The sequence below is a fragment of the Enterobacter sp. ENT02 genome, from assembly GCF_019219165.1.
Taxonomy (GTDB): Bacteria; Pseudomonadota; Gammaproteobacteria; order Enterobacterales; family Enterobacteriaceae; genus Enterobacter; species Enterobacter mori.
The window spans coordinates 1-57,671 of the sequence record NZ_JAHUWD010000001.1; the positions used below are offsets into that span (position 1 = coordinate 1).

Below are 57,671 nucleotides of genomic sequence, written 5' to 3' on the forward strand. Positions count from 1 at the left end.
CAGAAAAAACAAAAGAATAAAGGTGTCCAGGAAACGGGGTTCAGTGCAGATTGAGCCACCCTGGCACGTTCACCGGTCATGTCGTTACAGAGTAGCAAGGAACATAAAGTGAACGGAATGACCACCACAGCCGTATGTTCCCCCTCACCCCAGCCCTCTCCCTCAAGGGAGAGGGGGTCGTCCGTGCAGGCATTATTTTGTGGGGAGCCCTCAGCCTGCACAATTTTCACCCGTTCACAATTGCCAGCGTAAACCCATCCCATCCCTTACCCCCCACCGTTTGCAGCGCGGTGGCGGTCAGGCGCGGGTTATCCCCGATCATCTCGATGAAACGGCGCACACCCAGCACGCGCGCGTCGTCGCTTTGCCCGTTAATCACTTCGCCGTCGCGCACCACGTTATCGCCAATGATTACCGTGCCGGGACGGGAATAGTGCAGCGCCCACTCCAGATAGCCGGGATTGTTGGGCTTATCGGCATCAATAAAGATCAGGTCGAACGGTGGAACGTCACCGAAATTCTCCAGCGAGTTCAGCGCCGGGCCTTCAATTAATTGAATACGATCGGTTAGCCCCGCGAGGTGAATATTCTGGCGGGCAACATCAGCATGCGTCGGGTCAGCCTCGAGCGTAATCAGCTTCCCATCCGGCGGCAGGGCGCGCGCCATCCAGATTGAGCTATAGGCACCCAGCGTACCGATCTCAAGAATGCGTCTTGCCTGTGTCATGCGTACGAACAGCGCCAGCAATTGCCCCTGATTGGCCGCTACGTCGTGTTCGGGTAGCCCGGCGCGCTTGTTGTTTTCCAGTACCTGACTCAGTACATCATCTTCAGGAATAAGCGAAGAAATCATGTAATTATCTACTGCAGACCACTGTTGTTGCATAGATTGACTCCTGAGGGAGAATCGCCGGGTGGCGACTGCGCCTTACCCGGCCTACGGGGCGAAATGTAGGCCCGGTAAGCGCAGCGCCACCGGGCAGGTTTTCAAGCACTGGCCCAGCCGCCGCCCAGCGCTTTATACAAATCGATCTGTGCCAGCAGCAGGTTATTTTTCACCTGCACCACGCTGGTCTGCACCGAGAACAATGTACGCTGCGCGTCCAGCACGTCCAGATAAGATGAATAACCGTTGCGATAGCGATTCTGCGCAATGCGCAGCGTCTCCTGCGCCACATCCTGCTGGGCAAGCAGTTCCGTCAGCTGTTCCTGATAGCGCGTAATGGCATCAAGGCTGTCATTCACCTCAGCAAACGCGTTACGCACGGTTTTTTCGTAGCTGTATAGCGCCTGATTACGCTGGGACTGGGAAATATCCACCTGCGCATTCAGCGCCTGACGGTTCAGCAGCGGCGCAAGAATACTGCCGCCAACGCTCCACAGCTGGAGTGGGTTATCCAGTAAGCCTGACAGGGTGCGATCCTGGACCGATCCGGTTGCGGTCAGGTTGATCGACGGCAGCAGGCTGGCGCGTGACGCGGCAAGCGTCGCGTCTGCCGCCACCAGCTGACGTTCAGCCTGTACGATGTCCGGGCGGCGGTTTAACAGCGTGGATGGCAGCTGTGACGGCAGCTTCAGCGGCGTCAGTAGGTCGAAGTTTTCACTGCGGGCCACATCGCCTGGATTGCTCCCAAGCAGCAGGCTTAGCGCGTTTTCCTGCTGCGTAATTTGATGCCGCAGCAGTGGAACCTGCGCCCGTGTAGAACGCAGTTCTGAGTCGGACTGCATGAGCTCCAGACGCGAGCTGTAGCCCGTCTCAAACTGGCGTTTAGCGAGATTGAACGCCTCTTCGCGCGACTTGAGGGTGGACTCGGTGACGCGCAGCTGTTCATCCAGCGAGAGAAGGGTGACATATCCGGCAGCTACCGACGACGCAACGGTTAAATCCGCGGCGACGGCAGCGGCTTTTTGCGCCTCCAGGGAGGCCTCGGCGGCATTGGCGGTGCTGCGATTGACGCCCCAGATATCAACGTCGTAGCTGGCGGTCAGACTCCCTTTGTACAACGTCCCGTAGACCGGCAGCCCGGTCGCGGCAGACTGTGAGCGGGCGCGCGTGCCCGTTACGCCCGCATCAAGGGACGGGAACAGGCTGCCGTCCGCAGCATAAACTCGCGCCTGATACTCATTAATCCGCTCGCGGGCAATCAGGACGTCGCTGTTGTTTTTCAGCGCCTGGTCCACGTAGCGGTTCAGGTTGCTGTCGTGGAAATTCCGCCACCATAGCTGTTCCGCCGGGCTGGCAGGGCCGGAATCGGCGCGCCACTGGGTGGGGATTTGCAGCGACGATGTTGCAGGTTCAACGTCAACCGACTGGCATCCGGCCAGCATCACCGCCACGACCAGGCTGGCTAGTGGGCGAAGGGTCATTGCTTCGCCTCCCGCGTATCAATCGTCACCTGCACCGACATGCCGGGGCGCAGCAGCTTGTACTCTTCCGGTTTCCCGAGCACTTCAATGCGCACCGGAATACGCTGCGCGATTTTAACAAAGTTACCCGTGGCGTTATCCGGCGTGATGGCGCTGAACTCCACCCCCGTCGCCGGTGAGATACTCTCCACGCGGCCCTGATACGCTTTGTCGTTCAGGGCATCGACGGTGAATTTTACCGGCTGTCCGACGCGTAGCTCCGCCAGCTGCGTCTCTTTGATATTAGCGATCACCCAGTGCTGCGGCGGAACCAGCGTGGTGAGGTGCGTCCCGGCGGTGACATAAGCGCCCAGACGTACGGCAATCTGGCCGAGCTGACCGTCGCGCGGGGCGATAATGCGGGTGTTTTGCAGGTCAATCTGCGCCAGCTCCAGCGCTGCTTTCGCGTTTTCAACATCCGCCTCCAGCGCACCACGGTTGACGATGACCGTCTGCAGATCCTGACGTGACATCTCAAGCGTCGCTTTGGCCTGATCGATATCCGCGCTGCCTTGAGCCGCGCTGGCGAGCGCCGCGTCGCGCTCGCGAATGGAAAGGGAACCGTCTGCCGTCAGATCTTTCACGCGCTTTAAATCTGCCTGTGTTTTCAGGCTCTGGGCGCGGGCATTTTTCAGCGCCGCGTCGTTTTTGGCGATCGTCGCTTCGGCGCTTTTACGCTGCTGCAGGTTGTTGTTCAGGGCGGCAATTTTCATCGCCAGCTGCGCCTCGGCCTGATGGACGCGCTGTCGATAGATACGATCGTCGATCTGAAACAGCACCTCGCCTTTTTTAACCTGCACAAAGTCCTGAACGTTCACCTCGGTGATATAGCCATTCACCTGGGGGCTGATAAACGTTGTCTGGCCGCGCACGTAGGCGTTGTCGGTAAACTGTGCGTGGCGGGTGAACGGCGGCAGCTGCCACGCGTAAAGGATCACCAGCACCCCGACAATACCGATGGCGGCGGCGGTGAATACGGAAACAATGCGCACATTTTTGCGGGTGTTGGCCTGCTCTTTGGCGGCATCCTGCTGACTCATAAACTCTCCAGAAATAGTTCAATTATTTGTTGCCGGTGGCGTTCTTCAGCGCCATACGGGCAGTGATGCGCAGGCGCAACAGGCGCCATAAAATCCAGACCAGCGTGGCGGCGGCAATGCTCGCCGTCAGCAGGTAAGTATCGTTGTAAGCCAGAATGTTTGCTTCCAGGGTGGTGACGGTTTGCAGCTGCGTAATCGCCTGCGTTCCCAAAAGCGCGCTGTCGCCGATCAGGCTCTGGTACATCTGGGTGTAAGCCTGAATGCGTTCATTCACCAGCGGGTTCAGCGTGGTGAGCTGGTCGGCCAGCAGGCTGGAGTGGTACTTCTCGCGCCAGGTCTGAAAGGTGCCGAGAATAGCGGAACCCAGCAGGCCGCCAATGTTCTGGCTCATGCCAAACATCACCGAGAAGCTGACCAGATTGCGCGGGTCGGCGATGACCCCACCGATGGCTGCCAGCATCGCGGGCGCCAGGAAGAAGGCGCTGCCGAAGCCGAGCAGGAACTGGCTTAACATCAGCTGATCCGGCCGGGTCAGGCTGTTGGACTGGCTGTCCAGCAGCGAGGCGATAATCATCAGCGCCAGAGAAGTGATGATTGGCCACGCCAGTTTTGTCGGCTTGATGGTAAGACAGCTGGTGACGATCCCGCAGACGATCCCGGCGAAAATGGACCACGCCAGGTGGGTCATCTGCTCGTTCTGTAATCCTACGTACTGCAGCCAGCCGATGACCCCGGTGTTTTGCTCGGCCAGCACGATGCGGATCAGCAGCATGATCAGCCCTAAACGGACGATGCTGCCGCTCGAAAGCCAGCGGGTGTTCAGCAGCGGGTTGCTGCGGTTATGTTCGAACACAATGGCGGAGACAATCAGCACCAGCGAGAGCGCCAGCGACCAGCCGATCCAGGGGGCTTCGAACCACCAGTCCAGACGGCCCAGGGACAGAACTGCGCACAGCAGCGCCACGCCGGGCGCCAGCAAAAAGAAGGTGATGAAATCTTTTTTCTCGAACACTTTTCGCCTGTCACCCGGCGGCAGTTTCAGCGCCATCACGCAGGCAAGCGAGATCAGGGCCAGACCCAGTTCGAAGAAGTAAAGCCCGCGCCACTCGTCAAGCTGCAACAGTTCCGTAGAAAACAGGCGCGCCAGCGGGATTGCCAGTGACGAGCCGGTGATGCCAATCGTCAGCGCTTTCAGGCGATGCTTCGCGGGCCACGCCTGGATCTGGTAGTAAATACCCAGTGAGCTCAGCGCGGCAGCGACCATGCCGTGGGCGGCGCGCACCATCAGCGCGGAGCTGAGATCGTTCACGAACAGGTGGAAAAAGGTGACCAGCACATACAGCACCAGAAAACCTTCCGTAAAGGCGCGCAGACCGTACTGCTGACGGAATTTCACCAGCAGCAGGTTGATGGAAACGTTGGTCATCACATATACGGCGGGCAGCCAGGCGATTTCGGTTGACCACGCCCCGAACGTACCCTGAAGGTTTTGCAGATTGGCGGTGACGACCGCGTTACCCAGCGCCCCGGTCAGACAGACCAGCAGGCCGACAACGCCGTAAGCGATCCGCTTTGGCGTAGGGTGTTCCGGGGTGGAGGGGGAACCCAGCAGGGCGGGCTTCTCATGTGGCTGCCACTCGCGAGGAGCATAAGGATCGCGTTCGGGCAGGCGCATAACGTTGTTTACCTTAGAAAAAATGTAATGATTAGAGGGCTAATGATTCTACGTCTGACGCAAATCATAATTCAAGTGAATATGATTATCGCATGTTAATCAAATGTTGAGGGGACGCTTGAACAAAAAGAGCGGCCCGGGAGGGCCGCTGAAAGGTCAGATGTGGTCAGGTTGCGCCTGGACGGCGGGTGTTGGTTTGACCCGGCTGGCGCAGAAAATGGCGATCAGCGAGATAACGACCGTCACCGCCAGATACCAGGCTACCGGCACCCAGTCGCCGTCGTATTTCGCCAGCAGACCGGTGGCGATCAGCGGGGCGGTTCCGCCTGCCAGCGCGGCCCCCAGCTGATACCCGAGGGTGATGCCGGTGTAGCGCACGTTGGCACTGAAAATTTCAGAGCAGAGGGTGCCGAGCACCGCCGTTACCGGCGCCCAGAGCACACCAAACGCGATGACGGTGGCGAGGACAATGCCCCAGGTCGTGCCGGTATTGAGCAGCATAAACCACGGGACGATAAACAAGCCCAGCACGAAGACGCTGACCGCATACATGCGCTGACGACCTATTTTATCGGAGAGCAGCCCCATCAACGGGATCATAATGGTGGCAACCAGCGCGCCCAGCGTCACGGCTTCCAGCGCCTGAGATTTTTGGTACGTCAGCGTGGTGGTGGCATAGCTCACCACGAAGGTAGAGAAGATGTAGAACGGCGCGGTTTCTACCACCTTCAGACCGGCGGCAATTAACACTTCACGCCAGTGGTGTTTCAGGGTATCGCGCAGGGGCGCTTTCGCCACCTGGCCCGATTGTTTTACTTTCTGAAAATCAGGCGTCTCGTCGATGTCCTTACGGATCCACAGCCCGATCAAGACCAGAATTGAGCTGAGCAGGAACGGGATGCGCCATCCCCAGGAGAGGAAATCTTCCTCACTGAACAGCGTCATCAGCGAGACAATAAAGGTCGCCATCAGCATGCCGATGGTGACGCCCGCCTGCGGAATGCTGCCGAAAAAGCCTTTGCGTTTTTCAGGTGCATATTCGTAGGCCAGCAGCAGCGCGCCGCCCCATTCACCGCCAATGCCCATGCCCTGAATGATGCGCATCAGGATCAGCAGGGCGGGTGCCCACATGCCAATCATGTCGTAGGTGGGGAGCAGGCCGATCGTGACGGTTGCACCTCCCATTAATGACAGCGTCAGCACCAGCGTTTTTTTGCGCCCGATACGATCCCCGATGTGGGCGAAGAGAACACCGCCAATGGGGCGGATAAAAAAGGTCAGCGAGAACGAAAGATAAGAGAGGATCAGCCCGATTACCGGGTCGACCATCGGAAAGAAAATCTTGTTAAACACCAGCGCGGCGGCGGTGCCATAGAGAAAATAGTCAAACCATTCAATGGAGCTGCCAGTAAGGCTGGCAATTAAAACCTTTTTGTTTTTGCGTAAAACCGTCGTTGTACTTTCATGTTGTGTCATTTTCTGAAGCTCCGCCACAGAGAGGATGAACGCGGTGTCACCTGGCGCGCTTCAGGTGCAACCCGCAGTAATAAAAAGGTTGTGAAATTGTTAAGCAACTTAGGGTTGGATAGGGCGTTTGGCAAGCAAGGTGCGGGCTATACTGGTCAGATCACGGTGAAATTAGCAGCGACTGGTGCTTTGACATGCGGTTTGACTGGCATGATGTTTTGTATGCCGGATAATCAAAAGCATAACATGCAGGTGCAACCCAATTGTTTTTGGATGTTTCTGGTTATTTCAAAAAAATACCAGAAAATGCAGAGTGACAGGCGTTTTGGCTTTAGGAGTGATCCCCTGTTCAGCCGTGACGCGTGCAGTACTCTGAACGTAAACGCTGTAAGGAGGTAACGATGACACTGGCACTTTTTCCTTCTCTACCCGGCTCGACGCTTAATGCCGTCAACACCGTCGGCTCGTGGCTTGCGCAGGACGATCGCCGCAGTCAGCCTGTTGATACCGTGATCCTTGCAGGGAATGCGGTCATCCCTGCAATCGATGCCGCCTGTAAGATAGCGGCCGAACAGGCCATCCCCCTGCTGATCAGCGGGGGGATCGGGCACTCAACCACCTTCCTGTATGCCGCGGTGGCGAAACATCCGCGTTATAATACCCTTCCTACCACCGGACGGGCCGAGGCGGCAATCCTCGCCGATATCGCACGTGAGTTCTGGAATATTCCGGCAGACAAAATCCTGATAGACGATCAGTCAACGAACTGCGGCGAGAACGCCCGGTTTAGCTGGCATATGATGAAGCAAAAGGGTCTGAACGCCGGGCGCGTCCTCGTGGTACAGGACCCGACTATGCAGCGCCGCACGATGGCGACCTTTGCTCGTGTTTGCCGGGACGAGGCCGTTTCGCCGGAGTGGATTAGCCATCCCGGCGTGACGCCGGTGCTGCAAAACAGTGAAGACGGCCTGGCGTTTAGCGGCGCCAGCGAAGGGCTCTGGCCGGTGGAGCGCTATCTGTCGCTGGTGCTGGGGGAACTGCCGCGCCTGCGGGACGACATTAACGGCTACGGCCCGGCGGGGCGTGACTTCATTGCGCACGTGGACATTCCTGACGAGGTGGAGAACGCGTGGACCCTTCTGCGTAATGACGCTATCCTCACCGACGCGCTGGTCAGCCGCTCCTTGCTGTAACGATCTGCCCGTTTGCGCCAGGTTTTACGCAAACGGGCATTTAATGTTGCCGGTTTGTGATTGTAGAGATCGGCTGACCCGTTTCTTTTTTGAGATATCTCACAAAAACAGCCTCATAGGATAGGAAATCGTCCCTGTAATTATAGTTTTTAACAATGCATTTACTTGTCAAAAACAGTGTAATTACAGGAGCAGGTCATGACGGTACCCGTACAACATCCTATGTATATTGATGGACAGTTTGTTGCCTGGCAGGGTGATGCCTGGATTGATGTAATCAACCCGGCCACAGAAGAGGTCATTTCCCGTATTCCCGATGGTCGTGCTGACGATGCGCGCAAAGCCATCGACGCCGCTGAGCGTGCCCAGCCTGACTGGGAAGCTTTACCCGCCATCGAACGCGCCGGCTGGCTGCGCAAAATCTCTGCCGGGATCCGCGAACGCGTCAGTGAAATCAGCGCGCTGATTGTCGCCGAGGGCGGCAAAATCCAGCAGCTGGCAGAAGTTGAAGTGAACTTTACCGCAGACTACATCGACTATATGGCCGAATGGGCACGCCGCTACGAAGGCGAAATCGTTCAGAGCGACCGTCCGGGGGAGAATATCCTGGTCTTTAAACGCGCCCTGGGCGTGACCACCGGGATCTTGCCGTGGAACTTTCCGTTCTTCCTGATTGCACGCAAGCTCGCTCCGGCACTGATTACCGGCAATACCATTGTGATCAAACCCAGCGAGTTCACGCCGAATAACGCCATCGCGTTCGCCAAAATCGTCGATGCGATCGGCCTGCCTAAAGGGGTCTTCAACCTGGTTCTGGGGCGCGGGGAAACCGTGGGCCAGGAGCTGGCGGGCAACCCGAAGGTGGCGATGGTCAGCATGACCGGCAGCGTCGGGGCGGGTGAAAAGATCATGGCCGCCGCGGCGAAAAACATCACCAAAGTGGCGCTGGAGCTGGGGGGTAAAGCGCCCGCTATCGTGATGGACGATGCGGATTTGGAACTGGCGGTGAAAGCGATAGTAGATTCCCGCGTGATCAACACCGGGCAGGTTTGCAACTGCGCGGAACGCGTCTACGTGCAAAAAGGCATTTACGACCGTTTCGTCAACCGTCTGGGCGAGGCGATGAAGGCCGTGCAGTTTGGTAATCCTGCAGAACGCACTGATATTGCGATGGGGCCGTTGATTAACGCCGCCGCGCTTGAGCGCGTGGAGCAGAAGGTGGCGCGAGCGGTACAGGAAGGGGCAAAAGTGGTCCTCGGGGGAAAAGCAGCCCAGGGGAAAGGCTATTTTTATCCTCCAACGCTGTTGCTGGATGTACGCCAGGAGATGACTATTATGCACGATGAGACCTTCGGTCCGGTTCTGCCCGTCGTGGCATTCGACACGCTGGAAGAGGCGCTGAAGATGGCCAACGACAGCGACTACGGTTTGACCTCATCGATCTATACCCAGGATCTTAACGTGGCGATGAAAGCAATCAAGGGACTGAAATTCGGCGAAACCTATATCAACCGCGAAAACTTTGAAGCCATGCAGGGCTTCCATGCTGGCTGGCGCAAGTCAGGGATTGGTGGGGCAGACGGTAAGCATGGTCTGAATGAATATCTTCAGACCCAGGTAGTCTATTTACAGGTATAAAAAATACCGGGCCAGCGTTAACCGCTGGCCCGGTAGGCATAAGGCGTAAACGATTACAGATAAACCAGCGTCATGGTGTTCTGGCCGTCTAGCGCGGTATCGTCGGTAATCGCCAGGGTGGAGGTATCCCAAATCACCAGGTTGGTCACGAAGTTAAAGCTAGCCGCTGTGATGGCCATTGGGGTGGTAGTGCCAGTTTCCGCAAAGGCGATCGTCTGGTAAGCATCGCTGCGTGGAATACCGGTTTTTTTCCAGCTGGTGGCTGACCAGTCGTGGTTCTGCGCAATGCTGTCAACCGACTTGCCGTCGACGGTGGTATCCGTCATCCACATGCCGTAGTTACCAATCTTTTTCCCGTCGTTCGTCATGCCGACACCATAGGTGTAATATTTAGCCGTCTGGTTCAGATTCCCAGCAATATCAACCGGAAGCTGGGCATTGCTGTCGCCGCGGTTATCGGTAATGGTAAAACCGACTTTGGTTGGCGCGGTGCAGTTGATGGTCACTGGGATCTGTTTTTGACCGAGTTTATTATTTGACGTATCGGATAATTCGCCGAGGCGAATATAACCGTAATCAACAACGCCACCATTACCCAGTTCGGCGGTACAGGCTGCGTTAGTTAATGTTCCTTTAACTTTCATAACAGCCGTTTCGACTGCGAAAGCTGATGTGGTGCTGAGGGCGATGGCCGTAGCCAGAATGACTTTTTTCATCCTTGATTTTCCTTTGTTTGAGAGTGGTACATTTAAAAGAAATAAGGGCGCAACGACGACGACCCTATAAAACAGGCGCAAATAATATTTATTATTACGTTTTTCGTATATTTATTAAAATTGAATTTATTTTGTAGAAAAAATAAAGGCAAGAGCGTGCGGAAAATTAGAAAAGTTTTCTATATTTGCGATGTGAATATAACAGGTGTGAAAGTACCGGTTCAGGCGATAGCTGAACCGGTATAAGCAAAGCACGTATTTAGAGGTATACCAGCGTCATGGTGGCCTGACCGTCGAGAGCGGTATCGTCGGTAATAGCCAGCGTAGACGTATCGCGAATCGTCAGGTTGGTGACAAAGTTAAAGTTAGCCGCGGTAATGGCAATCGGATCCACTGTTCCCGTTTGAGCGAAGGAGACGGTGGAGAACGCATCGCTACGTGGAATGCCGGTTTTTTTCCAGGTGGTCGAAGACCAGTCGTGGTTGTTGGCAACAGAATCCACAGCATTGCCATCCGCCATAACGTCCGTCATCCACATACCGTAGTTACCAATTTTTACGCCTTCGGTCGTGGTGCCCACGCCGTAGGTATAATACTTCACAGACTGGTTCAAGTTACCACCAATATCAACCGGCAGCTGCGCATTGCTGTCGCCGCGGTTATCAAGAATGGTAAAACCCACTTTGGTTGGCGCTGAACAGGTAATGGTCACCGGAACCTGCTTCTGGCCCAGTTTGTTATTCGAGGTTGCGGATAATTCACCAAGGCGAATATAACCGTAATCGATAACGCCGCCGTTGCCGATAGAAGGTGTGCAGGCAGAGTTGGTCAACGTTCCGTGTACTTTTAATACAGCGGTAGGTTCTGCGAAAGCGGAAGCGCTGGCCAGCGCAATTAAAGAAGCCAAAATTACTTTTTTCATTGTTGTTCCTTAACAATATAAATATGGGGTTTTATCGTGACGGGCGTGATTGCCTGTCCTGTGATTATATTATTGGGGTGGTTTATAAAGTTAAAGCAACTATATTTAAAAGTTGATTTTAGAAGTTCTAATGATGATTAACAAATAATTCAGAAGCTCGGTGAATAATTTTATTCTCAAAAAACGTTGATTAATAAGAATAGTGCAGGGAATGCATTTTTGACGGATGGCATCACCATCCGTCATGGCGATTACAGTTTTGCGTATTTATCGAGGGTACGCACCAGCTGCGTCACGAAGCCATACTCGTTGTCGTACCAGGCAACGGCTTTCACCAGCTGCAGATCGCCAGCCTCGCTGACCTCCGTTTGCGTGGCGTCAAACACCGAACCATAGTGCGAGCCGATGACATCCGACGACACAATCTCTTCGTCGGTATAGCCGAAGGATTTATTGCCCTGGGTCGCTTTTTTCAACGCGGCATTGATCTCCTCAACGGTCACTTTCTTGCCCAGAATCGCCACCAGCTCGGTCACCGAACCCGTTTTCACCGGCACGCGCTGGGCATGGCCCTTCAGCTTGCCGCTGAGTGCCGGGATCACCAGACCAATGGCTTTTGCGGCACCCGTGGTGTGGGGAATGATGTTCTCTGCCGCCGCGCGCGAGGCTCGAAGATCTTTCCCGCGTGGGCCATCCACCAGCGCTTGCGTACCGGTATAGGCGTGAATGGTGGTCATGGTACCGACTTTTATTTCAAAGGCGTCGTGCAGGGCTTTTGCCAGCGGGGCGAGGCAGTTGGTGGTGCAGGAGGCGACGGAGATGATGGTGTCACTGGCGTCAATGGTGTCGTCGTTCACGTTAAACACAATGGTTTTCATCTCACCCGCAGGCGCGGAAATCAGCACCTTTTTGGCACCCGCGTCCAGATGCGCTCTGGATTTCTCTTCAGAGGTATAAAAACCGGTGCATTCCACGACGATATCCACGCCTGCGGTTTTCCACGGAATATGTTTGGCCTCTTTTTCGGCGTAAACCGCGATCGTTTTTCCATCCACAATCAGCGCGTCTTCGGTGAAATCCACGCTCCCCGGGAAGCCACCGTAGTTTGAGTCATGCCTCAGCAGATAGGCCAGCACTTTGGGCGAGGTGAGATCGTTGATGGCGACGACGGTGTTGCTGTCCTGGGTTTCAAGAAGGCGACGAAGTACAAGGCGTCCGATGCGTCCAAATCCGTTAATGCCAATTTTACTCATGGTGTTCTCCTGTAAACGTGTCGATGCGACAGTTTGAACTCATCCAGGCTTAGACCATGACGGGCAGGGCGGCAATTGAAGATGCTTCATGCGCGAGGAAGTATTTGAAAATCCATACAGAAAACTTAATGAATTTTTAAGGAAAGCGGATTATGTTGGCGCTGTATTTGTCATTCATCAGGAAATCACATGCGCACTAAATATACAGGCCTGCAAATCGGTATTCACTGGCTGGTGTTTCTGTTAGTTATCGTGGCTTACTGCGCCATGGAATTCAGGGGCTTTTTTCCGCGTACCGATCGCCCACTGATTAACATGATTCACGTCTCCTGTGGGATCTCCATTCTCGTGCTGATGGTGGCGCGCCTGCTTATTCGTCTTAAATACCCGGCGCCGCCCATTCAGCCTAAGCCGAAACCGATGATCACCGGCATGTCGCATCTGGGGCATCTGATCGTTTACCTGCTGTTCATTGCGTTGCCGCTGATCGGTATCGTGATGATGTACAACCGCGGGAATGACTGGTTCGCCTTTGGCATGACGATGCCGCATGCGGCGGAAGGGAATTTTGACCTGGTAGACGCGCTGAAGGCGTGGCACGTCACGCTGGCCAACCTGGGGTATTTCGTGATTGGCCTGCACGCGGCGGCGGCGCTGATGCATCACTATTTCTGGAAAGATAATACGCTGCTGCGCATGATGCCTAAAAAACGCCTGTAGCCAGCTTATTGCCCGGCGGCGCTACGCTTGCATGGGCCTACAAACAGCGCTGTATCGTAGGCCGGGTAAGCGCAGCGCCACCCGGCTTGTTTTTTAACGCAGCTGAGACCGCTCTTCAGCTGTCAATTCCAGCGTCTGGGTTGACCCTGTTTCAGATGACCTCACCGCCGCTTCCAGCACCGCCATCACCGCCAGCGCTTCAACCGGATGAACCGGGTTCCCGATTGTGCCCGTCAGCGCATCACGCACGTTAATGTAATACTGACGCTGATCGCCTTTCGGCGTTTTCAGGCGCGTCGCGTCTCCGGCGGCATCAAACAGCACCATATCGTCGCTGTCTTCGCCCCAGCTTTCGCTGCCCGGAATAACACCCGCCAGCAGCTGTGCTTCCTGCTGATCGATACGTACCTTCACCACGCTGGCTTTATCGCCGTGAACGGTAAAGCGTGACGTACCGCCAGCCACCAGCATGCTGGCGTGCAGAATCACCTTATGTTCAGGGTAATTCAGGACCACGTGCGCCCAGTCGTTAATTTCAGCGCCGTCGCGCAGGGTGGCGATATTGCCCTGAACCGACTGTGGCAGCCCGAAAAGCTGCAGCGTCTGGTCGATCAGATGCGGTCCAAGGTCAAACCACAGGCCGCTGCCCGGAACGTTTTGCTCTCTCCAGCGCACGCGCACTTCCGGGCGGAAGCGGTCAATGTGTGACTCAAACAGTTTCACTTTGCCGAGGCGGCCTTCCTCAATCACCTGCTTAATGCCGAGGAAATCGCTGTCCCAGCGGCGGTTGTGGAAGACGGAGAGCAGACGCTGTTTCTCATCCGCCAGGGCAATGAGCTCGCGGGCTTCCTGCATGTCGAGAGTGAATGGCTTATCCACCACCACGTGCTTGCCAGCGTTGAGGGCAAGCGCTGCCAGCGGCGCGTGGGTGGCATTAGGGGAGGCAATCACCACCAAATCGACATCGGGGTGTTGAATGGCTTCTTCCGGGGTAGCGACCACCAGTACGTTCGGCAGATCGCGTTTCACTTTCTCTTCATCACGGGAAGAGACGACCGCAAGCGTTAACCCTTCGATGGACTGGATCAGCGGGGCGTGGAACGTCTTACCCACAAATCCGTACCCGATCAGCGCAATATTAATTGTCTTAGCTTTATTCATGACCTTCTCCACGTTATTCCGCGCAAACCGTGACCTGCAATGCGCCGGTATCCCCAAGCTCAGCCCAGGGCCTGTCTATAAACAGTTGATGAATTTCGCTTACCCCGGCGACCAGCCAGGGTTCACAGTGGTTTAATTTCATATGGTCCGCGACGATCCAGTGCTCATGGCTTGCCGCGAGCATGGCCCGCTTAACGTCCGCATCCGCTTCTTTGCTCGCGCTTAAGCCAAGCTGCGCGTGGATAGCACACGCCCCGAGAATGGCGATATCCGCGCGATAGCGGGACAGCAGGGACAGGGTGGCGCTTCCGGCGAACAGGCGCTGCTTTTGGTCCCACTGTCCGCCGAGCAGAATCAGCTCGATATCGTCCCGGTCACTGAAATGTTGGGCGATATCCAGTGAGGTGGTGATCACTTTCAGGGGGCCCTGAAGGAAAGTGGCGACGGCCATCACCGTGCTTCCGGCATCGAGAAACAGCGTGGAACCGGTCGGCACGCGCTGCGCCACCGCTTTACCGAGCCGCTGTTTTGTTTCAGGCAGTAAGGTATTTCTGCCCTGGCGATTCATGCCGGAGAGATCGAGCGCAATCGCACCGCCGTGGTTCTTTTGTGCCAGGCCCTGTTTTTCCAGCTCGGTCAGGTCGCGACGAATGGTATCTGCGGAAACCTGCAGTTTCTCAGCAAGCTCGGTAATGCTGGCCTGGCCTTGCTCGATGATGAGATCGAGCACGTACTTCTGACGGGCAGTTTTATGCATGACGGGATAATCCTGCAAAATGTCGCAATAAATCGCATAATACAGCATTTTTGAGCGGAGGGAAGAGAACGTTTAGCCGAAAACAGGAAGAAAACCTGATAGTTTAGATGCGTAACTATTGAAATTTTATTAAGCGAATATCATCAAGGCGTTTGGAATAGTGACCACGATGTTATCGTTATGTTTTATTTAACTGTTTGGGGGATATAACCAATACATAACCATTAATTGGCATTAAACTCTGTTTATATTAAATTAATCAGTTTTTAACTTTGATGATTGATTATTATGTGGATTTTAATACTGAGCGAGCTCAGCTGATTACCTAAATTGACACTTCTTTGAAAATCTTTGTGTCTGAGTCATAAGGAAATTAACGCAAAAATGTACACAAACGAAATTAGGAATTTTCTTTAAATAACAGTGGGTTTTTATGTTTCATTTGAAAGGCCACTTTTCGCATTTTGTCCAGAACCTGCATGTTTTTTCTTATTTGTAACACCACATTAACATTGAGGGTGTAGTTGCCTATAACGCATTTTGTTATGCTCCAAACCAGTAAAAAAATAAGTAAATTCTTATACGAAATAAGAAGAAACAATCTCATCTTCAATGGAAATGGATGCGGGGGAGTTTTGCCTGAAATTCAGTGAGGAAGTTAAAGAAGATATTTGTCTAATTATCTATACCTCCTTTTGGGTAATTGCTTAAGTATCACTCAGAGTCAGGGAGATAAAAATGACGGTATTGCCAAAGAACGTTTCACTCAAATTTACACCGACAATCGTATTAATTACGCTCGCAATGAATATGGCGTACGCCAATAGTGGCCAAACGCAGATGGCCCCGGTGGCGGCGATAACCTTAAAAGAAAGCATTTTATTTGCTATCGATCGCGATCCGTCTATTAGCCAGCAGGCCGCACAATTAGGTATTGGTCAGGCACAAATAGATGAGGCGCGCAGCGGCTGGATGCCGCAAATATCGCTGAACGGCAGTACGGGGCATAGCCAAACCACAGACTCAAGCGGATCGCTGAAGAATTCTGCGGCCTGGGGGGTGAGCCTGACGCAGCTGTTGTACGATTTTGGTAAGACGAATAACAGCATCAGCCAGTCCTCAGCCCAGCGCGATAGCTACCGCTACCAGCTGATGAGCACGCTCTCTGACGTGGCGGAAAAGACGGCGCTCGGCTACGTGGAGGTTAAACGCTATTCCGATCTTTTACAGGCTGCCAAAGACAACGTTCAGGCGCTCAAAAACGTTGAGCAGTTGGCGAAACTGCGTGCGGATGCAGGCGTGAGTTCCACCTCCGATGAACTCCAGACCCGCACGCGCATTGCCGGTATGCAGGCGACCGTGGCGCAGTATAACGCCGCCTTAAACAGCGCCCGCGCAAGGCTCGCTGTGCTCACAGGTCTGCAGGCTGAGACCTATTCGCCTGTCCCTGCGAACCTTGCCGTTGAGCCGGATTCCCTCAACCGCATTGATTATTCGTTGATACCGACGGTGTTGGCCGCGCAGAACATGGAGCGCTCGGCCCAGTATGGCGTTGAAACAGCAAAATCGCAGCACTGGCCAACCCTGAGCCTGAAGGGAGGACGTACGCGCTATGAGTCTGACAACCGTTCTTACTGGGACGACCAAATCCAGCTCAATATAGACGCACCGCTTTATCAGGGCGGCGCGGTTTCCGCTCGCGTGCGTCAGGCTGAAGGGGCGCGTGCTATGGCCTCCTCTCAGGTCGACCAGGCGCGCTTTGATGTCCTGCAAAAAGCCTCCGTCGCGCAGGCTGACTGGACCGGCGCCCGGGGAAGAATGGAGGCCGGAAAACAGCAGCTGGAAAATGCCCTGCGCGCCCGCGATGTCTATAAAAATGAATATACCCTGAGCAAGCGGAGCATTAACGATTTGCTCAGCGTTGAACAGGATGTCTGGGCCGCCACCTCCGCAAAAATAATGGCTGAATATGACGGCTGGAGTTCGGCGATTAACTACGCTTCTGCGGTGGATAATTTGATGCCGCTTATCGGAATAGAGAAAAACGCTGCCGCAAAATTACCCGATTTGAGTTAAAAAAAGACGCGCCTTTCTGCGCGAAATAAGTCTGACAATAATGGGTGTTTTTTCCCAGGGATAGCTACATCCGTCTGGTGGACATATCCACAGGAATCCGTACACCTGCAAGGAGAAGAATATGAGTAACGTAAAAGTTGTTGATGTCATCATTCGCAAAACGGCGGAGAAAACGAAATTAACCGGCGAAGGAAATCTGTCGGTATCCATTTCATCGCCGAGCGTGATTGAAATCCAGGGTTCTGCGCAGGATGTGGTGCGTTATGTCCGCCAGGGGAAAGACCTCCTGATTTATATGAAAGATGGCAGCGTGATCCGCTGCAATAACTATTTTGTCGAAGATCCAGAAACGCATAATCAGTCAGAGCTTGTGTTCAACGATAATCAGGAACTGACTCATATTTCTTTTGCCGATGCCGGGGAAGCGTCAGGCATGGCCGCGACGGAATTAACCGCGCAGGCCGCACCCATTAGCAGCATTGAGCCTTTCCTGGAGCAGGAAAGCGTATTAAGCGATGCACCGTGGGGCTGGATTGCGGGCGCGGCGTTAGGCGGCGGTGCCATTGGGGCGCTGCTGGCTCACGGCGGTGACGGCGAAACAAAAACGAAAGTGATTGATAATACCAAAGAGGTTGAGAGCGCCACGCCGACCTTTTTGCTGACGGATAACGCGGGTGACAAGCAGGGCGTGCTGAGTGCAAAAGAGATCACGGACGACAACACCCCAACCTTCAGCGGTACCGGGCAGCCGGGCGCGACCATTCAGATTAAAGACAGCGGCGGCAGCACCATCGCCAGCGCCATGGTCGCGAAGGACGGCACCTGGACGGTAAAACTCCCGACACAGACCGACGGGGAGCACACCTGGTCGGTCGTACAGATCGACGGCAGCAAAACCACCTCTGCGGGCAGCATCACCGTAACCGTCTCAACGGCCGAGGCCGCCGTGACGCTCGCCACCACGGCGGGCGATAACGTGATCAACGCCAGCGAACAGTCCGCGGGCTTCACGCTTTCCGGGGCCAGCAAAAACCTGGCGCAGGGAACGTCGCTGACCGTCACGCTGAACGGAAAAACCTATACCGCAGAAGTCGGGGCAAACGGCGCGTGGAGCGTGAAGGTGCCTGCCGCAGACGCGCAGGCGCTGGGCGACGGCACCTGGACGGTCAATGTGAGCGGCAAAGACGCGGCGGGTAATATCGTGAGCGGCAGTCAGACGATTGGCGTCGATACCGTTGCGCCTGCGCTCTCCGTGAACGCAATCGCGCAGGACAATATCATTAACGCCGCTGAACATAATCAGCCGCTGACGATCAGCGGTAAAACCGATGCGGAAGCGGGCCAGATTGTGACGGTCACGCTGAACGGTAAAAATCACACGGCGACCGTGGGCAGTGACGGCACCTGGTCCGTCACGCTTCCTGCCGGTGAAGTACAGGCGATGGCTAACGGCGGGCACACCCTCACGGTCAACGTCAGCGACAAAGCGGGTAACGGTTCTTCCACCACCGCCGATTTCACGGTGGATACCGCCGCTCCCGTTGTGACGATCAACACCGTCGCGGGTGACGACATTCTGAACACCAGCGAGCAGGGCCAGGCGCAGATCGTTTCCGGGAAGGCGAGCGGCGCGGCGGCAGGCGACGTGGTGACCGTGACCGTTGGCGGACAGACCTTCACCGGTGTGGTGCTTGCCGACGGCAGCTGGAGCGTCGGCGTGCCTGCCTCCGTCATCGGCGCGCTCGGTGAGGGCAGCCACACGATTTCTGTCTCCGTCACTGATGCCGCGGGCAACACCGGCAGCGCGACGCACGGCGTGACGCTGAGCGGCAATCCGCCGGAATTCACGATTGACGCCATCAGCCAGAATAACGTTCTGAACGCGCAGGAGGCCATGCAGCCCCTGAGCCTGAGCGGCACCAGCAACCTGCCGAACGGCAGCGCCATCACCGTCACGTTAAACAACGTTAACTATCAGGCCACGGTTGAAAACGGTATCTGGACGGTTCAGGTGCCGGTTTCTGACGTGCTGAATCTGGCGAACACCCTTTATACCGTGAGCGTCAGCGGCACCGACAGCGCGGGTAACAGCGGCTCTGCCGAGGCGAATCTGCTGGTGGACACCGTGCTGCCGCAGGTCATTATCAATACGTTTGCGGACGACAACCTGGTCAATAACGCCGAAGCGGGCGTCGATCAAACCCTCAGCGGTCGCGTTACCGGCGCGGCGGCAGGCGATACCGTCTCTGTCACCGTCGGTGGCAAGAGCTACACCGCAACGGTTGGCAGCGATCTGACCTGGAGCGTGAAAATCCCGTCAGCGGATCTTCAGGCGTTCGGCGACGGCGATTTGACCTTCAGTGCCTCCGTTACCAACGCGCACGGCAATACCGGCACTGGCGAGCGTGATATCAATATCAACGCAGAGCTGCCGGGCCTGCGCGTGAACACCATTTCCGGCGATGACGTGATCAACGCCATTGAACAGCAGCAGGATCTGAGCGTTACCGGCTCCAGTACCCATCTGGCCGCGGGGACGCAGATTGTCGTCACCATTAACAACGTTGAGTACGTCACCGCGGTTAACGCCAGCGGCAACTGGCAGATCGGCGTTCCGGCGGCGGACCTGCAGGCCTGGACGGCAGGCGGCATGACGGTTAGCGTCAGCGCGGTAGATGCCTGGGGCAATACCGTTGCGGCTGAACACCCGATTGAACTCGATCTGAACGCCGTGGCGGTCACCATTGATACCGTCTCCGGCGACGACCTGCTGAACGCGGCGGAAAAAGGCGCGGACTTAACTCTTTCCGGCCAGACGCAGGGTGTGGAAGCAGGGCAGACCGTGGTGGTGAAATTCGCCGACCAGACCTTTACCGCGCAGGTGCAGCAGGACGGTTCCTGGAGCCTGAGCGTTCCGGCCAGCGCCATGGAAACCCTGATCGACGGACGCGCGCAGGTGAGTGTCAGCGTCACTAACGTTAGCGGCAACAGCGCGGACGCCGCGCGCGTGGTCACGGTGGATACGCAGCCACCGGCCATTACGCTCGATAACCTGACCGACGACAACATCATCAATGCGGCTGAAGCGCAGCAGGATTTAGCCTTAAGTGGTACCAGCACTGCGGAAGCGGGCCAGACGGTCACCGTGACGCTGAACGGCAAAACGTATCAGACCACGGTTCAGGCGGACGGTACGTGGCAGCTGAGCGTGCCTGCGGCTGACGTGGGTGCCCTGACGGATGGCATCGTTACCGTGACCGCAACCGTGAGCGACGTGGCGGGCAACAGCAGCAGCGCCGATCGCGTGGGACTGGTAGACGCTACCGTGCCGCAGGTGACCATTAACGACTTTGTCACCGACACCAACACCGTTAACCAGCTCGCCCATTCACAGGCGCAGATCCTGAGCGGCTCCGTCACCGGTGCGGCAGCGGGCGATCGGGTGACCGTCACCATTAACAGCGTCGATTACACCACGGTGGTGGATGCGGCGGGGAACTGGAGCCTTGGCCTGCCCGCGTCTGTCGTGCAGGGGCTGACGGACGGCACCTGGACCATCGACGTCTCCGTGACCGACCGATCCGGCAATACCGGAAGCAGTTCACTGGATGTGGTGGTGAATACCGTGACGCCTGTTATCACCATCAGCACGCTGGCGGCGGACGACGTGATTAACGCGACCGAGAAGGGCGAAGATCTGCTGCTCTCCGGCACCAGCAATCAGCCGGAAGGAACACGCGTCACCGTTAACCTGAATGGCATCAATTACACCGCCACTACTGACGCCAGCGGTAACTGGAGCGTGACCGTACCGGTCTCGGCCGTTAGCGCGCTGGGAGAAGCCCATTACACCGTGACGGCGAGCGTCACGGATAACGTCGGCAACAGCGCCTCAACCTCACACGATGTGCTGGTAGACACCTCGCTGCCGGTGGTGACGATCGACACCCTGGCGGGCGACAATATCGTTAACGCAGCGGAAGTGGCGGCAGGGCAAACCCTGACCGGTAAGGTGACGAACGCGGCGTCAGGTGACACTGTCACTATTATCCTTGGCGGCCAGACCTACACCGCTACCGTGCAGGACGATCTGACCTGGAGCCTGCCGTTAAGCGAGAGCCAGTTAACCGCGCTCGGCAACGGCGACCTCACCGTATCCGCCAGCGTGACCAACGCGCACGGCAATACGGGCTCCTCTTCTCTCGACTTCAACATCGACGCCCAGCTCCCGGGACTGCGGATTGATACCGTCGCAGGTGACGACGTGATAAACGTGATTGAACACGTGCAGAACCTGATTGTGTCTGGTACCAGCAGCGATCTGGCGGCGGGCAGCACCGTGACCGTGACCATCAACGGCAAAGCCTATTCGGCGACGGTACTGGCGGACGGCACCTGGCAGGCGGCGGTACCGGCGGCCGATGTGTCCCAGTGGGCGGACGGTTCGCTGGATATCAAGGCAAGCGCGCAGGATGCCTCCGGCAACCCGGTGGCCATCGGGACCATCGTGGACGTCGATCTCGCGCCTGTCGCCATCACCATCAGCAGCGTGACCGACGATAACGTGCTCAACGCGGCGGAAAAAGGCCAGGACCTGGTGCTTTCCGGCACCACGTCCAACGTTGAAGCGGGTCAGACCGTGACCATTACCTTCGCGGGTAAAACCTATACCACGACGGTGGATACCAACGGCGACTGGACCTGGACCGTACCGTCAGCTGATTTGAGCGGCCTGAAAGACGGCGACGCCAGCGTGCAGGTCAGCGTCACCAACGTGAACGGCAACGCGGCGTCTTCGGCGCAGGAATTCAGCGTCGATACCACCGCGCCGACGGTGACCATCAACACCATCAGCCATGACAATATGCTCAACGCGGCAGAGGCGGCGCAGGGTCTGACCCTGAGCGGCACCTCTACTGCCGAAGCAGGCCAGACGGTCACCGTGACCTTCAACGGCAATCAGTACACCGCGCAGGTGCAGGCGGACGGCAGCTGGACGCTCGACGTTCCGGCGGCGGATATGGCAGGCATCACCGACGGCAGCGCAGCGGTCACGGCGACCGTGTCCGATAAGGCAGGCAACCCGGCCAGCGCGGGCTCCTCGGTGCTGGTCGACACCACCGTACCGCAGATTTCATTCAACATCGTTGCGGGCGACGACGTCGTGAATATTGCCGAGCACGGCCAGGCGCTGATCGTCTCCGGCAAGGTGACGGGCGCGCAGGCGGGCGACGTGATTACCCTGAGCCTGAACGGCAAAGACTACACCGCCATGCTGGATGCGTCTGGGAACTGGAGCGTGGGCGTTCCGGCGACGGACGTGGGCGCGCTGGTTAACGGCGAGCAGACGATCTCTGCGACCCTCACCGATAAAGCCGGCAACAGCACCACCGCCACGCACGAGTTTGACGTCTCGCTGACCGCGCCGACGATCGCCATCAATACCCTGGCGGTTGACGACGTAATCAACGCGACCGAGAAAGGCCAGGATCTGCTGGTGTCCGGCACCAGCAACCAGCCGGACGGAACCACCATTACGGTGACCCTGAACGGTATCAGCTATACGGCCACCACCGACGCCAGCGGCAGCTGGAGCGTCACCGTTCCGGCGGCAAACGTCTCTGCGCTGGGCGAAGCGAGCTATGTGGTGACGGCGAGCGTAACCGACACCGCAGGCAACAGCGCGAGCACTGGCCACAGCGTGCTGGTCGACAGCGCGCTGCCGCAGGTCACCATCAACCCTGTCGCCACGGATGATGTCATTAACGCCGCGGAAGTGGCTGCCGGGCAGACCCTGAGCGGCAAAGTGAGCGGCGCGGCGAGTGGTGACACTGTCACTGTTTCAGTCGGCGGCAATACCTATACCGCGACGGTTCAGGACGATCTGAGCTGGTCGGTCAACGTGCCGTCCACGGTGTTAACCGCCATCGGTAACGGCGAACTGACGGTGTCAGCCAGCGTCACCAACGGCCACGGCAACATCGGAACCGGCGAGCGCGAAATCGTTATTGACGCCAACCTGCCGGGCCTGCGCGTCGATACCGTGGCGGGCGACGATGTGATCAACAGCATTGAGCATGCGCAAAACCTGATTATTACCGGCTCCAGCGACGGGCTGGCGAGCGGCTCTGCGCTGACGGTCACCGTTAACGGCAAAACCTACGCCGCAACCGTGCTGGCGGACGGCACCTGGACGGCGGCCATTCCGGCGGCAGACGTCAGCGCGCTGAATGCGGGCACGGTCACCGTGACCGTGGACGGCCAGAGCGCGGCGGGCAATCCGGTTTCCATCAGCCACGACGTGAAGGTGGATCTGGCGACCGTTGCTATCAGTATTAACCCGGTTGCCTCGGACGACGTAATCAACGCGGCTGAGAAAGGCGCGGACCTGGTGCTGTCCGGCTCGACCACCAATGTGGAAGAAAACCAGACCGTTACCATCACTTTCGGCGGCAAGTCGTACACCGCGACGGTCGATGCCAGCGGCAACTGGACGGCGACCGTACCGTCTGCCGATTTGGGCAGCCTGAAGGACGGCGATGCCAGCGTGCAGGTGAGCGTCACCAACGTGAACGGCAACAGCGCGTCGGCAGGCCGCGAGTACAGCGTGGACGCCACCGCGCCGACGGTATCTATTGAAATTGTCAGCGACAACAACATCATCAATGCGGCCGAAGCGCAGCAGGATCTGGTCGTTAACGGCGTGACCAACGCCGAAGCGGGCCAGACCGTCACCGTAACGCTGAACGGCGTGGATTACACCACCACCGTACAGGCGAACGGCAGCTGGAGCGTGACCGTGCCGTCCGCGGATCTGAGCGGTATTACCGACGGCAACTACACCATCAGCGCCGCCGTGTCTGATAAGGCGGGCAACCCGGCCTCTGCGGATCGTGACGTGCTGGTCGATACCACCGTCCCGCAGCTGACCATTAACATCGTTTCCGACGACGACGTGATCAACAGCGTCGAGCATGCGCAGGCTCTGATTGTTACGGGCGCCGTAACCGGCGCGGCGGCGGGCGACGTGGTCACCGTAACCCTCAACGGCAAATCCTACACCGCCACCCTGGATGCCTCCGGCAACTGGAGCGTGGGCGTGCCTGCGGCGGACGTCACCGCGCTGGCCGCCGGGGATTACACCATTACTGCGGCGCTGACCGATAAAGCGGGCAACAGCAACAGCGCCACGCACGGCGTGGAGGTGAACCTGACCGCGCCGGTGCTGACCATTGACACCGTTTCCGGTGACGATGTGATCAACAACACCGAGAAAACCCAGGATCTGACGATCTCCGGTACGGCTTCCGGCCTGGCGACAGGCGCGGTGGTGACCGTGATGCTGAACGGCAAAGCGTACAGCGCGATGGTCGACAGCAACGGGAAATGGACCACCACCGTTCCGGCGGATCAGGTCGGCGCGTTGGGTGAAGCGTTGTACACCGTTACCGCATCGGCAACGGACAGCGTCGGCAACAGCACCAGCACGTCGCACACCGTGAACGTGGAATCCGTTCTGCCGGGCGTGATTATCAACACCATTGCAGGTGACGACATCATTAACGCGGCGGAGCTGGCAGCCGGGCAGACCATCAGCGGTAAGGTGGTGAATGCCGAAGCGGGCAACACCGTGACCGTGACCATTGGCGGTAACAACTACACCGCAACGGTGCAGAGCGATCTCACCTGGTCCGTGAACGTGCCGGAATCCGTTCTGACCGCGCTGGGCAACGGCGATTTAACCGTGTCAGCCAGCGTCACTAACGGCGTGGGCAATAGCGGCACGGGCGAGCGCGAAATTGTTATAGACGCCAACCTGCCGGGCCTGCGCGTGGATACCGTGGCGGGTGACGACGTGATCAACAGCATCGAACACGGGCAGAACCTGATTATCACCGGCTCCAGCGACGGGCTGGCGGCGGGCGCGGCGCTGACCGTGACCGTAAACGGCAAAACCTATCCGGCGACCGTGCTGGCAGACGGTACCTGGAGCGCCGCGATCCCGGCGGCGGACGTCGGTGCGCTGGCCGCAGGCACGGTTACCGTGACCGTTGCGGGCCAGAGCAGCGCCGGTAACCCGGTTTCCATCAGCCACGATGTGACGGTGGATCTGGCGAGCGTTGCCATCAGCATCGACGCCGTTGCCAGCGATGACGTGATTAACGCCGCCGAGAAGAGCGCGGATCTGGTGCTCTCCGGCACCACTTCGAACGTGGAAGAAAATCAGACCGTCACCATCACCTTCGGCGGCAAGAATTACACCGCCACGGTCGATGCCGACGGTAAATGGACCGCTACGGTGCCAGCGGCCGATCTGGCGGGCTTGAAGGACGGCGACGCCAGCGTGCAGGTGAGCGTCACCAACGTGAACGGCAACAGCGCCTCGGCGGGCCGCGAGTACAGCGTGGATGCGACCGCACCGTCCGTAACCATCAATACCCTGGCGACCGACGATATTCTGAATGCCGCCGAAGCGAAGAGCGATCTGGCCGTGTCCGGTACCAGCACCGCCGAAGCGGGCCAGACGGTGACCGTATCGCTGAACGGCAAAGACTACACCACAACCGTCAGCGCAGACGGCAGCTGGACGCTGAACGTTCCGGCGGCGGATCTGGCTGGATTAACCGACGGCAGCGTGACCGTCACCGCATCGGTTAGCGATAAAGCGGGTAATCCGGCGTCCGTGGACCACAACCTGGCGGTAGATATCACCGCGCCTGCGGTGACCATCAACACCGTGGCGGGCGACGATGTCATTAACATCGCAGAACACGGCCAGGCGCACATCATCAGCGGTACCGCCACCGGCGCGGCAGCGGGCGATAAGGTCACCATTACCATCGGCGGCCAGACTTACACCACCGTGCTGGACGCGGCGGGCAACTGGAGCGTGGGGGTACCGGCAAGCGTGATTTCCGGCCTCAGCGACGGCACCGTGACCGTCACGGCGTCAGTCACCGACGCGGCGGGCAATACCGGCACCGGCAGCCATGACGTGACCGTCGACACCGGCCTGCCATCGGTCAACTTCAACGCCATCAGCGATGACAACGTCCTGAACGCGGTTGAAAAAGGTCAGGATCTGAACGTCAGCGGCACCAGCGCCAACCTCGCGGAAGGAACCGTGGTGACCGTAACCCTGAACGGCAAAAACTACGCGGCCACGACCGCGGCAGACGGTACCTGGAGCCTGACGGTTCCGGCAGCGGATCTGGCCGGTCTCGGTCAGGCCAATTACACCCTGAATGCGACCGCCACCAACGGCGTGGGCAACAGCGTGAGCAACACCGCGAACCTGCTGGTGGATACCGCGCTGCCAACCGTCACCATCAACACCGTGGCGGGCGACAACGTCATCAACGCGGCGGAAGTGGCGGCAGGCCAGACCCTGAGCGGCACCGTGGCGAATGCCGAAGCGGGCAATACCGTCACCGTCACCATTGGTGGCAACAGCTACACCGCAACGGTGCAGAACGATCTGACCTGGTCCGTGAACGTGCCGTCTGACGTGCTGACCGCGCTGGGCAACGGCAGCCTGAGCGTGACGGCGACCGTCACCAACGGCCACGGCAACACCGGTACCGGCGAGCGCGATATCGCTATCGACGCTAACCTGCCGGGCCTGCGCGTGGATACCGTGGCGGGCGACAATGTTGTCAACAGCATCGAGCACAATCAGAATCTGATCGTCACCGGCTCCAGCGACGGGCTGGCGCCGGGCACGACGCTGACCGTCACCGTCAACAGTAAAGACTATGCGGCGACGGTGCTGGCGGACGGCACCTGGAGCGCGGCGATCCCGTCCACCGACGTGAGCGCGTGGCCGGAAGGCACCGTCAAAATCAGCGTTACCGGTGACAGTTCAGCGGGTAACCCGATTACCATCAGCCACGATGTGACGGTGGATCTGGCGACCGTTGCTATCAGCATCAACGCCATCGCAGCCGACGACGTGATTAACGCGGCGGAGAAGGGCGCGGATCTGGTGCTGTCCGGTGCGACCACCAACGTGGAAGCCGGGCAGACCGTGACCCTGAGCCTGAACGGCAAAATCTATACCGCGACAGTAGACGACAGCGGCAACTGGACCTATACCGTGCCGTCAGCGGATCTGGCTGGCCTCAAGGACGGCGACGCCAGCGTGCAGGTGAGCGTCACCAACGTGAACGGCAACAGCGCCTCGGCGGGCCGCGAGTACAGCGTGGATGCGACCGCGCCGTCCATAACCATCAACACCCTGGCGACCGACGACATTCTTAACGCCACTGAAGCGCAGTCCGATCTGACTGTGTCCGGTACCACCACTGCCGAAGCAGGCCAGACGGTGACCGTAACGCTGAACGGTAAAGACTACACGACAACCGCAGGCGCGGACGGCAGCTGGACGCTGAGCGTTCCGGCGGCGGATCTGGCGGCACTCGGCGACGGCAGCGTGACCGTGACGGCGAGCGTAAGCGACAAGGCGGGCAACCCGGCATCGGCCGATCACAACCTGACGGTGGACGTGACCGTTCCTGCGGTAACCATCAACACCGTAGCGGGCGATGACGTGATTAACATCACTGAGCACGCTCAGGCGCACATCATCAGCGGCAATGCTACCGGCGCGGCAGCGGGCGATAAGGTCACCGTCACCATCGGCGGTCAGACTTACACCACCGTGCTGGACGCGGCGGGTAACTGGAGCGTGGGCGTACCGGCCAGCGTCATCTCCGGCCTCAGCGACGGCACCGTAACCGTCACTGCGTCAGTCACCGACGCGGCGGGCAATACCGGTACCGGCAGCCATAACGTGACCGTCGATACCGGTCTGCCATCGGTAGCCTTCAACGCCATTAGCGGCGATAACGTGCTGAACGCGGTGGAGAAAGGTCAGGATCTGAGCGTCAGCGGCACCAGCGCCAACCTGGCGGAAGGCACCGTGGTGACCGTGACCCTCAACGGTAAAAACTACGCGGCCACGACGGCGGCGGACGGTACCTGGAGCCTGACCGTTCCGGCAGCGGATCTGGCGGGTCTGGGCGAAGCGAACTATACCCTGAGCGCTGCCGCGACCAACGGCGTGGGCAACAGCGTGAATAACACCGCGAACCTGCTGGTGGATACCGCGCTGCCGACCGTCACCATCAATACCGTGGCGGGCGATAACGTCATCAACGCGGCGGAAGTGGCCGCGGGCCAGACCATCAGTGGCAACGTGGCGAATGCGGAAGCGGGCAATACCGTCACCGTCACCATTGGTGGTAACACCTACACCGCAACGGTGCAGAGCGATCTCACCTGGTCCGTTAGCGTGCCGGAAACGGTCCTCACCGCGCTGGGCAACGGCGATTTGACCGTGTCGGCGACCGTCACCAACGGTCACGGCAACACCGGCGCGGGCGAGCGCGAAATCGTTATAGACGCCAGCCTGCCGGGTCTGCGCATTGATATCGTGGCGGGCGACGATGTGATCAACAGCATCGAACATACTCAAAACCTGATTATCACCGGCTCCAGCGACGGGCTGGCGGCAGGCACCACGCTCACCGTGACCGTTAATGGCAAAACCTATGCGGCCTCCGTGCTGGCAGACGGCACGTGGAGCGCGGCGATCCCGGCGGCAGACGTCGGGGCCCTGGCTGCGGGTACGGTCACCGTGACCGTTGCAGGCCAGAGCGCGGCGGGCAACCCGGTGACCATCAGCCACGATGTCACCGTCGATCTGTCTGCCGTTGCCGTCAGCATCGATGCGATTGCTACCGACGACGTGATTAACGCGGCGGAGAAAGGCGCGGATCTGGTGCTGTCCGGCAGCACCTCGAACGTGGAGGAAAACCAGACCGTTACCATCACCTTTGGCGGCAAGACGTACACCTCGAAAGTGGACGCTGACGGTAACTGGACGGCTACCGTACCGTCTGCAGACCTTGCGGGTCTGAAGGACGGCGATGCCAGCGTGCAGGTGAGCGTCACCAACGCGCACGGCAACAGCGCCTCGGCGGGCCGCGAATACAGCGTGGATGCGACCGCGCCAGGCGTGAGCATTGATACGGTCGCTGGCGATAACGTGATTAACGGCAGCGAAGCCGCTGCGGGCGTGGCCATTTCCGGTACCACCACGGCGGAAGTCGGGCAGACCGTCACCGTGACGCTGGGCGGTAAGAGCTATACCGCGCAGGTGCAGCAGGGCGGCCTCTGGAGCGTGAACGTACCGGGTACCGACCTGTCTGCACTGGCGGATAACGGCTACACCGTGCAGGTCAGCGTGAGCGACGCCGCGGGTAACCCGGGCAGCGCGGGCAAAGCGATTACGCTTGATACCACGCCGCCGACCGTCAGCTTTAATGCTGTCGCGGGCGATAACGTCATTAACAGTGTGGAGCACGGGCAGGCACAGATCGTTAGCGGCACCGCAACCGGCGCGAGCGTCGGCGATAAGCTGGTCATCACCATCGGTTCGAACCAGTACACCACTACCGTTGACGCAAGCGGTAACTGGAGCGTGGGCGTTCCGGCCAGCGTGATTTCCGCGCTGAACGACGGCACCGTGATCCTCAGCGCGACCATTACCGACAGCGCGGGCAACAGCAGCACCCAGACCCACGATGTGGTGGTGAACACCGCCTCCGTGGCGCTGACGGTGAACACCGTTAGCGGTGACGATGTCATCAACGCCGCTGAAGCCGGTTCGTCCCTGGTGATTAACGGCTCCAGCGCCCAGTTCGCCAGCGGCACGCAGGTTACCGTGACGCTGAACGGCAAGAGCTACACGGCCACCATTCAAAGCGACGGCTCATGGACCACAACCGTTCCTGCCGCTGATGTGGGCGCGCTGGCCGACGGCGCGAGCTATCAGGTGGCCGTTTCGTCGCAGGACAGCGCGGGCAACAGCGCCTCGGCAACGCATACCATCAGCGTGGATACCACTGCGCCGATCGTGAGCATTGCGACGCTGTCCGGCGACGACGTGCTTAACGCGGCGGAAGCGCAGCAGCCGCTCACCGTACACGGCTCTTCCAGCGCGGAAGCGGGCCAGACGGTGACCGTGACGCTGGGCGGCAAAACCTACACGGCCACCGTGGCAAACGACGGTACCTGGACGCTGGACGTTCCGGCCGCCGATCTTGCCAGCCTGAGCGAAGGCGCGCTGACGGTCACTGCGTCGGTGAACGACAAGGCGGGTAATAACGGTCAAACCACGCATACCTTAACGGTCGATACCGTCGCGCCAACCGTGACCATCAGCACCGTGGCCGATGACGATATCGTCAACAACGCGGAGCAGCTGGCGGGCCAGACCATCAGCGGCACCACCACGGCGGAACAGGGCCAGACGGTGACCGTCTCCTTCAACGGGCACAGCTATCAGGCGACCGTTGGAGCCGACGGTTCGTGGTCGGTCTTCGTGCCGGGCCGTGATTTCCTCGGCCTGAGCGACGGGCAGTACGCGATTACCGCCACGGTGAACGACAAGGCGGGCAACCCGGGGAGCGCAACGCACGACGTGACGCTGAACGGCGATGTCCCAACCATCACCATTAACACCTTTGCACAGGACGATATCGTCAACGCCGCCGAGCACGGCACGCCGCTGGCTGTCAGCGGCACCACCGACGCCCCGGCGGGCCAGACGGTGACCATTACGCTGAACGGTAAAACCTATACGGCGACCGTGCAGAATGACGGCACCTGGAGCTATACGGTCGGCAGCGCAGACGTGACCGCGCTGGCGGACGGCGGTTCGTACGTGATTAACGCGCAGGTCAGCAATACCATCGGCAACAGCGGCAGTGATAACCACACCGTGACCGTCGATCTGACCGCGCCGTCGATGGGAATTACGATTGATTCGCTGCAAAGCGACACCGGCCTGAGCGCGAGTGATTTCATCACCAACGACGGCCACATTGTGGTCAACGGCTCCCTGACCGCGCAGCTCGGCAATAACGAGAAGGCGCAGATCAGCCTCGACGGCGGCACCACCTGGATTGACCTGACCGTGACTGGCACCACCTGGCGCTACACCGATGGCCGCACCCTGACGGACGGGACCTACCAGTACCAGGTGCGCGTGATCGATAACGCGGGCAATGTGGGGGCGACGGACAGCCAGGATGTGGTGATTGACCTGACCATGCCTGCAGCAACGACGATTACGGTTGATTCTATCACCCAGGATACTGGCCTGTCCGGCAGTGACTTTATCACCAGCGACAACCAGATCAGCCTGAAAGGGACGCTCGGCGCGGCGCTCGGCAGCGGCGACCACGCGCAGATCAGCCTCGACGGTGGCGTGACCTGGATCGATGTCAGCGTCAGCGGCCTGAGCTGGACGTATGTTGATGGCCGCACGCTGGCCGACGGGGATTACAACTACCAGCTGCGCGTGATTGACGACGCGGGCAATATCAGCGCCACCGCCAGCCAGGTGGTGACCATTGATACGGTTGCACCTGACGCCAGCAAAACGATCGCCATCGACAGCATCAGTGACGATACCGGCCTGAGCAGCAGCGACTTTATCACCAACGATACCTCGCTGACGCTGCACGGCTCGCTCGGCGCAACGCTGGCCGACGGGGAATACGCGCAGATCAGCATCGACGGCGGCGTGACCTGGCAGAACGTCATCGTCACCGGCAACAGCTGGTACTACGTGGACGGCCGCACGCTGGGTAACCAGACCTATGACTACTACGTTCGCGTGGTGGATGCCGCCGGTAACGTAGGCGCCAGCGCCCATCAGCAGGTGACCGTCGATACGGTCGCCCCGGATGCGGCGATTACGGTGACCGTGGATAACATCACCGTGGATACCGGCTTCGACAATAACGACTTCCTGACCAGTTCGACCTCGTACACGCTGCACGGAACGCTCGGCGCAGAACTCGGCGCGGGTGAATTCGTACAGGTGAGCATGGACGGCGGCAGCACCTGGGTTTACGCCACCGTAAGCGGTACGCAGTGGAGCTACAGCGACACGCGTACCCTGACCGACGGCAGCCATAACTATCAGGTGCGGGTCGTTGACCAGGCGGGGAACGTCGGGGCCACCACCGCGCAGGCGGTGACGGTGGATACCCAGTCGCCGCAGTACGGCGTCACCATCGACAGCATCAGCGACGATACCGGCCAGTCCGGCAGTGATTTCATCACCATGGACACCACGCTGACCATCAACGGTTCGCTGGGCAGCGCGCTGGCAAGCGATGAGCGCGTACAGATCAGCCTGGACGGCGGAAATACCTGGCTCGATACCACGGTCACCAACCAGCGCTGGAGCTACACCGATACCCGCGATCTGCCTGACGGAGACTACACCTACCAGGTACGGATTATCGACCAGGCAGGCAACGTCGGCTCCACCGCCTCTCAGGTGGTGACGGTGGACACCACGCCGCCAACCACCGTAGGCACGGTAGTGAGCTATACCGACGGTGAAGGCGAGCGTCAGGGGACCTTTGGCAGTGCGGTGGCAACGGACGATAACTCGCCGCTGATCAACGGCACGCTTAACCGCGCACCGGACGACGGTGAAATTGTGCAGCTCTATCGTGACGGGGTCCTGCTCGGACAGGTGACCATGAACGGCAGCGCGAGCTGGTCCTTCCAGGACAATGGCCTGAGCGACGGCAACCACACTTACATCCTGCGCGTCACCGACAAAGCCGGTAACTACACGGAATCCGACGGCTTTGTGCTGAACGTTGATACCAGCATCCCGACCACCACGGCGGCGATTACCGCGCAGACCACGTCGGACACCACGCCGATTGTCAGCGGTACCGTCTCCGCTGACCTGGTGAACGGTGAATACCTGGTGGTGACGGTGAACGGAAAAACCTACACGTCCCAGACCGGCGGCGCGGTGGTGGTCGATCCGGATCACAACACCTGGTATCTGCAGATCCCGGACGGTGATGCGCTGAGCGTGTCGAGCTACAGCGTGACGGCGCAGGTGAAGAGCAGTGCGGGTAACGGCAATACCACCGGTACGGCGACAGGTAGCCTGGTGATAGATACCACCTCGGTGAATACCGATTGGGCAACCACGGCAGGGAACAGCAACAACTCCACCATGACCCTCGGCATGAACAGTAGCGGTCTGTGGAATATCATTGCTAACGGCCAGTCTTACTCCAGCAGCGATAGCTCGACCTATGCCGGAAATACGCTGACCAACACCCGCGGCTACTACGTGGTGAGCCAGACCGCCGCTGACTTCGACCGTAACGGCACGCAGGATATCTTCGCGACGGAAAATACCTACGCTGGCTCTACGCAGGTGATGTGGACCTATGATGGCAGCACCTATAACGCCAGCCAGCTGGCGATGGGGACCACCATCTGGTACGGCGGCGTCATTGCCTACGATAAAACCGGGGATGGCTATCTGGATCTGGCGTACGGCGATGCCGGCATGGACTCACTGACCTATCTGGTGAACAACAACGGCGTTCTGTCGCCGGACGGCACCGGTGGCGAAGGCGGTTTCTACGGTCAGTTCGATTCCGGGCGCGAAATCTCCGGCGTCGATCTGAACAACGACGGCACGGTAGACATTGTCCAGCACACCAACCGTAGCGGCGCGTACTCGTTAACCGTGATCAACAACAACGGCAACGGCACGCTCTCTATCGGTCAGAACCTGACGAACGTGTTTGTGGCCAATGCCTCGAATACCACCACGGCGGCATCCATGACGTGGGCGGACTTCAACGGCGATGGCTACATGGATCTATACCTGGGCAGCAGCTACAACAACAACGGCGGGGTGATCTACTACAACGACGGTACCGGAAAGCTCTCTGCCACCAAGAACGCGGTGGAAGCCTCTAACGCCACGGCAGGGTATCTGTCGGTGGCGGTGGACTGGAACGGTGACGGGCAGATGGACATCATCAAGCTCAGCACCTACGGCGGCTCGCAGACGGCGACCCTGTTCACCAACAACGGTTACGGCTCTACCTGGACCTCAAGCCAGCTGGCTTCGGGCCTGGCGAACGTCACCGGCGTGGCGGCGGTGGACTACAACTGGGACGGCGCGCAGGATCTGCTGGTATCGCAGCAGAACGGCAAGGTGGTGCTGGTGCAAAACAGCAAAACCATTGCTGACGGCACCGCGATGCACCTGCACATTGTCGACAGCGAGGGCATCAACGCCTACTACGGCAACACGGTCAATCTGTACAACGCCGCGGGCGTACTGGTGGCGTCGCAGATCATCAACGCCCAGTCCGGTATTGGCTCGAACGATACCTCTGCGCTGGTGAGCTTCTACGGGCTGGATCCGAATGAAACCTATTCGGCTGAGATCCTGAAGATTACCAACGGCGTGTCGGATAACGTCACCTGGAGCGGTCTGGAGGCGGGCAACGGTAAAGAGGGTTACGTCCTGACGGCCGAAGCAGCCACCGGCGGCCACAGCGGGACTATCACCGGGACCGGGTATAACGACACCTTTATCGCAGAGGACGGCACCTATACCTATAACGGCTCCGGCGGCTGGGATACCCATTCCGACTACGACACCTGGAGCAACACCGGCGGGATGGACGTGGTGGATTACCGCAATGCGACCTCCGGCGTGACCGTTGACCTGCGCCTCTCTACCGCGCAGGACACCGGGTTCGGGACGTCACGACTGCTCAACATTGAGGGAATTAACGGCTCGAACTTCGACGACGTCATTACCGGCAACAGCGGTGATAACCAGTTCGAAGGCCGCGGCGGGAACGACACCTTCAACATCGGCAGCGGCGGTCACGATACGTTGCTCTACAAGCTGATCAACGCGACGGATGCGACGGGCGGTAACGGTCACGACGTGGTGAACGGCTTTACGGTCGGCACCTGGGAAGGGACGGCGGACACGGATCGTATCGACCTGCGCGATCTGCTCTCCGGCAGCGGCTATACCGGCACGGGCTCGGCGAGCTACGTGAACGGCGTGGCCACGCTGGACAGCAGCGCGGGCAATATCAGCGACTACATCCGCGTAGTGCAGAACGGCAGCAACACCGAGATCCAGGTGGACCTGGACGGGACGGGCGGCCAGTTCTCGCCAACCGCCCTGGTGACACTGAACGGCGTGCAGACGGATCTGGCGACGCTGCTGGCGAACCATCAGCTGTTAATTGCGTAAAACAACGCCGCGGGGAGCGATCCTCGCGGCTTTTTGCGTTTCTTTACATGAATAGCCATAACCCTATATTTCACAAGATTATTTTGCGGGCTCGTTTAGGAAGTGTTCGATTCTTAATCATTCCGTGAAGGTATCATTTCAGTGCGAAATTATCGCCCTGAACAGGACGTAGCATTATGAAGACACATCCACAGTACGAACCCTGGCTGCAGGGCATGCTCATCATCGCGAAGCACTATCGGCTGGACTTTTCGGCGGAGCACGTTCGGGTCACGATTAACCATGAAAGTCAGTCTCCGCGCCAGCTGGTGCTGGAGGAGATGGCGCGCCAGCTTGGGCTGGGGATGCGTGTGGTGGCGGCTGAAGCGGTATCCCTCGACCCGTGGCGTTTGCCGCTGCTGGCGGAGTTCACCGGTGGACAAATCGCGGTCATTAACCGCATGGACAGCGAAGGCAACGTCAGCCTGCAGTTCAGCGGCGACGCGGGGCTGGAGACGACGCTGACGCGTGACGAACTCGGGGCGCGGTTAAAGGGGCTGATGGTGTTGCGCCCGCTCGAATCCACGCCGGATGCTCGCGTGGACGACTACATCAAACCCTATGAGAAAAACTGGTTCTGGCAATTGGCGCTGAAAGACTGGCGACGCTACAGCGACATCATGCTGGTGGCGCTGGTGGCCAACGTGCTGGCGCTTTCCGGCATGGTCTTCTCCATGCAGGTCTACGACAGGGTGGTTCCGTCGCAGTCGGAAGCCACGCTGTGGGTGCTGTTTGGCGGCGTGATGATTGCCATTCTGTTCGAATTCATCATGCGTATGCTGCGCGTGCATATTTCTGACGTGGTGGGGAAACGCGCCGACCTGCGTATCTCTGAACGCGTGTTTGCCCACGCGCTGCGGATTAAAAACGGCGCGCGATCCAAATCAACCGGATCGTTTATCGCGCAGATCCGCGAGCTGGAGTCGGTGCGCGAGCTCATCACCTCGACCACCATTGCGGCCATCTCCGATCTGCCGTTCTTCCTGCTGTTCGTTTTCATTCTGTGGATGATTGGCGGCCCGCTGGTGCTGGTGGTCCTGCTCGCCGTGCCGCTGCTGCTCATTCCCGGCCTGCTGGTTCAGCGCCCGCTGGGGAAACTCTCCAGCGAAGGGATGCGTGAATCCGCCATTCGTAACGCCACGCTGGTGGAAGCGGTGCAGGGCCTTGAAGACATCAAGCTGATGCGCGCCGAACAGCGTTTCCAGAACCAGTGGAATAACACCAACGACGTCGCCGCCAGCGTCGGCATGAAGCAGCGCTGGCTGACGGGCCTGCTGCTCACGTGGACGCAGGAGGTACAGTCAATCGTCTATGCGGTGGTACTGCTGGTCGGCTGTTACCTGGTCATCAGCGGCGACATGACCACCGGTGCGCTGGTAGGGACCTCGATTCTGGCGTCGCGCACTATCGCGCCGCTGTCGCAGATCTCAGGCGTGCTCTCGCGCTGGCAGTCGGCAAAGGTGGCGCGCAAGGGGCTGGACGACCTGATGCAGCGCCCGATTGACGATCCGCAGCACGGCAAGAAGGTGCACAAAGCCCACCTGCGCGGCGACTATAGCCTTGAGGACGTCGGGTTTTATTACGACGAGGAAGAGAAACTCACCGTGCTCAATATCAGCAAGCTGCAGATCCGCGCCGGGGAGCGCGTGGCGGTGCTTGGGCGTAATGGCTCCGGTAAAAGCACGCTGTTACAGCTTCTGGCGGGCATGCAGGAGCCGCAGCAGGGCAGTATCCTGCTCGACGATATTGCCCTCAATCATCTGGACCCGGCCGACGTGCGTCGCGACATGCAGCTGCTTAGCCAGCAGGCCCGGCTGTTCTTTGGCTCCGTGCGGGACAACATTCTGATGGGCAACCCGCTCGCCACCGACGATGAGATTCATCAGGCGCTGGTCAACAGCGGCGCGCTGGAGTTTGTGCGTAAGCAGAAAATGGGGCTGAACACCATCATCAACGAGGGCGGAACGGGCCTCTCCGGCGGACAGCGTCAGGCGCTATTGCTGGCGCGCGCGCTGATCGTCTCACCCAATATCCTGCTGCTGGACGAACCGACCGCCTGGCTGGACGAAATGAGCGAGAAGCAGTTTATACAGCATCTCCACAAATGGCTGGGTAAACGCCGGACGCTGGTGGTAGCGACGCATCGGCTGCCGATTCTGGATTTGGTCGACCGCATCATCGTGCTGGAAAACGGCAAGGTGGTGATGGACGGCCCGCGCGATGCGATCCTGCACCAGCACGGTATGGCACCGCAGAAAGCCGTACAGCGTACCGTCACCATGAAAACGGAGGGCGTGGCATGAATGATTTCTCTCGCTTTAACAGCCGTCTGAAAGAGCCGCGCCTGCCGCGCGCGTCACTGGTAGCATGGTCGCTGTTCGCCCTGCTGGCGGTCTTTATCGGCTGGGCGAGCCTGTTCAAGCTGGATGAGGTGACGACCGGCAGCGGTAAGGTGATCCCATCCTCCCACGAGCAGGTGATCCAGTCCCTGGAAGGGGGGATTATCCACAGCCTGATGGTGCGCGAGGGCGATATTGTTGAACGCGGCCAGCAGCTCGCGCAGCTTGACCGGACAAAAACCGAGTCCAGCGTGCTGGAGAGCGAGTCTCGCCTGAATGCGGCGCTGGCAACGGCAGCGCGCCTGAAGGCAGAGGTGAACGACACGGAACTTGCGTTCCCGGAAGAGCTGGATGACGACGTTGAGCTGGTTAAACAGGAAACGGCGCTCTACCAGTCCCGTCGTGAGAGCCTCGAAAAAGGGCTGGCCGGTTTACGTCAGGGGGCCGAACTGGTGCAGCGCGAGCTGTCCTTAACCCGTCCGCTGGTGACCCAGGGGGCGGCCAGCAAGGTTGAGGTGTTACGTCTTGAGCGTCAAAAAAATGAGCTTGAGAATAAAATCACCGAGATGAAAAACCAGTATTACGTTCGCGCCCGCGAAGAGCTGGCGAAAGCCAACGCGGAGATTGAAGCCCAGCGTTCGGTGATGAAAGGGCGTGAGGACTCCCTGACCCGGCTGACCTTCAATGCCCCGGTTCGCGGGATCGTGAAGGATATTGACGTCACCACCGTGGGAGGCGTTATCCCGCCGAACGGCAAGCTGATGAGCCTGGTCCCGCTGGACGATCAGATGGTGGTTGAAGCGAAAATCTCGCCGCGCGACGTCGCCTTTATTCATCCCGGCCAGAAAGCGCTGGTGAAAATTACGGCCTATGACTATTCCATTTACGGCGGACTGGAAGGGGAAGTGACCATGATTTCCCCGGACACCCTGCAGGATGAGGTAAAAAGGGATGTTTACTACTATCGCGTCTATATTCGTACCGACAGCAACCATCTGACCAATAAGCAAGGTCAGGAATTTCCGGTCTTTCCAGGCATGATTGCCACCGTTGATATTAAAACCGGCAGCAAAACCATTCTGGATTATCTGTTGAAGCCGCTGAACAAGGCAAAAGAGGCGCTGCGCGAAAGATAAGATAGTGGCGTTCGGGATCCCGAACGCCATCTGAATTATATCGTTGACGTCACGTTGTTGAGGTGGCGTCGTTCTTTCGGAACCACGTTGATGTAATGCGTGACATACGCGAAATACAAACCGGCATAGTTTTCCACCAGTTCGATAAAGGCTGGGTAAATCGACATCCTTCCATTACCCCTATCTTTAAGATAGCCCGCCTCTTGCGCCGTTTTGATAATTCGGTTGACGTGAATGCGTGAAACAAAAAATTCCTTAGCGAGCGTGCTGGCAGAATAATCAATAATTGCACCGTGTGCTGATTTGTTTTTTACCGCCTGCAGATAAAGATATAGCATAATCATTCGGCCTCCGTCTTTATCGATAAATAACCCCACTTCCGGTAAAACCTTCCTGAACGTTAATCCCCGAAAGAGGTATTCCGCCGCGCGGCGGAAAAAGTTATTCCTTAAAATATCATTGTCCAGCAAATTGACGTCAATATTAAACGCAGGGTACAGAATGCTGACGGGTATAAATGCGCCGGACATATAGCGTTTAAGTTCATTCAATCCTTTTTCGGTTGGGGCAATTCTTGTTTTTCGCCTGTCTTCCGTACAGCGCCAGGTCCTGATGCGCCCGGTGGTTCGAAGTATCGTAATGATCGCAATGACGCTGTTGGGGCTGGCTATTTTATAGCGTGAACATAACTCTTTAATCTCTGAAACGGATTCGGCCTGATTTCCAAAAATAAAACAACACATGGAAAGAATAATGTTAAACCGTGATTCCTGCAGCATTGTCTTGTAGAACAAAGGTTGTTTTTTGTAGATGGTATCATTAATTGTGTAGTGCTCTAATATTGCCTCACCGAATCGCGGGTTGTTCTTTATAACATCCCTTCGATGTAGCAAGGCCCTGGATGAGATGTGATTATCCATAGCGTTTTTCTCGTGTTTAATGAACCGATAGATGAAGTGTTAAGCCTTCTTTTTCGGAATATTCATTATACCTGAGAAAATGTTGTTTGCGGTCGTTATTTGAAAAGAAAGATATATTTGCAGTCATGATGATGGGTGGGTGATTAACGCAAAGATGTTCCGGTCAATGGCGTCGATAACGATATCTTAACCACTCGGGGTGCTGTAAAATCATTATTCAAGCCAGGTGTGTTCAGTTTTTTGCATTTATAAAAAATGAGATTGGCGCTTTCGTGCCAAGGAGCAGGTTATGACTCAAAAAACGTCTCTCAGAAATGCTGCTTGTGATGAGCAAAAATTTGTCATCTCAACCTGCTGTTTCACATTTCAGGGATATTGTCTGCTGCTCAAACAGTATGGGATAAACGCCTCACTTATACACTTTGAGGAAGATGAGGTGTGCCAACGAGATCTTGAAGATGTCGTTAAAAATCAGCATGCTAGCATTTCAGTATTTCTTGGGAAGGGCGTTGTGGAACTTCTTGCCAGCCTGAAGCGGCTGGCATCAGTGCTGAACGCGCTGCCCGTTATTCGACGCGTAACCCTGTATGGTGACATCCCCGATGGTTGGCTCTATTATACGCTGAGAAGTCTTTTAAATAATAGCCAGCAATTGTCATTGGTTCGCATATCCAGCGTTGCTGATTTGGCATCCAGCCTCAATATTCTCGGCGAAAATCTTAAGGAACGATCGCGCTTATTACGCAGTCAATATATGGCATCCGCCAACCAAGCGAAAATAAAAGGTTTAACAAAAAGAGAGATTGATGTTTTATTACGTTTCTACCGAGGGATGTCCGTGAAAGAGCAGTGCGAAAGGGCGGGGTTGTCTAATAAAACTATTTATACTCACCGTAAAGAAGGGATGAATAAATTACATGTGATTAGACAATGGCTAAACGATCCGCACAATTTCAGAGTGGAAAACCGTGACGTCCTGCCCAATAAAAATGAAGGATTCACCGATAAAGAAGTCGATATCTATAACGCACTGTTGAAAAGAGAAATATTTCCAGCGTATCAGATCATTACCGATCGTGATAAAAAAGGGGTAGGCTTTGAGATACTTATTCGCTGGAATAAAAACGGTAAAATTGTTAAGCCCGCCAGCTTCCTTAATGATATCTCACATCATGAAATATGGTTAAAAATTACGGCGCTGGTCATCCATGCTGCCGTATGTGGAATTAATAAATATAATGGGAAGTTTTATTTTTCCGTGAATATTCCACCTCGTCTGGCCTCCGGGAATGCCTTGCCGGATATGGCCAGGAAGGCCACCGGCATGCTGCTCAAACCGCAGTGGGCGGAAAAGCTAGTGTTTGAATTTGCGGAAAGCATTGATGTGATGAAGGACAGCAGGATCCCTGAAACCATGCGTCTCCTGCGGAACACGGGGTGTAGATTATTTTTGGACGACTGCTTCTCCAACCATCACACCCTGTTCCCCGTCAGGCAGGTGCATTTTGACGGGCTGAAGCTAGACCGGGATATCGTCGAACATTTTGTGGCAAATGATAATGACTACCATCTTATTAAAGCGATACAAATTTATAGCGACATGACCGGAACGGATTGCATCGCAGAGGGCGTTGACAGTGAAGAGAAGTTTGAAAAATTAGTTGAGCTGGGGGTGAAAAGCTTCCAGGGCTATTATCTGTCACGGGCTGTGAAAGAGGAAGAATTAGACAGGATGGTAAGAATGTTTAGCTAGAAAATAAAGCCCCGGAGGGCCTTTATTATTTTCTCCCCAGCAGCAGGCCGAGAACAATACCCACAGCACCGGCGGCAATGAGCCCGGTCAGGGGATTATTCTTAACCGCCTCCGTTACGTCAGAAACGGCATCACTGGCCTGCGCGGCATATTTTCTCGCCGCACCTTTGACCTGATGCTTTGGTGAATCTACGAATTCACCAAACTGCTGCTGCGCTGAACCTGCCAGTTCATCAAGCTTATTTTTGGCTTTGTCTTCAGCGAACTGGGTGTTTTTATCGGCATTGATATCAGACATGTTTACCTCCTTTAGTGAGTAATTAAAGGATAGCCGCTCTTTGCCGATGTGAGAGACAAAAGGTTTATTTCGGCCCCTGGCAGGGCTGTTTTCGGATATATCTCTGTGCGTGTGACTCGCACAGAGAGACGCTGTTATTCGGCAAAACTCAGCAGCGCTTCGCCATCAAGACGATAGCGAACCCATTCAGACTGCGGCAGCGCGCCTATGCTCAGGTAAAAATCAATGGCGGGCTGGTTCCAGTCCAGCACGCTCCATTCAAGGCGGCCGCACTGCCGTTTTACCGCGAGCTGCGCGATATGTTTCAGCAGCGCTCTTCCCGCGCCTTTTCCACGATAATCCGGGGAAACGTACAGGTCTTCCATGTAAATACCGTTGCGTCCTAGCCAGGTAGAATAGCTGGTGAAGAACACGGCATAGCCGGCGATCTTACCTTCATATTCCGCGATCAACGCTTCGGTTTGACTGCCGGTGCCAAAGAGCGTTTCCCGGATCTCCTCTGGCGTGGTCACGACTTCTTCCGGCGCTTTTTCATACACCGCGAGCTCGTAGATCATGGCGTAAATTGCCGTCGCATCTTCGGGACGGGCCTGACGAATGGCTATGCTCATTGTTTTTCCTGTTTTTTTAGCCTGTATTTCGATTGATGGCGTTAAGCATACGGAGTATTGTCCGAAGAATTAAGTGCAATGAAATCAACAAATGATGAATATTATGCATCCGGCACTGAGACGCCTTGATTTAAACCTGCTGCCCGTTTTCGACGCGATTTACCGACACCGTTCCGTTCGGCGGGCCGCCGATGAGCTGGCGATGAGCACATCGGCGCTGAGCCATGCGCTGTCGCGTTTGCGCATTACCCTTAATGACCCGCTTTTTTTTCGGGAAGGGCATCGCATGTCCCCCAGCGTGTATGCCACTCAGCTTGCGCCTTCAATTGCTTCCGCATTGTCGTTCCTGAATCATGAGCTGACCCCGCAGCCGGAGTTTGACCCGGCCAGCAGTACCGAAAGCTTACAAATTGGGATTACGGACTTTACCGCGCTGTGCATTTTCCCCGTGCTGATGCACAAACTGCAGCTTGCTGCCCCGGGTTTGCGTTTCGAATTACGCTATCTGCCGCACAGCCCGGCGCTGACGGAACTGCTGGCAGGTGAAGTGGATCTCGCGCTGGGGTTCAGCACTCAGGATGATACCCGGCACCCTGAACTGGAAGAGATCGACTGGTTTGAAGATGAGTATGTGGTCATCAGCAATGCGCGCCGGACGCGTCTGACGCTGGAGGATTATCTTGCAGCCCGACACCTGGTGGTGACGCCATGGAATGAGAAGCAAGGCGTTCTGGACGTGCGGCTCGAACAACTGGGCTATACCCGGCAAATCGCGATCAAAACGCCGTCGATGCTCAGCGCGCCCTTTATCGTCGCGGAAAGTGATCTGCTGATGGCGATCCCCCGTTTTGCCGCTGAGAAGCTGGCTGCGGCAGCTGACCTGAGGATTTTTCCTTTACCGTTTTCGATACGTACGTTTGAAGTGAAAATTTACTCGCATAAACGCAGCGGCCAGCGAGGCGCGACCCGATGGCTTAAGGAAGAGTTGCAAATGCTGGCGCAGACTGGCAGGGGACCATAGGCCGGATAAGCGCAGTGCCATCCGGCACAATTGGGGTATGATTAACATTGGGCAGATAGATATCCGTTTGCAGTTTATATTCCGGGAACTCGTGAATAAAATTAAAGCGGATTATTTTAAATGGAGGGGAGCGAGGTAGTTTGCACACCTCATTCAGCAGTTTTACAAACAACTTCCGTAGCGGTCGCATTGATGGCGTCAGATATGTCAAATGCCCGCTTTTAATGTCGCCAATAATCGTTGGAACCACTAAGTACTCTGCAAGCGACTCTAAGGACTGTTTGACAGCAGATGCAATAGCCCGTGTCGAGATGGGAAAATGCCCGCGTTCAATCCTTGATACCTTCACGTTAGACAAACCTTCAGCTGCCCAGTCAAGAACTCTGTTTATCTTGTCCAGGTTAATACGTTCGGTTTTTCCATCGCGTTTTGTCACTAACAAAAAGTGGTTCAATCACAAATCCTTTTCTACCCTGACAGAAGCCATAACTGCCAATGGCTTTTGTTTAAATAGAGGAAGCTGGTGGTGCTTCCCCTATGTTGACAGAGGTTAGTTAGATGAGCAGTAAACTGCGTTAAATGGCGTTTTATTCATAAATGCCTCCAATTGGAAGAAAGTTATAAAAGTGCCGAATAATTAAGCTAATGCGCTAACCGCCTCCTTGATTACACGCCAAATTCCTTCACCAGATGGAATGTAGCCATTCTCCTGGCAGTAACAAAAGAGTCTGTAACCCCGATCAATCAAGGAGGCAATGGTTACCATTTTGGTAAAAACTTGCTTCGATGAAATCGAGTGTTTAGAGGTTTCTCTTCTCCTGCCTGCAGAATTACATGCAATCTCTTTACTTTTACTACGGTGGGTTGAGTTCTGGTTTCGACGTGGCTTTTTCATATCCGGTTTCCTTTTAGGGATATGAAGCGAGCCACCATAACCGTCTGTCGCCCGGGTAGTTTGGCAGAGTAAGAAATGTGGGCATGAATATTGATTTCAATGATTATGATTCACTAATTACATTTGTTTACATAAGGTTTTGCTTATTAAATTTCACGTTAAAAGTAAGTTTACATTTATAAGATAAGGTGAATACAATACCCCCCTATAGTATCTTAACGGAGGGCGTATGCCGCATTCACCCGAAGATAAAAAACGCATTCTCACGCGCGTCCGTCGCATTCGGGGCCAGGTTGATGCCCTGGAACGTGCGCTGGAATCGGGCGATCCCTGCCTTGCCATTTTGCAGCAAATCGCCGCCGTGCGCGGCGCTGCCAATGGCCTGATGGGCGAAATGGTCGAAATTCACCTCAAAGATGAGCTGGTGACGGGGGAGACTACCCCGGATCAGCGGGCAGTTCGGATGGCGGAAGTCGGCCATTTGCTGCGCTCTTATCTAAAATAAACCCACAGACATCACATAAGGGAAGTCATTATGAAATCACGCGCAGCCGTCGCATTTGGTCCAGGCCAGCCGTTAAAAATCGTTGAAATCGACGTTGCACCGCCAAAGAAAGGCGAAGTGCTGATCAAAATCACCCATACCGGCGTGTGCCATACCGATGCGTTTACGCTGTCCGGTGACGATCCTGAAGGCGTTTTCCCGGCGGTGCTTGGCCACGAAGGTGGCGGTATCGTGGTTGAAGTGGGTGAGGGCGTGACCAGCCTGAAGCCGGGCGATCATGTTATTCCTCTCTACACCGCAGAATGCGGCGAGTGTAAGTTCTGTAAATCTGGCAAAACCAACCTCTGTCAGGCCGTTCGCGCCACCCAGGGCAAAGGCCTGATGCCGGACGGTACTACGCGTTTCTCCTACAACGGCGAGCCGATTTATCACTACATGGGCACCAGCACGTTTAGCGAGTACACCGTCTGTGCGGAAATTTCACTGGCGAAGGTCAACCCGCAGGCGCCGCTGGATAAAGTCTGCCTGCTGGGCTGCGGCGTGACCACCGGTATCGGTGCGGTACACAACACGGCGAAAGTGAAAGAAGGCGATACCGTTGCGGTGTTCGGTCTCGGTGGGATTGGTCTGGCGGTGATCCAGGGCGCGGTGCAGGCGAAAGCAGGCCGTATCATTGCTGTCGACACCAATCCGGAGAAATTCAAACTGGCGGGTGAAATGGGCGCGACCGATTTCGTGAACCCGAAAGATTACGAAAAGCCGGTGCAGGACGTGATTGTTGAGCTCACCGACGGCGGCGTTGATTTTAGCTTCGAGTGTATTGGCAACGTGAACGTCATGCGTTCCGCGCTCGAGTGCTGCCACAAAGGCTGGGGCGAAAGCATCATCATCGGCGTGGCGGGTGCGGGTCAGGAGATCAAAACGCGTCCATTCCAGCTGGTGACCGGTCGCGTATGGCGCGGTTCGGCGTTTGGCGGCGTGAAAGGGCGTACTCAGCTGCCGGGAATGGTTGAAGATGCGATGGTCGGCAAAATTCAGCTGGATCCGTTCATTACGCACCGTTTGCCGCTGGAGCAGATCAACGAAGCCTTCGATCTGATGCATGAAGGTAAATCCATTCGTACCGTCATTCATTTCGGCGACAAGTAACTCTTCTGCCAGCGGTTTTTCGCCGCTGGCGTTTCTTTAATAATCTTCTCTAAAGTGTGACCAGTGCGGCGTTTTTAGCCGTAATCTAAATCCCTGCCGTGCCGATGACTATCTAACAGGCGTGTTTTTACGCATCTTACCTATAAGAGAGTCGACGGTCATGGACAACACAACTTCGATGCAGGCGCAGCGCAAGCTGGGCTTCTTGCATCACATCAGGCTGGTTCCGCTGTTTTCCTCCATTCTCGGTGGCATTATTCTTCTGTTTGCCTTGAGCGCAGGTCTGGCGGGGTATTTCCTGTTGCAGGCTGATACCGATCAGCAGGATGTCACAGCAGAAATTCAGGTGCGTATGGGGCTTTCGAACAGCTCCAACCATTTACGTACCGCGCGAATCAATATGATCCATGCCGGTGCGGCCAGCCGTATCGCGGAAATGGAGGCGATGAAGCAAAACATCAGCGAGGCGGAAACGCGCATCAAGCAATCGCAGTCAAGCTTTACCGCCTATATGAATCGCGCCGTGCGCACCTCTGCGGACGAAGCGCTGGATGCTGAGCTGAAAGCACGCTATGACGCCTATATTGCGGGGCTGCAGCCGATGGTGAAATTTGCCAAAAACGGCATGTTTGAGGCGATCATCAATCATGAAAACGAAACCGCGCGTCCGCTGGATGACGCCTACAACGCCGTCCTGCTGAAGGCCATCAAAATCCGTACCGATCGTGCCAGCGCGCTAACCGCTCAGGCCCACACCCGTACACAGCTAGGGCTGATGTTTATGGTCGGCGCGTTTGCGCTGGCGCTGGTGTTAACGGCCATGACCTTTGTGGTGCTGCGCCGGACGGTGATTAACCCGCTTCAGCGTGCAGCCACCCGCATTGAGAATATCGCGAAAGGTGATTTAACCATGCCGGACGATCCGACAAGCCGGAGCGAAATCGGTCGCCTGACGCGGGATCTGCAAACCATGCAGCATTCGCTGGTGAACACCGTAGGCACCGTGCGCCAGGGGGCAGAAGAGATTTATCGCGGCACCAGCGAGATCTCTGCAGGGAATACCGACCTCTCTTCTCGTACCGAACAGCAGGCAGCCGCGATTGAGCAGACCGCCGCCAGCATGGAGCAGTTGACCGCAACGGTGAAACAGAATGCCGATAACGCCCATCATGCCAGCAAACTGGCGAAAGATGCTTCCGGCAAAGCCAGTCGCGGCGGCCAGATGGTGTCCGGCGTGGTGAAAACGATGGGCAATATCTCGACCAGTTCGAAGAAAATTTCAGAAATTACCGCCGTGATTAACAGCATTGCCTTCCAGACCAACATTCTGGCGCTGAACGCTGCCGTTGAAGCGGCGCGTGCAGGCGAACAGGGACGAGGCTTTGCGGTGGTGGCGAGTGAAGTGCGCACGCTGGCAAGCCGCAGCGCCAACGCCGCGAAAGAGATTGAAAGCCTGATCAACGAGTCGGTGACCCTGATTGACCAGGGGTCGGGTGAAGTGGTCGCGGCGGGGAACACCATGAATGAAATCGTCGAGGCGGTGAAGCGCGTCACCGATATCATGCTGGAAATTGCTGCCGCCTCCGACGAGCAGAGCCGTGGCATTGTCCAGGTGAGCCAGGCCATTTCTGAGATGGATAAAGTCACCCAGCAAAACGCCTCGCTGGTGGAAGAAGCCTCAGCGGCCGCGGCATCGCTGGAAGAACAGGGTGCGCGTCTGACAGAAGCAGTAGGGGCATTTCGGCTGAACGGGGCAACGGCGGGGCGTGTGGTAGCGTCTGCGCCAGTGGCGAAGGGTGTGCCGTTGCGCCCAGCGGCTACGGTTTCCGGGGATAACTGGGAGACGTTCTGAGTTGCGGGTTTGTCGGGTGGCGCTGCGCTTACCCGACCTACAAAAAACGTGTCAGTAGGCCCGCGTAAGCGCAGCGCCACCGGGCAAAAAAAGGGACCTTTCGGTCCCTTTTTCATCTGTTACTTCTTATCGGGTAACGCATACGCGATAACGTAATCACCGCGATCCGGCGACTGACGTGCTCCGCCTGCATTAATGATGATGTACTGCTTACCCGTTTTCGGTGAAACGTAGGTCATCGGCCCGGACTGGCTGCCTACCGGCAGACGGTCTTTCCAGATCTCTTTCCCGGTGGCGGTATCAAACGCGCGCAGGTAGAAATCCTGAGTACCGGCGAAGAACAGCAGGCCAGACTGCGTGGAGAGCGATGCGCCAAGGGTTGGCATGCCGATCGGGATTGGCATATGCATACGAATACCCAGCGGACCGGTATCTTCCACTGTGCCGACAGGAACCTGCCACACCAGCTTGCCGGATTTCAGATCGACCGCTGACATGGTGCCAAACGGCGGTTTCTGGCACGGAATACCCAGCGGCGACAGGAAGCGCTCACGCATCGCGCCGAACGGCGTGCCGTCCATGGGGACAATCCCCATCTCAATGCCGCTGGCATTTTTCGCAACATTCGCGCGAGGAACCATATAGTTCGCCAGACCCAGACGCATATCGTTGACGAACATCAGGCCATTGTTCGGGTCAACTGATACGCTGCCCCAGTTCATCCCGCCGAGGGAGCCCGGGAACTGCAGGGAACGGTCCAGACCCGGTGGGGTGAAGACGCCCTGATGACGCATCTCTTTAAACTGAATACGGCACAGTAGCAGGTCAACAGGCGTCGCTCCCCACATGTCGGATTCGGTCAGCGTCTGGTTGCCAATCATCGGCATGCCCACGGAATACGGCTGGGTTGGAGAGTAGCGTTCCCCCTCAACGTTACCCGCCGGAACGGGACGTTCTTCTACCTTCGCCACCGGCTTACCGGTTTCGCGGTTAAGCATGAAAATCATGCCCTGTTTGCTGGTCTGCACCAGCACCGGCGTGGTGCCGCCTTTACCGTCAGGGAGATCGTACAGCAGCGGCTGGGAAGGCAGGTCAAAGTCCCACAGATCGTGGTGGGTGGTCTGGAAATGCCAGCGCACCTGACCGGTCGTTGCATCGACGGCCACGATGGAGGAGCTGTATTTGTCGTCGAGCGCGGTACGTTCACCCGCCCAGAAGTCTGGGGTGGCGTTGCCGGTTGGCAGATAAATCAGATTGAGTTTTGCATCATAAGACATGGCTGACCAGACGTTCGGCGTGCCGCGCGTGTAGGTCTGGCCTTCCGGCGGCAGGCCGGTGAGGTTCGGATTACCCGGATCCCACGCCCAGGCCAGCTTGCCGGTGTGAACGTCGTATGCGCGCACTACGCCCGGCGGTTCGCCGGTGGAGAAGTTATCCGCGACGCGACCGCCGACGACAACGACATTCCCGGCCACCAGCGGCGTGGAGGTCTGCTGATAATACCCGGGCTTGATCTCGCCCATACCGACGCTCAGATCCACGGTGCCGTGGTCGCCGAAGTCTTCGCAGACCTTGCCGTTATCCGCATTGATGGCAATCAGGCGGGCATCGGTAGTCGGCAGGAACAGACGGCGAGGGCATGCCGCAGGCTGTGTCTCCGTCTGTGAGGCTGTCACGCTTGAGCTATCTTCAAAATAGCCCAGACCGCGGCAGCGCTGCCAGTTAGGGGCCGTAGCTTTAGAATCGTAACGCCATTTTTCTTTACCGGAATCTACGTCCAGCGCCAGCACTTTGCTGTACGGCGTACAGACATACAGCGTGTCGCCAATCTGTAACGGGGTGTTCTGATCCTCCGCGCCCGAGCCGTTGCTCTGCGGGATATCCCCGGTGTGTGCAACCCAGGCGACTTTCAGATCGCTGACGTTTTGCTTGTTAATCTGGTCCAGCGCGGCAAAGCGATCGCCGTGGGTCGTGTTCCCCCAGTGCGCCCAGTTTTTCTGCTGCTCGCCTTCGGCGACAGGTTTTACCGGCACCGATTCATTCGCGGCAACCAGCGTCTGCGGCTTAAACATCCAGCCCAGGCTGACCAGCATGACCACGGCCAGCACGGCGGCAATGCCAAAAGCGGGCGCTTTGTTAACCGGCTCACGGGTATTCGCGGCGCGCAGGAAGGGCCACACAATCGCACACAGGAACGCCAGCACGGCGAAGGTGAAGAGGCGGGAGAAGAGCGGCCAAAAATCCCAGCCTGCATCGCTTACCGCCCAGAATAACGAGGCGATAAACGCGATACCATACAGCACCATGCCGCTGGTGCGGTTAGTGAATATCAGGATGGCAGCAATTACCATCACCGCCCCCATGATCAGGAAGTACAGGCTTCCGCCCACTGTAGCGAGCTTCAAGCCCAGCCCGCCGACTGCCAGACCGATGAGCATCATCAGTCCGACAAGGAGCCACTGCAGGATACGAGGTAACCCGCGTGGCGCGCTGCCAAATGCCATGTCTATCTCCTTAAACACGCCCGCCCGTCTGGTGTGCTGTGCGCATCTGTACCAATTGGGTCATGCAGGACGGGCGTTATGATGTTTTTACCGTTTGAATAGCGTGAAATTCACTCGTATAAATTCGTGTGCGAACCATTTGGTGAATTCGCGGCTATGATAAAACTGTTAAATTGTTTTACGCAATTGTTAATGAATGATTTCGCATTATTTGCCCAGGAGAAGGTAAACCCGCCCGGACGGCGGGTCAGGGCAGGGACATCAGGCTGGCATGGACTTGCGGATCGCGCTTAACAGCGCTTGTGCGCCTGATGAGAGCGGGGCATCAACACGGGTCAGGATCCCAATAGGTTCCCCGGCTCCCGGCGAGGTCACCGGGAGTGCGGTCAGGGTGCCACGGCGTAAATCGTCTTTGACAGCACCTGAGGGGACGAACCAGACGTAGTCATAGTCCACGGTAAGCTGGCGCGAAAGAGAGGCTGACAGGGTTTCAATGCAGCCCGACGGGAGCGTGCACCCCTGCATTTCGAGTAGCGTTTCGGCATTCTGACGCGGAACCGTACCTTTTGGTGACACAACAACCGGCCACTCCATGACGCGGCTCAGGGTCACGGTGTCCTGCAACAGCGGGTGATCGGGACGGACAACCAGCTTGAGTGATTCCAGGAACAAGAGCTCGTAATTGAGGCCGCTCATCAGTTCCGGATCGGACATTCTGCCAATACCCAGATCCAGCTCGCCCGCTTTCAGCCCGGCAAGCAGCATCGTGTTATTCATGGTGGCGACCTGAATCGTGGCGTGCTTTTGCAGCTTGTGAAACTGACCAATCACCGCGGGTAAAATGCCCAGCGCCGCGGTAGGAAGCGCGCCCACGCGCACGATATCGCTGGCAGGTTCCTCTTTCCGGTTCAACGCCTGGCCTGCGGTGTTGAGGGCATCCAGCACTTTTACCGCGTGCGTCAGAAATTGCTCACCCACGATCGTGAGCTGTGCGCCCAGACGACCGCGATCGAAGAGCCGCGTTCCGGTAAGCTGTTCCAGCTCGTTCAGGGTTTTTGAAAGTGCAGGTTGACTCAGGTTAAGGGTTTCAGCCGCTCGCCCCAGCGTTCCCTGTTGAGCGACGGCCACAAATGTATGCAAATGGCGCAAGCGTATGCGCTGATTGAACAGACCATTTTTTTCCATAGGCGATGTTAAAAACAGAGAGATGCGGGTGACAAGTTAAGTTGTTTGATTTTGATAACTTGATAGCAAAATATTTTTAACATTTGATCTGTTTGAGTTACAACCTGTTTTTAGTAATGGACAGGCTTTGACCACTCGTCTGCCTGGATCACAATTCGTAAATTCTTCCCGCCGGAAGGAACGGGCTTCTCTACACTCCAGGTAATATTCACTGGAGGCATGACATCATGGCGAACACCATCACGGCTGATGATATTCGGGAACACTTTTCGCAGGCTATGTCGGCGATGTACCAGCAGGAAGTTCCGCAGTACGGCACCTTGCTGGAACTGGTGGCGGACGTTAACCTGGCGGTTCTTGAAAATAATCCACTCTTACATGAACAGCTGGCGAACGCGGATGAACTCGCGCGCCTGAATGTCGAACGTCACGGCGCAATTCGCGTCGGCACCGCGCGGGAACTGTCCACCTTGCGCCGCATGTTCGCCATTATGGGAATGTATCCGGTCAGCTATTACGATCTCTCACAGGCGGCGGTGCCTGTCCATTCCACGGCGTTCCGCCCGGTGGACGATGCGGCGCTGTGTCGTAATCCGTTTCGTATTTTTACCTCGCTGCTGCGCCTGGAGCTGATTGAAAATGTTGAGCTGCGCGAACGTGCCGCCGGGATCCTCGCCCAGCGGAACATTTTCACGCCGCGTTGCCTGGAACTGATCGCGCTGCATGAGTCAGAAGGCGCATTCACTGAAACGCAGGCGCGCGAGTTTGTTCAGGAAGCGCTGGAAACATTCCGCTGGCATAGCCACGCAACGGTCGACCAGGAAACCTATCTGGCGCTGAGCAAAGAACATAAGCTGATTGCCGACGTGGTGTGCTTCCTCGGTTGCCACATTAACCATCTGACCCCACGCACGCTGGATATCGACCGGGTGCAGGAGCTGATGCCGAAGTACGGCATTGAGCCAAAAATCCTGATTGAAGGGCCGCCGCGCCGTGAGGTGCCGATCCTGCTGCGTCAGACCAGCTTTAAGGCGCTGGAAGAACCGGTTCTTTTCGCTGGGGAACATAAGGGAACGCATACCGCACGCTTCGGTGAAATTGAACAGCGTGGCGTTGCGCTGACGCCGAAAGGTCGCGAGCTGTACGACAGTCTGTTAAGCCAGGCCGGTACCGGTAAAGATAACCTTACGCACCAGCTGCATCTGCGCGAGGTGTTTAGCGCATTTCCGGACAGCGAAATGTTCCTGCGCCGTCAGGAGCTGGCCTATTTCCGCTATCGCCTGACGCCAGCGGGTGAAGCGCATCGCCACGCGTTTCGACCGGGAGACGATCCGCAGCCGCTGATCGAACGCGGCTGGGTGGTTGCTCAACCTATAACGTATGAAGATTTTCTGCCGGTTAGCGCGGCGGGTATTTTCCAGTCCAACCTCGGAAATGAAACGCAGGCGCGCGGTCAGGGAAATGCCAGCCGCGAGGCCTTTGAAGCGGCGCTGGGCTGTACGGTATATGACGAATTCACGCTCTATCAGGAGGCGGAAGCGCGCAGCAAACAGCGTTGCGGTTTGCTCTGAAATCGTTACTCTGCAGGGGTGTGATGGAAAAAGAAGGTGGTTATGCAAAATCCCTCCGCCCCTGTGGTTGAAACGCGCCAGGGCGCACTGACTGGTTTTACAGACAACAATATTCATGCGTGGTATGGGATCCCCTACGCTGCACCGCCCGTGGGCGACTGGCGCTGGCGCTCTCCGCGTCCGCCGGAAAGCTGGGAGGGCGAACGGCAGGCAACGACGTTTTCGCCCTCAAGCTGGCAAAGCATTGAGTACTGCAAAGAGCTGGGCGGCGGCGATCCCGGCCAGTTCTCGGAAGATTGTCTCTATCTTAACGTCTGGTCTCCCGTCGATCGGGCCGGGCTGCTTCCTGTCATGGTCTGGCTGCACGGCGGCGGGTTCACGATTGGCGCGGGTAGCCTGCCGCCATACAACGGCAAAGCGCTGGCATCGCGCGGCGTGGTGGTTGTGACGATCAACTACCGTCTGGGTCATCTCGGCTTTTTCGCGCATCCGGCGCTGGAAGGTGAAGAAAGCCGCGTGGTGCATAACTTTGCGTTACTTGACCAGATCGCCGCGCTGGAGTGGGTGCGGGATAACATTGCCGCATTTGGCGGGGATCCGAACTGCGTGACGCTGTTTGGTGAATCTGCGGGCGCGCGCAGCGTGTTGTCGCTGATGGCATCGCCGCTGGCGGAAGGATTGTTCCATAAAGCGATCGTGCAAAGCGGGTACACCTTACCGGATACGCCGCGCGAGAAAGCCCTGCAAAAAGGGGAAGCGATAGCAACGCATTTTGGGCTGGAGAAGGCCACCGCCGGGCAGTTGCGCGCGCTGCCGCCTGAGGCCTTCTGGCCGCTCACGTCACCGCTGAACGTTGCGCCTGCGCCCGTCGTTGGGGATTGCGTCCTGCCGGAAGCGATGCTGGATGTGTTCTTTGCCGCGCGACAGCATCCCGTTCCGCTAATGATTGGTTCGAACAGCGATGAAGCCAGCGTGATGGCGGTGTTTGGCGTGGATCTTGCCGGGCAAATTCAGAAGCTTCGCCAGGAACGACGCTTTGGCCTGGGGCTAATTAAGCTGCTCTATCCGGGCGTGAAGGGGGATGAAGAGCTGGGCAGACAGGTGTGCCGTGATATGGCCTTTACCACGATGGGCTATGTGGCGATGCAGGCTCAGCAGCGTGTGGGCGGACTGTGCTGGCGCTACTGGTTTGATTATGTCGCGGAAGCGGAACATGGCACCTATATCAACGGTGCCTGGCACGGCAATGAAGTGCCTTACGTGTTCGATACCCTGGGTCAGGTGGAACCTTCTCGTCAGTACGTGAACGAACGCGATCTGCAGTTTGCTGCCCAGGTCGCGGATTACTGGGTGAGCTTCGCGCGTGAGGCCGGGGCGCAGGACAACTTATCCGGACCGGTGCACTGGCCCGCCTGTCGCAAAGGGCGCGACGTATTGTTGCGTATTGGAGTGAATAAACATGCAGGTTTCAGGCTTGAAAACCGCTTTATGCGCACCCGCATGAGTCTCTTCAAACGGGTAATGAAGCACCACGTCAGCCTCGATTAAGCAAACAGGCGCGAAACGCCGCCAGACAATTTTCCTCGCCTGGTGTTTCGCGCAGCACCAGCCGGTAGCTCGCGCCGGTTTTTATGCTTGTCTCATAAGGCCGCAACAGCCTTCCTGCGCGAACATCTTCCGCCACCAGCGTTTCGTCAGCAATGGCGACGCCGAGTCCCTGAATGGCAGCAGTAATAGCGAGATCCATGGTGTCGAAGTGTTGATTTTTGTGCATAACAAACGCCGGGCTTTCCTGTTTCGCCAGCCACAATGACCAGTCGGTTTTATCTCTTGTCGGATGAAGAAAAGTCAAGGCGCCCAGCGTTGCGCCTGCCCGGAGTGGGCTAAGCACCGGTGTCAGCGCTTCTTCAAACAGCAAATCGCCCGCGCTCATGTGGGTGCCGAAAACAATGGCGGCATCGTAAGATTCGGTTTTGAAATTGACGTTGTGATCGGTCGTGGTGGTCAACGCAATTTGCAGATCCGGCTGTTCGCGCTCCACGTCCAGCAGCCGGGGAATTAGCCAGCGCATGGCGCAGGTCGGCGCTTTCAGGCGAATGACGGTCTGGTGCGCCCGCGCCCGATCCGCAACGTTCAATAACTGCGTAAAGGCCGATTGCATTTCAGGAAGCAGGGCGCTGCCCTGGGGAGAGAGCCGCAGCCCGCGCGCATGGCGTTCGAACAGGGGAAAGCCAAACCACGCTTCGAGTGAGGCAATTTTGCGGCTCACGGCACCTTGCGTCAGGCAAAGCTCCTGCGCCGCATGGGTAAGGTTCAGATGACGCGCGGTGATCAAAAAGGCGTCGATGGCATTAAGCGGGAATGAACGGCGCGACATACTACACCTCAGCTATGCGTTTTTCTCATGGCTATTATGACAACAATTCGATTGTCCCGATAGCAGAGTTATTGTTTGAATAGTTATGCAACAACAATGAGAAGGGACAGAGGATGACTTTACAGACACCGGTGCAAACCCGTTCAAAATTGCCTGACGTGGGGACCACGATTTTTACCGTTATCGGGCAGCTTTCTGCACAGCATAACGCCATCAACCTTTCTCAGGGCGCGCCCAATTTTTCCTGCGACCCAAAGCTTATCGCCGGTGTCACCCGCGCCATGGAGGCGGGGCATAACCAGTACGCGGCAATGACGGGTCTGACCTCCCTGAAAGAACGCATTGCGGAAAAGATTGCCACGCTTTACGGCACCCGGTATGACCCCGGCAGTGAAGTGCTTGTAACTGCCAGCGCCAGTGAAGGGCTCTACTCGGCCATCAGCGGGCTGGTCCATCCTGGCGATGAGGTGATTTACTTCGAACCGTCATTTGACAGCTACGCGCCGATAGTGCGGTTGCAGGGGGCGACACCCGTTGCCATTAAGCTGACCGTTCCGGATTTTGCCGTTAACTGGGACGAGGTTCGCGCCGCGATTACGCCGCGCACGCGTATGATCATCATCAACACGCCGCATAATCCGAGTGGTCAGGTCTTCTCAGCGAACGATTTGCAACAGCTGGTGGCGGTGACCCGTAATACCGACATCATTATTTTGTCTGACGAAGTGTACGAGCACGTCGTTTTTGACGGCGAGCCGCACCACGGCATGGCGACGCATCCGCAGCTGGCGGAGCGCAGCGTGATTATCTCATCGTTCGGAAAAACCTATCACGTCACCGGCTGGCGAGTGGGTTACTGTGTTGCCCCGGCGGTGCTGATGGACGAGATTTGTAAAGTCCATCAATTTTTAATGTTTTCTGCCGATACGCCAATGCAGCACGCGTTTGCTGAACACATGGTCGATCCGCACACCTGGCTGTCGCTCTCTGCGTTCTATCAACGCAAGCGCGACCTGCTGCAAAGTTTGCTGGCGGAATCACCGTTCCGACTGCTGCCAAGTGCCGGATCGTTCTTCCTGCTGGCGGATTACAGCCATTTCAGCGACGAGCGCGACAGCGAGATGGTCAAACGGCTGATCGTTGAGTGTGGCGTGGCCACCATTCCGCTGTCGGCGTTTTACGCGGACGGCACGGATAATAAATTGATTCGTCTCTCTTTTGCGAAAGATGAGGCGACGTTACGGGCAGGTGCCCAAGCCCTGTGTCGGGTTAAACCACGCTGAGGAGTGTGAGATGAAATTACGCGCGTTAATAGTCGGCATGGGATTGCTGTGTACGTTTTCTTCCTTCGCTGCCACCGAGTTACGTTACGGCCTTGAGGCGGAATATCCGCCGTTTGAAAGCCGCAATGCGTCTGGTGAACTGGAAGGGTTCGACGTTGAGCTGGGCAACGCTATCTGCAAAGCGGCAGCGCTGAAGTGCAGCTGGGTTGAAACCTCATTTGATGCGTTGATCCCGGGCCTGGTGGCGAAAAAATTCGATGCCATTAACTCGGCGATGAACATCACCGAGCAGCGCCGCAAAAGCATTGATTTTACCCAGCCGATTTACCGCATTCCGTCGCAGCTGGTCGGCAAAGCCGGTACGGCGGTAGACACGACGGCTGAAGGGCTGAAGGGAAAACCATTGGCGTGCTGCAGGGGTCCATTCAGGAAACCTATGCGAAAGAGCACTGGGAAAAACACGGTGTCACCGTGGTGTCTTATAAAGATCAGAATATGGCGTGGGGCGATCTGCTGAATGGCCGTATCGACGCCTCTCTGGTCATGTCCGCGGCCGGGCAGGCAGGTTTCCTCAGCAAGCCGCAGGGTAAAGGGTTTGGCTTTATCGGCAAACCGGTGTCGGACGACACCATCCTCGGCAGTGGGATCGGTTTTGGGTTGCGTAAGGGTGACGAGGCCACCAAAAAGCAGCTTGATGCCGCGATTGATAAAGTACGTGCCGACGGCACGATCGCTAAACTCGCTGATAAGTACTTCCCGGGTATCGATGTCAGCGTAAAATAACCGCCTCGTTGGCCCCGGCTGCTGATGTCCAGCCGGGGTTTTTTTATTCACCTGTATTTACGCTTATTTACACCACTTTCAGGCCGTTCTGGTCGACAGAAAATATTTCTCACTTTGTTCATATAATCACCGGCCAACAATTGGATTCTTAACCATTTTTGTTTAGGCTGTGCGTTCTTTCTTGCCGTCATTTCGCCGCGCGCGAAACACATTCACACGACCATAAGGACGTTTTTCCAGGCATGAATCGCAGACGTTTTCTAAAAGGCTCGCTTGCAATGGCTGCCCTGAGCGGCACA

General features: G+C 57.1%; 33 protein-coding genes and 2 pseudogenes (1 of these 35 running past the window's edge). 17 read left to right on the plus strand and 18 right to left on the minus strand.

The genetic code is table 11. The annotated features are described in order from the left end of the window. Positions 1–226 precede the first annotated feature (226 nt). From KW829_RS00005 to KW829_RS00025, 5 genes are all read right to left on the minus strand, one after another. Positions 227–886 (minus strand): O-methyltransferase, encoded by a 660-nt coding sequence (locus KW829_RS00005; protein WP_218307323.1) that lies wholly within the window; start codon positions 884–886, stop codon positions 227–229. Between the two features lie 101 nt (positions 887–987). Further along, on the minus strand, positions 988–2,367 hold the full coding sequence (locus KW829_RS00010) for an efflux transporter outer membrane subunit (RefSeq protein WP_218307324.1): 1,380 nt from the start codon (positions 2,365–2,367) through the stop codon (positions 988–990). Continuing rightward, a complete protein-coding gene (locus KW829_RS00015) occupies positions 2,364–3,446 on the minus strand; it encodes an HlyD family secretion protein (protein ID WP_108417011.1) in 1,083 nt (360 codons plus the stop codon). Before KW829_RS00015 ends, KW829_RS00010 begins: the two co-directional genes overlap by 4 nt. A gap of 22 nt (positions 3,447–3,468) precedes the next feature. After that, the gene (locus tag KW829_RS00020) at positions 3,469–5,121 is read right to left on the minus strand and encodes an MFS transporter (RefSeq protein ID WP_089598830.1); all 1,653 of its coding nucleotides are present in this window, start codon (positions 5,119–5,121) and stop codon (positions 3,469–3,471) included. Positions 5,122–5,277: 156 nt separating this feature from the next. After that, positions 5,278–6,597, minus strand: a complete 1,320-nt coding sequence (locus tag KW829_RS00025; protein ID WP_010430899.1) for an MFS transporter — start codon at positions 6,595–6,597, stop codon at positions 5,278–5,280. A gap of 392 nt (positions 6,598–6,989) precedes the next feature. On the opposite strand from KW829_RS00025, the gene KW829_RS00030 reads away from it, so the two are divergent. Together KW829_RS00030 and aldA are read left to right on the plus strand one after the other, a co-directional pair. Beyond that, positions 6,990–7,781, plus strand: coding sequence for a YdcF family protein (locus tag KW829_RS00030; RefSeq protein WP_218307325.1), 792 nt, complete (start codon positions 6,990–6,992; stop codon positions 7,779–7,781). Positions 7,782–7,979: 198 nt separating this feature from the next. After that, the gene (gene aldA / locus KW829_RS00035) at positions 7,980–9,419 is read left to right on the plus strand and encodes an aldehyde dehydrogenase (RefSeq protein ID WP_218307326.1); all 1,440 of its coding nucleotides are present in this window, start codon (positions 7,980–7,982) and stop codon (positions 9,417–9,419) included. A gap of 53 nt (positions 9,420–9,472) precedes the next feature. Here the strand turns inward: aldA and KW829_RS00040 are convergent, their stop codons facing one another. From KW829_RS00040 to gap, 3 genes are all read right to left on the minus strand, one after another. Then, positions 9,473–10,135, minus strand: a complete 663-nt coding sequence (locus KW829_RS00040; RefSeq protein WP_218307327.1) for a DUF1120 domain-containing protein — start codon at positions 10,133–10,135, stop codon at positions 9,473–9,475. 259 nt (positions 10,136–10,394) lie between these two features. Further along, the gene (locus KW829_RS00045; RefSeq protein WP_218307328.1) at positions 10,395–11,057 is read right to left on the minus strand and encodes a DUF1120 domain-containing protein; all 663 of its coding nucleotides are present in this window, start codon (positions 11,055–11,057) and stop codon (positions 10,395–10,397) included. A gap of 251 nt (positions 11,058–11,308) precedes the next feature. Next, a complete protein-coding gene (gap, locus tag KW829_RS00050) occupies positions 11,309–12,310 on the minus strand; it encodes a type I glyceraldehyde-3-phosphate dehydrogenase (RefSeq protein WP_218307329.1) in 1,002 nt (333 codons plus the stop codon). A 189-nt stretch (positions 12,311–12,499) separates the two neighbouring features. On the opposite strand from gap, the gene cybB reads away from it, so the two are divergent. Next, on the plus strand, positions 12,500–13,030 hold the full coding sequence (cybB, locus tag KW829_RS00055; protein WP_010430913.1) for a cytochrome b561: 531 nt from the start codon (positions 12,500–12,502) through the stop codon (positions 13,028–13,030). A gap of 93 nt (positions 13,031–13,123) precedes the next feature. On the opposite strand, the gene KW829_RS00060 is transcribed toward cybB, so the two are convergent. Then, positions 13,124–14,191 (minus strand): oxidoreductase, encoded by a 1,068-nt coding sequence (locus KW829_RS00060; protein WP_218307330.1) that lies wholly within the window; start codon positions 14,189–14,191, stop codon positions 13,124–13,126. Between the two features lie 13 nt (positions 14,192–14,204). Continuing rightward, a complete protein-coding gene (locus KW829_RS00065; RefSeq protein ID WP_218307331.1) occupies positions 14,205–14,948 on the minus strand; it encodes a DeoR/GlpR family DNA-binding transcription regulator in 744 nt (247 codons plus the stop codon). A gap of 738 nt (positions 14,949–15,686) precedes the next feature. On the opposite strand from KW829_RS00065, the gene KW829_RS00070 reads away from it, so the two are divergent. The 4 genes from KW829_RS00070 (at position 15,687) to KW829_RS00085 (ending at position 38,665) form a co-directional block, all read left to right on the plus strand. Then, positions 15,687–17,024, plus strand: a complete 1,338-nt coding sequence (locus tag KW829_RS00070; RefSeq protein WP_089601326.1) for a TolC family outer membrane protein — start codon at positions 15,687–15,689, stop codon at positions 17,022–17,024. 121 nt (positions 17,025–17,145) lie between these two features. Then, positions 17,146–35,151: an Ig-like domain-containing protein gene (locus tag KW829_RS00075; protein ID WP_218307332.1), complete on the plus strand. Its 18,006-nt coding sequence runs from the start codon at positions 17,146–17,148 to the stop codon at positions 35,149–35,151. Between the two features lie 176 nt (positions 35,152–35,327). After that, positions 35,328–37,493, plus strand: a complete 2,166-nt coding sequence (locus KW829_RS00080) for a type I secretion system permease/ATPase (protein ID WP_108417514.1) — start codon at positions 35,328–35,330, stop codon at positions 37,491–37,493. Next, a complete protein-coding gene (locus tag KW829_RS00085) occupies positions 37,490–38,665 on the plus strand; it encodes an HlyD family type I secretion periplasmic adaptor subunit (protein WP_218307333.1) in 1,176 nt (391 codons plus the stop codon). The genes KW829_RS00080 and KW829_RS00085 overlap by 4 nt, the downstream gene beginning before the upstream one ends. Before the next feature lie 35 nt (positions 38,666–38,700). Here the strand turns inward: KW829_RS00085 and KW829_RS00090 are convergent, their stop codons facing one another. Next, positions 38,701–39,585 carry a MarR family transcriptional regulator gene (locus KW829_RS00090; RefSeq protein ID WP_218307334.1) on the minus strand — a complete coding sequence of 295 codons (885 nt, stop codon included), beginning with the start codon at positions 39,583–39,585 and terminating at the stop codon, positions 38,701–38,703. A 289-nt stretch (positions 39,586–39,874) separates the two neighbouring features. On the opposite strand from KW829_RS00090, the gene KW829_RS00095 reads away from it, so the two are divergent. Further along, the gene (locus KW829_RS00095; RefSeq protein WP_218307335.1) at positions 39,875–41,338 is read left to right on the plus strand and encodes an EAL domain-containing protein; all 1,464 of its coding nucleotides are present in this window, start codon (positions 39,875–39,877) and stop codon (positions 41,336–41,338) included. A 25-nt stretch (positions 41,339–41,363) separates the two neighbouring features. On the opposite strand, the gene KW829_RS00100 is transcribed toward KW829_RS00095, so the two are convergent. Both KW829_RS00100 and KW829_RS00105 read right to left on the minus strand, forming a co-directional pair. Next, entirely contained in the window at positions 41,364–41,636 is a 273-nt protein-coding gene (locus KW829_RS00100) for a YqjD family protein (RefSeq protein ID WP_010430933.1), read from the minus strand. 134 nt (positions 41,637–41,770) lie between these two features. Next, positions 41,771–42,247, minus strand: a complete 477-nt coding sequence (locus tag KW829_RS00105) for a GNAT family N-acetyltransferase (protein WP_218307336.1) — start codon at positions 42,245–42,247, stop codon at positions 41,771–41,773. A gap of 91 nt (positions 42,248–42,338) precedes the next feature. On the opposite strand from KW829_RS00105, the gene KW829_RS00110 reads away from it, so the two are divergent. Beyond that, positions 42,339–43,268, plus strand: a complete 930-nt coding sequence (locus tag KW829_RS00110) for a LysR family transcriptional regulator (protein WP_218307337.1) — start codon at positions 42,339–42,341, stop codon at positions 43,266–43,268. Between the two features lie 336 nt (positions 43,269–43,604). On the opposite strand, the pseudogene KW829_RS22880 reads toward KW829_RS00110, so the two are convergent. Then, positions 43,605–43,722: pseudogene (locus KW829_RS22880) on the minus strand (hypothetical protein); the annotation flags it as partial. Positions 43,723–43,905: 183 nt separating this feature from the next. Further along, entirely contained in the window at positions 43,906–44,163 is a 258-nt protein-coding gene (locus tag KW829_RS00120; protein ID WP_218307339.1) for a hypothetical protein, read from the minus strand. Between the two features lie 229 nt (positions 44,164–44,392). Here KW829_RS00120 and KW829_RS00125 point away from each other — a divergent pair, with 229 nt between their 5' ends. The 3 genes from KW829_RS00125 to KW829_RS00135 all read left to right on the plus strand — a co-directional run bounded on the left by KW829_RS00125 (position 44,393) and on the right by KW829_RS00135 (position 47,669). Further along, positions 44,393–44,668, plus strand: coding sequence for a metal/formaldehyde-sensitive transcriptional repressor (locus tag KW829_RS00125; RefSeq protein ID WP_003857256.1), 276 nt, complete (start codon positions 44,393–44,395; stop codon positions 44,666–44,668). 30 nt (positions 44,669–44,698) lie between these two features. Then, on the plus strand, positions 44,699–45,817 hold the full coding sequence (locus KW829_RS00130) for an S-(hydroxymethyl)glutathione dehydrogenase/class III alcohol dehydrogenase (protein WP_182402205.1): 1,119 nt from the start codon (positions 44,699–44,701) through the stop codon (positions 45,815–45,817). A 160-nt stretch (positions 45,818–45,977) separates the two neighbouring features. Then, positions 45,978–47,669, plus strand: coding sequence for a methyl-accepting chemotaxis protein (locus tag KW829_RS00135; RefSeq protein WP_218307340.1), 1,692 nt, complete (start codon positions 45,978–45,980; stop codon positions 47,667–47,669). Positions 47,670–47,788: 119 nt separating this feature from the next. On the opposite strand, the gene KW829_RS00140 is transcribed toward KW829_RS00135, so the two are convergent. Continuing rightward, entirely contained in the window at positions 47,789–50,173 is a 2,385-nt protein-coding gene (locus tag KW829_RS00140; RefSeq protein ID WP_010431001.1) for a glucose/quinate/shikimate family membrane-bound PQQ-dependent dehydrogenase, read from the minus strand. Between the two features lie 261 nt (positions 50,174–50,434). Next, positions 50,435–51,358 (minus strand): LysR substrate-binding domain-containing protein, encoded by a 924-nt coding sequence (locus KW829_RS00145; protein WP_218307341.1) that lies wholly within the window; start codon positions 51,356–51,358, stop codon positions 50,435–50,437. 227 nt (positions 51,359–51,585) lie between these two features. Here KW829_RS00145 and KW829_RS00150 point away from each other — a divergent pair, with 227 nt between their 5' ends. Both KW829_RS00150 and KW829_RS00155 read left to right on the plus strand, forming a co-directional pair. Then, positions 51,586–52,929: a VOC family protein gene (locus KW829_RS00150; RefSeq protein ID WP_218307342.1), complete on the plus strand. Its 1,344-nt coding sequence runs from the start codon at positions 51,586–51,588 to the stop codon at positions 52,927–52,929. A gap of 42 nt (positions 52,930–52,971) precedes the next feature. After that, positions 52,972–54,477, plus strand: coding sequence for a carboxylesterase/lipase family protein (locus KW829_RS00155; RefSeq protein WP_218307343.1), 1,506 nt, complete (start codon positions 52,972–52,974; stop codon positions 54,475–54,477). On the opposite strand, the gene KW829_RS00160 is transcribed toward KW829_RS00155, so the two are convergent. Further along, positions 54,464–55,306: a LysR family transcriptional regulator gene (locus tag KW829_RS00160; RefSeq protein WP_218307344.1), complete on the minus strand. Its 843-nt coding sequence runs from the start codon at positions 55,304–55,306 to the stop codon at positions 54,464–54,466. The two genes, KW829_RS00155 and KW829_RS00160, sit on opposite strands and share 14 nt — an antisense overlap. Before the next feature lie 113 nt (positions 55,307–55,419). Here KW829_RS00160 and KW829_RS00165 point away from each other — a divergent pair, with 113 nt between their 5' ends. The 3 genes and pseudogenes from KW829_RS00165 to KW829_RS00175 form a co-directional block, all read left to right on the plus strand. Further along, the gene (locus tag KW829_RS00165; protein WP_218307345.1) at positions 55,420–56,589 is read left to right on the plus strand and encodes a pyridoxal phosphate-dependent aminotransferase; all 1,170 of its coding nucleotides are present in this window, start codon (positions 55,420–55,422) and stop codon (positions 56,587–56,589) included. Between the two features lie 10 nt (positions 56,590–56,599). Further along, positions 56,600–57,372, plus strand: a pseudogene (locus KW829_RS00170) (transporter substrate-binding domain-containing protein). 242 nt (positions 57,373–57,614) lie between these two features. Then, a protein-coding gene (locus KW829_RS00175; RefSeq protein WP_218307346.1) for a glucan biosynthesis protein D crosses the window boundary here: on the plus strand, positions 57,615–57,671 show its 5' portion. It continues 1,599 nt past the right edge of the window; 57 of the gene's 1,656 nt are visible here — the first part of the coding sequence; the start codon lies at positions 57,615–57,617; the stop codon falls past the right edge of the window.

What these genes read in the sequence shown, in the direction of transcription:
- KW829_RS00005 (WP_218307323.1), bottom strand. Translation starts at nt 886, where the DNA reads ATGCAACAACAGTGGTCTGCAGTAGATAATTACATGATTTCTTCGCTT.
- KW829_RS00010 (WP_218307324.1), bottom strand. Translation starts at nt 2,367, where the DNA reads ATGACCCTTCGCCCACTAGCCAGCCTGGTCGTGGCGGTGATGCTGGCC.
- KW829_RS00015 (WP_108417011.1), bottom strand. Translation starts at nt 3,446, where the DNA reads ATGAGTCAGCAGGATGCCGCCAAAGAGCAGGCCAACACCCGCAAAAAT.
- KW829_RS00020 (WP_089598830.1), bottom strand. Translation starts at nt 5,121, where the DNA reads ATGCGCCTGCCCGAACGCGATCCTTATGCTCCTCGCGAGTGGCAGCCA.
- KW829_RS00025 (WP_010430899.1), bottom strand. Translation starts at nt 6,597, where the DNA reads ATGACACAACATGAAAGTACAACGACGGTTTTACGCAAAAACAAAAAG.
- KW829_RS00030 (WP_218307325.1), top strand. Translation starts at nt 6,990, where the DNA reads ATGACACTGGCACTTTTTCCTTCTCTACCCGGCTCGACGCTTAATGCC.
- aldA (WP_218307326.1), top strand. Translation starts at nt 7,980, where the DNA reads ATGACGGTACCCGTACAACATCCTATGTATATTGATGGACAGTTTGTT.
- KW829_RS00040 (WP_218307327.1), bottom strand. Translation starts at nt 10,135, where the DNA reads ATGAAAAAAGTCATTCTGGCTACGGCCATCGCCCTCAGCACCACATCA.
- KW829_RS00045 (WP_218307328.1), bottom strand. Translation starts at nt 11,057, where the DNA reads ATGAAAAAAGTAATTTTGGCTTCTTTAATTGCGCTGGCCAGCGCTTCC.
- gap (WP_218307329.1), bottom strand. Translation starts at nt 12,310, where the DNA reads ATGAGTAAAATTGGCATTAACGGATTTGGACGCATCGGACGCCTTGTA.
- cybB (WP_010430913.1), top strand. Translation starts at nt 12,500, where the DNA reads ATGCGCACTAAATATACAGGCCTGCAAATCGGTATTCACTGGCTGGTG.
- KW829_RS00060 (WP_218307330.1), bottom strand. Translation starts at nt 14,191, where the DNA reads ATGAATAAAGCTAAGACAATTAATATTGCGCTGATCGGGTACGGATTT.
- KW829_RS00065 (WP_218307331.1), bottom strand. Translation starts at nt 14,948, where the DNA reads ATGCATAAAACTGCCCGTCAGAAGTACGTGCTCGATCTCATCATCGAG.
- KW829_RS00070 (WP_089601326.1), top strand. Translation starts at nt 15,687, where the DNA reads ATGACGGTATTGCCAAAGAACGTTTCACTCAAATTTACACCGACAATC.
- KW829_RS00075 (WP_218307332.1), top strand. Translation starts at nt 17,146, where the DNA reads ATGAGTAACGTAAAAGTTGTTGATGTCATCATTCGCAAAACGGCGGAG.
- KW829_RS00080 (WP_108417514.1), top strand. Translation starts at nt 35,328, where the DNA reads ATGAAGACACATCCACAGTACGAACCCTGGCTGCAGGGCATGCTCATC.
- KW829_RS00085 (WP_218307333.1), top strand. Translation starts at nt 37,490, where the DNA reads ATGAATGATTTCTCTCGCTTTAACAGCCGTCTGAAAGAGCCGCGCCTG.
- KW829_RS00090 (WP_218307334.1), bottom strand. Translation starts at nt 39,585, where the DNA reads ATGGATAATCACATCTCATCCAGGGCCTTGCTACATCGAAGGGATGTT.
- KW829_RS00095 (WP_218307335.1), top strand. Translation starts at nt 39,875, where the DNA reads ATGACTCAAAAAACGTCTCTCAGAAATGCTGCTTGTGATGAGCAAAAA.
- KW829_RS00100 (WP_010430933.1), bottom strand. Translation starts at nt 41,636, where the DNA reads ATGTCTGATATCAATGCCGATAAAAACACCCAGTTCGCTGAAGACAAA.
- KW829_RS00105 (WP_218307336.1), bottom strand. Translation starts at nt 42,247, where the DNA reads ATGAGCATAGCCATTCGTCAGGCCCGTCCCGAAGATGCGACGGCAATT.
- KW829_RS00110 (WP_218307337.1), top strand. Translation starts at nt 42,339, where the DNA reads ATGATGAATATTATGCATCCGGCACTGAGACGCCTTGATTTAAACCTG.
- KW829_RS00120 (WP_218307339.1), bottom strand. Translation starts at nt 44,163, where the DNA reads ATGAAAAAGCCACGTCGAAACCAGAACTCAACCCACCGTAGTAAAAGT.
- KW829_RS00125 (WP_003857256.1), top strand. Translation starts at nt 44,393, where the DNA reads ATGCCGCATTCACCCGAAGATAAAAAACGCATTCTCACGCGCGTCCGT.
- KW829_RS00130 (WP_182402205.1), top strand. Translation starts at nt 44,699, where the DNA reads ATGAAATCACGCGCAGCCGTCGCATTTGGTCCAGGCCAGCCGTTAAAA.
- KW829_RS00135 (WP_218307340.1), top strand. Translation starts at nt 45,978, where the DNA reads ATGGACAACACAACTTCGATGCAGGCGCAGCGCAAGCTGGGCTTCTTG.
- KW829_RS00140 (WP_010431001.1), bottom strand. Translation starts at nt 50,173, where the DNA reads ATGGCATTTGGCAGCGCGCCACGCGGGTTACCTCGTATCCTGCAGTGG.
- KW829_RS00145 (WP_218307341.1), bottom strand. Translation starts at nt 51,358, where the DNA reads ATGGAAAAAAATGGTCTGTTCAATCAGCGCATACGCTTGCGCCATTTG.
- KW829_RS00150 (WP_218307342.1), top strand. Translation starts at nt 51,586, where the DNA reads ATGGCGAACACCATCACGGCTGATGATATTCGGGAACACTTTTCGCAG.
- KW829_RS00155 (WP_218307343.1), top strand. Translation starts at nt 52,972, where the DNA reads ATGCAAAATCCCTCCGCCCCTGTGGTTGAAACGCGCCAGGGCGCACTG.
- KW829_RS00160 (WP_218307344.1), bottom strand. Translation starts at nt 55,306, where the DNA reads ATGTCGCGCCGTTCATTCCCGCTTAATGCCATCGACGCCTTTTTGATC.
- KW829_RS00165 (WP_218307345.1), top strand. Translation starts at nt 55,420, where the DNA reads ATGACTTTACAGACACCGGTGCAAACCCGTTCAAAATTGCCTGACGTG.